This is a genomic window from Streptomyces sp. NPDC059248 (assembly GCF_042753905.1).
GTDB lineage: Bacteria > Actinomycetota > Actinomycetes > Streptomycetales > Streptomycetaceae > Streptomyces.
In genome coordinates this window covers 1-55,490 of record NZ_JBHYZV010000004.1, presented here as the reverse complement: position 1 = coordinate 55,490, position 55,490 = coordinate 1, and the positions used below count along the sequence as shown (strand labels likewise).

Annotated in this window: 53 protein-coding genes and 2 pseudogenes; 27 read left to right on the top strand and 28 right to left on the bottom strand. The window is 71.4% G+C overall.

All coding sequences use genetic code 11. The features are described 5' to 3' along the window. Positions 1–429 precede the first annotated feature (429 nt). Positions 430–1,206, top strand: a complete 777-nt coding sequence (locus ACFXG1_RS02980; RefSeq protein ID WP_384709523.1) for an IclR family transcriptional regulator — start codon at positions 430–432, stop codon at positions 1,204–1,206. Here the strand turns inward: ACFXG1_RS02980 and ACFXG1_RS02975 are convergent. The 7 genes from ACFXG1_RS02975 to ACFXG1_RS02945 all read right to left on the bottom strand — a co-directional run bounded on the left by ACFXG1_RS02975 (position 1,203) and on the right by ACFXG1_RS02945 (position 6,752). Next, positions 1,203–2,477, bottom strand: a complete 1,275-nt coding sequence (locus ACFXG1_RS02975) for an NAD(P)/FAD-dependent oxidoreductase (RefSeq protein WP_384709526.1) — start codon at positions 2,475–2,477, stop codon at positions 1,203–1,205. The two genes, ACFXG1_RS02980 and ACFXG1_RS02975, sit on opposite strands and share 4 nt — an antisense overlap. Next, positions 2,474–2,671 carry a ferredoxin gene (locus ACFXG1_RS02970; protein WP_384709529.1) on the bottom strand — a complete coding sequence of 66 codons (198 nt, stop codon included), beginning with the start codon at positions 2,669–2,671 and terminating at the stop codon, positions 2,474–2,476. Before ACFXG1_RS02970 ends, ACFXG1_RS02975 begins: the two co-directional genes overlap by 4 nt. Positions 2,672–2,743: 72 nt before the next feature. Further along, a complete protein-coding gene (locus ACFXG1_RS02965; protein ID WP_384718339.1) occupies positions 2,744–3,535 on the bottom strand; it encodes an SDR family NAD(P)-dependent oxidoreductase in 792 nt (263 codons plus the stop codon). Next, entirely contained in the window at positions 3,532–4,524 is a 993-nt protein-coding gene (locus ACFXG1_RS02960; protein WP_384718341.1) for an ornithine cyclodeaminase family protein, read from the bottom strand. The genes ACFXG1_RS02965 and ACFXG1_RS02960 overlap by 4 nt, the downstream gene beginning before the upstream one ends. Before the next feature lie 36 nt (positions 4,525–4,560). Next, the gene (locus tag ACFXG1_RS02955) at positions 4,561–4,887 is read right to left on the bottom strand and encodes a hypothetical protein (protein WP_384718343.1); all 327 of its coding nucleotides are present in this window, start codon (positions 4,885–4,887) and stop codon (positions 4,561–4,563) included. Beyond that, positions 4,888–5,442: an aromatic-ring-hydroxylating dioxygenase subunit beta gene (locus tag ACFXG1_RS02950; protein ID WP_384718345.1), complete on the bottom strand. Its 555-nt coding sequence runs from the start codon at positions 5,440–5,442 to the stop codon at positions 4,888–4,890. Next, positions 5,439–6,752 carry a Rieske 2Fe-2S domain-containing protein gene (locus ACFXG1_RS02945; protein WP_384718347.1) on the bottom strand — a complete coding sequence of 438 codons (1,314 nt, stop codon included), beginning with the start codon at positions 6,750–6,752 and terminating at the stop codon, positions 5,439–5,441. Before ACFXG1_RS02945 ends, ACFXG1_RS02950 begins: the two co-directional genes overlap by 4 nt. Before the next feature lie 377 nt (positions 6,753–7,129). On the opposite strand from ACFXG1_RS02945, the gene ACFXG1_RS02940 reads away from it, so the two are divergent. From ACFXG1_RS02940 to ACFXG1_RS02920, 5 genes are all read left to right on the top strand, one after another. Then, complete coding sequence (locus ACFXG1_RS02940; RefSeq protein WP_384718349.1) at positions 7,130–8,146, top strand: dihydrodipicolinate synthase family protein; 1,017 nt, start codon at positions 7,130–7,132, stop codon at positions 8,144–8,146. 61 nt (positions 8,147–8,207) lie between these two features. Next, positions 8,208–9,653 (top strand): NAD-dependent succinate-semialdehyde dehydrogenase, encoded by a 1,446-nt coding sequence (locus ACFXG1_RS02935; RefSeq protein ID WP_384740495.1) that lies wholly within the window; start codon positions 8,208–8,210, stop codon positions 9,651–9,653. A gap of 164 nt (positions 9,654–9,817) precedes the next feature. Continuing rightward, on the top strand, positions 9,818–10,717 hold the full coding sequence (locus ACFXG1_RS02930) for a VOC family protein (protein WP_384713226.1): 900 nt from the start codon (positions 9,818–9,820) through the stop codon (positions 10,715–10,717). A gap of 163 nt (positions 10,718–10,880) precedes the next feature. Continuing rightward, positions 10,881–12,113 carry a serine hydrolase domain-containing protein gene (locus tag ACFXG1_RS02925; protein ID WP_384713223.1) on the top strand — a complete coding sequence of 411 codons (1,233 nt, stop codon included), beginning with the start codon at positions 10,881–10,883 and terminating at the stop codon, positions 12,111–12,113. Between the two features lie 91 nt (positions 12,114–12,204). Continuing rightward, positions 12,205–12,339, top strand: a complete 135-nt coding sequence (locus ACFXG1_RS02920; protein ID WP_384713220.1) for a hypothetical protein — start codon at positions 12,205–12,207, stop codon at positions 12,337–12,339. A gap of 50 nt (positions 12,340–12,389) precedes the next feature. Here ACFXG1_RS02920 and ACFXG1_RS02915 read toward each other — a convergent pair whose 3' ends face one another. Together ACFXG1_RS02915 and ACFXG1_RS02910 are read right to left on the bottom strand one after the other, a co-directional pair. After that, the gene (locus tag ACFXG1_RS02915) at positions 12,390–13,592 is read right to left on the bottom strand and encodes a sensor histidine kinase (protein WP_384713218.1); all 1,203 of its coding nucleotides are present in this window, start codon (positions 13,590–13,592) and stop codon (positions 12,390–12,392) included. A 104-nt stretch (positions 13,593–13,696) separates the two neighbouring features. Further along, positions 13,697–14,491, bottom strand: coding sequence for a hypothetical protein (locus ACFXG1_RS02910; protein ID WP_384713215.1), 795 nt, complete (start codon positions 14,489–14,491; stop codon positions 13,697–13,699). Between the two features lie 254 nt (positions 14,492–14,745). On the opposite strand from ACFXG1_RS02910, the gene ACFXG1_RS02905 reads away from it, so the two are divergent. The 5 genes from ACFXG1_RS02905 (at position 14,746) to ACFXG1_RS02885 (ending at position 20,164) form a co-directional block, all read left to right on the top strand. Next, on the top strand, positions 14,746–15,288 hold the full coding sequence (locus ACFXG1_RS02905; RefSeq protein WP_384713212.1) for a SigE family RNA polymerase sigma factor: 543 nt from the start codon (positions 14,746–14,748) through the stop codon (positions 15,286–15,288). Then, positions 15,272–16,201, top strand: coding sequence for a hypothetical protein (locus tag ACFXG1_RS02900; protein ID WP_384740488.1), 930 nt, complete (start codon positions 15,272–15,274; stop codon positions 16,199–16,201). Before ACFXG1_RS02905 ends, ACFXG1_RS02900 begins: the two co-directional genes overlap by 17 nt. A gap of 71 nt (positions 16,202–16,272) precedes the next feature. Further along, on the top strand, positions 16,273–17,016 hold the full coding sequence (locus ACFXG1_RS02895) for a response regulator transcription factor (RefSeq protein ID WP_384740606.1): 744 nt from the start codon (positions 16,273–16,275) through the stop codon (positions 17,014–17,016). Between the two features lie 45 nt (positions 17,017–17,061). Continuing rightward, a complete protein-coding gene (locus ACFXG1_RS02890; protein ID WP_384740485.1) occupies positions 17,062–19,308 on the top strand; it encodes a transglycosylase domain-containing protein in 2,247 nt (748 codons plus the stop codon). 220 nt (positions 19,309–19,528) lie between these two features. Further along, positions 19,529–20,164, top strand: a complete 636-nt coding sequence (locus ACFXG1_RS02885) for an NADPH-dependent F420 reductase (protein ID WP_384740482.1) — start codon at positions 19,529–19,531, stop codon at positions 20,162–20,164. 403 nt (positions 20,165–20,567) lie between these two features. On the opposite strand, the gene ACFXG1_RS02880 is transcribed toward ACFXG1_RS02885, so the two are convergent. The 7 genes from ACFXG1_RS02880 to ACFXG1_RS02850 form a co-directional block, all read right to left on the bottom strand. Beyond that, a complete protein-coding gene (locus tag ACFXG1_RS02880; protein ID WP_384721157.1) occupies positions 20,568–22,271 on the bottom strand; it encodes a DoxX family membrane protein in 1,704 nt (567 codons plus the stop codon). A gap of 266 nt (positions 22,272–22,537) precedes the next feature. Further along, the gene (gene rlmB, locus ACFXG1_RS02875) at positions 22,538–23,491 is read right to left on the bottom strand and encodes a 23S rRNA (guanosine(2251)-2'-O)-methyltransferase RlmB (protein WP_384721154.1); all 954 of its coding nucleotides are present in this window, start codon (positions 23,489–23,491) and stop codon (positions 22,538–22,540) included. Positions 23,492–23,643: 152 nt separating this feature from the next. After that, positions 23,644–25,044, bottom strand: coding sequence for a cysteine--tRNA ligase (cysS, locus tag ACFXG1_RS02870; RefSeq protein WP_384714184.1), 1,401 nt, complete (start codon positions 25,042–25,044; stop codon positions 23,644–23,646). Positions 25,045–25,244: 200 nt separating this feature from the next. After that, the gene (locus ACFXG1_RS02865) at positions 25,245–25,649 is read right to left on the bottom strand and encodes a PPOX class F420-dependent oxidoreductase (protein WP_384714187.1); all 405 of its coding nucleotides are present in this window, start codon (positions 25,647–25,649) and stop codon (positions 25,245–25,247) included. Between the two features lie 237 nt (positions 25,650–25,886). Beyond that, a complete protein-coding gene (gene ispF, locus ACFXG1_RS02860) occupies positions 25,887–26,396 on the bottom strand; it encodes a 2-C-methyl-D-erythritol 2,4-cyclodiphosphate synthase (protein ID WP_384714190.1) in 510 nt (169 codons plus the stop codon). Next, entirely contained in the window at positions 26,386–27,132 is a 747-nt protein-coding gene (gene ispD / locus ACFXG1_RS02855; RefSeq protein WP_384714193.1) for a 2-C-methyl-D-erythritol 4-phosphate cytidylyltransferase, read from the bottom strand. Before ispD ends, ispF begins: the two co-directional genes overlap by 11 nt. A gap of 355 nt (positions 27,133–27,487) precedes the next feature. Beyond that, entirely contained in the window at positions 27,488–27,970 is a 483-nt protein-coding gene (locus ACFXG1_RS02850) for a CarD family transcriptional regulator (RefSeq protein WP_003953493.1), read from the bottom strand. Between the two features lie 806 nt (positions 27,971–28,776). Here ACFXG1_RS02850 and ACFXG1_RS02845 point away from each other — a divergent pair. Continuing rightward, positions 28,777–29,430 carry a hypothetical protein gene (locus tag ACFXG1_RS02845; RefSeq protein ID WP_384714196.1) on the top strand — a complete coding sequence of 218 codons (654 nt, stop codon included), beginning with the start codon at positions 28,777–28,779 and terminating at the stop codon, positions 29,428–29,430. 86 nt (positions 29,431–29,516) lie between these two features. Here the strand turns inward: ACFXG1_RS02845 and ACFXG1_RS02840 are convergent, their stop codons facing one another. Both ACFXG1_RS02840 and ACFXG1_RS02835 read right to left on the bottom strand, forming a co-directional pair. Then, positions 29,517–30,197 (bottom strand): response regulator transcription factor, encoded by a 681-nt coding sequence (locus tag ACFXG1_RS02840; RefSeq protein ID WP_361536590.1) that lies wholly within the window; start codon positions 30,195–30,197, stop codon positions 29,517–29,519. Further along, positions 30,194–31,456 (bottom strand): sensor histidine kinase, encoded by a 1,263-nt coding sequence (locus ACFXG1_RS02835; RefSeq protein ID WP_384714199.1) that lies wholly within the window; start codon positions 31,454–31,456, stop codon positions 30,194–30,196. The genes ACFXG1_RS02840 and ACFXG1_RS02835 overlap by 4 nt, the downstream gene beginning before the upstream one ends. Positions 31,457–31,669: 213 nt before the next feature. On the opposite strand from ACFXG1_RS02835, the gene phoU reads away from it, so the two are divergent. Together phoU and ACFXG1_RS02825 are read left to right on the top strand one after the other, a co-directional pair. Then, the gene (gene phoU, locus ACFXG1_RS02830) at positions 31,670–32,359 is read left to right on the top strand and encodes a phosphate signaling complex protein PhoU (protein ID WP_384714202.1); all 690 of its coding nucleotides are present in this window, start codon (positions 31,670–31,672) and stop codon (positions 32,357–32,359) included. A 161-nt stretch (positions 32,360–32,520) separates the two neighbouring features. Further along, positions 32,521–32,682 (top strand): hypothetical protein, encoded by a 162-nt coding sequence (locus ACFXG1_RS02825; protein WP_384714205.1) that lies wholly within the window; start codon positions 32,521–32,523, stop codon positions 32,680–32,682. Between the two features lie 234 nt (positions 32,683–32,916). Here the strand turns inward: ACFXG1_RS02825 and ACFXG1_RS02820 are convergent, their stop codons facing one another. Further along, the gene (locus tag ACFXG1_RS02820) at positions 32,917–34,245 is read right to left on the bottom strand and encodes an MDR family MFS transporter (RefSeq protein ID WP_384708835.1); all 1,329 of its coding nucleotides are present in this window, start codon (positions 34,243–34,245) and stop codon (positions 32,917–32,919) included. Between the two features lie 147 nt (positions 34,246–34,392). Here ACFXG1_RS02820 and ACFXG1_RS02815 point away from each other — a divergent pair, with 147 nt between their 5' ends. Continuing rightward, entirely contained in the window at positions 34,393–35,154 is a 762-nt protein-coding gene (locus ACFXG1_RS02815) for a phosphoglyceromutase (RefSeq protein ID WP_384708780.1), read from the top strand. A 96-nt stretch (positions 35,155–35,250) separates the two neighbouring features. On the opposite strand, the gene ACFXG1_RS02810 is transcribed toward ACFXG1_RS02815, so the two are convergent. Both ACFXG1_RS02810 and ACFXG1_RS02805 read right to left on the bottom strand, forming a co-directional pair. Then, the gene (locus ACFXG1_RS02810) at positions 35,251–36,165 is read right to left on the bottom strand and encodes a phosphotransferase family protein (RefSeq protein WP_384708783.1); all 915 of its coding nucleotides are present in this window, start codon (positions 36,163–36,165) and stop codon (positions 35,251–35,253) included. Between the two features lie 68 nt (positions 36,166–36,233). Next, on the bottom strand, positions 36,234–36,500 hold the full coding sequence (locus ACFXG1_RS02805) for a DUF6959 family protein (protein ID WP_384708786.1): 267 nt from the start codon (positions 36,498–36,500) through the stop codon (positions 36,234–36,236). Positions 36,501–36,573: 73 nt separating this feature from the next. Here ACFXG1_RS02805 and ACFXG1_RS02800 point away from each other — a divergent pair, with 73 nt between their 5' ends. Then, positions 36,574–36,834, top strand: a complete 261-nt coding sequence (locus tag ACFXG1_RS02800) for a hypothetical protein (protein ID WP_384708789.1) — start codon at positions 36,574–36,576, stop codon at positions 36,832–36,834. 29 nt (positions 36,835–36,863) lie between these two features. On the opposite strand, the gene ACFXG1_RS02795 is transcribed toward ACFXG1_RS02800, so the two are convergent. After that, entirely contained in the window at positions 36,864–37,253 is a 390-nt protein-coding gene (locus tag ACFXG1_RS02795) for a hypothetical protein (protein ID WP_384708792.1), read from the bottom strand. 327 nt (positions 37,254–37,580) lie between these two features. Between ACFXG1_RS02795 and ACFXG1_RS02790 the strand changes: the two are divergent. Further along, positions 37,581–37,928 (top strand): annotated as a pseudogene (locus tag ACFXG1_RS02790) (hypothetical protein); the annotation flags it as partial. 46 nt (positions 37,929–37,974) lie between these two features. On the opposite strand, the gene ACFXG1_RS02785 reads toward ACFXG1_RS02790, so the two are convergent. Next, positions 37,975–38,490 (bottom strand): YbjN domain-containing protein, encoded by a 516-nt coding sequence (locus ACFXG1_RS02785; RefSeq protein WP_384708795.1) that lies wholly within the window; start codon positions 38,488–38,490, stop codon positions 37,975–37,977. Next, on the bottom strand, positions 38,483–39,841 hold the full coding sequence (mshA, locus tag ACFXG1_RS02780; protein WP_384708798.1) for a D-inositol-3-phosphate glycosyltransferase: 1,359 nt from the start codon (positions 39,839–39,841) through the stop codon (positions 38,483–38,485). The genes ACFXG1_RS02785 and mshA overlap by 8 nt, the downstream gene beginning before the upstream one ends. A 194-nt stretch (positions 39,842–40,035) precedes the next feature. Here mshA and ACFXG1_RS02775 point away from each other — a divergent pair, with 194 nt between their 5' ends. From ACFXG1_RS02775 to ACFXG1_RS02765, 3 genes are all read left to right on the top strand, one after another. Next, the gene (locus ACFXG1_RS02775; RefSeq protein ID WP_384708801.1) at positions 40,036–40,827 is read left to right on the top strand and encodes a class I SAM-dependent methyltransferase; all 792 of its coding nucleotides are present in this window, start codon (positions 40,036–40,038) and stop codon (positions 40,825–40,827) included. Between the two features lie 332 nt (positions 40,828–41,159). Continuing rightward, the gene (locus tag ACFXG1_RS02770; protein WP_384708804.1) at positions 41,160–42,275 is read left to right on the top strand and encodes an NlpC/P60 family protein; all 1,116 of its coding nucleotides are present in this window, start codon (positions 41,160–41,162) and stop codon (positions 42,273–42,275) included. 354 nt (positions 42,276–42,629) lie between these two features. After that, positions 42,630–44,024 (top strand): PP2C family protein-serine/threonine phosphatase, encoded by a 1,395-nt coding sequence (locus tag ACFXG1_RS02765; protein WP_384708807.1) that lies wholly within the window; start codon positions 42,630–42,632, stop codon positions 44,022–44,024. Positions 44,025–44,146: 122 nt separating this feature from the next. Here ACFXG1_RS02765 and ACFXG1_RS02760 read toward each other — a convergent pair whose 3' ends face one another. From ACFXG1_RS02760 to ACFXG1_RS02750, 3 genes are all read right to left on the bottom strand, one after another. Beyond that, positions 44,147–44,488, bottom strand: coding sequence for a DUF2516 family protein (locus ACFXG1_RS02760; protein ID WP_384708810.1), 342 nt, complete (start codon positions 44,486–44,488; stop codon positions 44,147–44,149). A 123-nt stretch (positions 44,489–44,611) separates the two neighbouring features. Next, positions 44,612–45,334 carry a hypothetical protein gene (locus tag ACFXG1_RS02755; RefSeq protein ID WP_384708813.1) on the bottom strand — a complete coding sequence of 241 codons (723 nt, stop codon included), beginning with the start codon at positions 45,332–45,334 and terminating at the stop codon, positions 44,612–44,614. A gap of 34 nt (positions 45,335–45,368) precedes the next feature. Then, entirely contained in the window at positions 45,369–45,920 is a 552-nt protein-coding gene (locus ACFXG1_RS02750) for a helix-turn-helix domain-containing protein (RefSeq protein ID WP_384708816.1), read from the bottom strand. A gap of 603 nt (positions 45,921–46,523) precedes the next feature. On the opposite strand from ACFXG1_RS02750, the gene ACFXG1_RS02745 reads away from it, so the two are divergent. Then, positions 46,524–47,045 (top strand): SigE family RNA polymerase sigma factor, encoded by a 522-nt coding sequence (locus tag ACFXG1_RS02745; protein ID WP_384708839.1) that lies wholly within the window; start codon positions 46,524–46,526, stop codon positions 47,043–47,045. Then, entirely contained in the window at positions 47,042–47,620 is a 579-nt protein-coding gene (locus ACFXG1_RS02740; RefSeq protein WP_384708819.1) for a PASTA domain-containing protein, read from the top strand. Before ACFXG1_RS02745 ends, ACFXG1_RS02740 begins: the two co-directional genes overlap by 4 nt. Before the next feature lie 106 nt (positions 47,621–47,726). Here the strand turns inward: ACFXG1_RS02740 and ACFXG1_RS02735 are convergent. Next, positions 47,727–47,882 (bottom strand): annotated as a pseudogene (locus ACFXG1_RS02735) (site-specific integrase); the annotation flags it as partial. 390 nt (positions 47,883–48,272) lie between these two features. Between ACFXG1_RS02735 and proS the strand changes: the two are divergent. The 5 genes from proS (at position 48,273) to ACFXG1_RS02710 (ending at position 55,405) form a co-directional block, all read left to right on the top strand. Then, on the top strand, positions 48,273–49,682 hold the full coding sequence (gene proS, locus ACFXG1_RS02730) for a proline--tRNA ligase (RefSeq protein WP_384708822.1): 1,410 nt from the start codon (positions 48,273–48,275) through the stop codon (positions 49,680–49,682). 197 nt (positions 49,683–49,879) lie between these two features. Then, on the top strand, positions 49,880–50,734 hold the full coding sequence (locus ACFXG1_RS02725; RefSeq protein ID WP_384708824.1) for an alpha/beta fold hydrolase: 855 nt from the start codon (positions 49,880–49,882) through the stop codon (positions 50,732–50,734). Between the two features lie 134 nt (positions 50,735–50,868). Continuing rightward, positions 50,869–51,393 (top strand): AAA family ATPase, encoded by a 525-nt coding sequence (locus ACFXG1_RS02720; RefSeq protein ID WP_384708827.1) that lies wholly within the window; start codon positions 50,869–50,871, stop codon positions 51,391–51,393. 34 nt (positions 51,394–51,427) lie between these two features. Continuing rightward, positions 51,428–52,012, top strand: coding sequence for a DinB family protein (locus ACFXG1_RS02715; protein WP_384708829.1), 585 nt, complete (start codon positions 51,428–51,430; stop codon positions 52,010–52,012). Positions 52,013–52,168: 156 nt separating this feature from the next. Beyond that, positions 52,169–55,405: an FG-GAP-like repeat-containing protein gene (locus tag ACFXG1_RS02710; RefSeq protein WP_384708832.1), complete on the top strand. Its 3,237-nt coding sequence runs from the start codon at positions 52,169–52,171 to the stop codon at positions 55,403–55,405. Positions 55,406–55,490 lie beyond the last annotated feature (85 nt).

The following is a 55,490-nucleotide window of genomic DNA, read 5'->3' as shown; positions in this document are numbered from 1 at the left end:
CCCCTTTCGCAGACAAGGCTGACACGCACCGGTGTATGGCTCAAGGAATTGCCGCGACATCGAAACCGGAGAGTGAATAGCCCGATCAGCCGACATAAGTATCACCGGACGAGCAATAATCAGGGGCTCGCCATACGTTTCGTATTCCATGAGAAGATCACCGAACCGATCCCCGCCCCCTCCCCCAATGACCGCAAGCTATCCCCTATTCCATAATTCCGGGCGATATCAGGGCAGATGGTGATGCTCATGGGTGACGGCGGCGCGGCCATGACCACTCTCCCCGTTCCGACCCGGGCTTTCGCGTCGGCGATGTCCCGGGCCGGGAGGGGGTTCCCGGGGAACGGAACCCGTCCCGGTGGTAAAATCCGGTGCGTGTTCGACAGTGGCGATTCGGCTCGCGCATCCACTTCCAACTCGATGCAGAGCATGCATCGAGCCATGCAGATGCTCGAATACCTCGCCGAGAAGCCCATGCGGGCGACGGAACTCGCCGAGCGCACCGCCACGAAGTGGGCGACGGCGCACCGCACCCTGGCCTACCTTCGCGATCATGGATTTGTGCGCCGGGACGAGGCCACGGGACTGCACTACATCGGTCGCCGGCTCTTCGCCATCGGGTCCGCGTATCTGAGCGAGCACCCGCTGTTCCACACGGGCGAGCCGCTGATGCGGACCGCCGCCGACCGGGTCGGGGGATTCGTCCAGCTCGCCGAGCGGGACGCCTACGCGTCCGTGGTGATCGCGAGCGCCGAGCCGCGCGTTCCGGTGCCGAGTCTCTTCTACGCCAACACCTACCGCTCGTACCCCCTCCATATCGGCGCCCGCGGGCTCGTACTCCTCGCCTTCGCGCCGGCCGAGTTCGCCGACGCCTATATCGGCCACTTCACGACGACCGGTGCCACCGGGAACGAGGTGGACAACGGCGATGCCGGCGCCGGGATCGGTGACCCCGACGCCCTGCGCGCCACCCTGGAGCGGACGAGGGAATCGGGGCTGCTGACCACCGAGCACGACATCACCGTGCCGACGACGGCGACCGCGGCCCCCGTACGCGACGCCGACGGCACCGTCGTGGCGTCGGCGTCGATCGTCAACGCGCGGGGCGACGGGCGCGCCCCCGAGGAGATCAGGGACGCCGTGCTGGGGCTGGCCCTGTCGCTGTCCCAGCTCCTCGGCTGGCGCGGGCGGCCCCCCTTCGCCTAAAACGTGTCCGCCGGTGGCCAGGGCGCTCCTTCGGTGACCCGGTCCCGGTGCCGGAGCAGGGCCCGGGGGGCGTCGACGGCGAGGGCGGCGGTGGTCCGGCCGTCCCGGGTGTAGAGCGCGACCAGCCCCGGCTCTCCCGGTGTCCCGGCGACGATATGCGTGAGGTCGCCGGGGGACGGTGTCCCCACGAGCTGGGTCCGGGAGCCGAACTGGTCCGTCCAGAAGGACGGCAGGGCGTCGAGCCGTGCGGCGGGGGTGTCCGCGGCGGACAGGGCGCCGGCGACGAGGTTCTCCGCCACGACCTCCGCCTGGAGGGGGACGTGGTTCCAGTGTTCCGAGCGGACGGGCCGCCCGTGGCGTGCGGAGTGCCAGCGGGCGGCGTCACCGAGGGCGAACACGCCGGGGACCGCGGTACGGCCCGCGTCGTCGCAGACCACGCCGTTGTCCACGGCGACACCGGAGCCGTCCAGCCAGCCGGTCTCGGGGACGCCGCCGAATCCGATGACGACGAGGTCCGCGCCAAGTACCCGGCCGTCGGCCAGGCGGACCCCGGTGACACGGTGGTCGCCGACGAGACCCGCGACGCCGGTGCCCAGTTCGAGGCGGGTGCCATTGGCTCGGTGCAGCCGCGCGAAGTGGTCCCCCACGACGGGTCCCAGCGCCGCGTACATCGGCGCCGGCTGGAGGTCGACGAGCGTCACATCGCGGCCCGTGGCCCGGGCGGCGGCGGCGACTTCGCAGCCGATGAAGCCCGCGCCCAGGACCACCACGTCCTTCGCGTCGGCCATGGCGGTGCGCAGGGCGACCGCGTCGTCGACGGTGCGCAGGGTGTGGACACCCGGCAGGTCGGCGGGGAAGGGGGGTCTGCGCGCGGAGGAGCCCGACGCGATCACGACGGCGTCCGCCTCGACGGTCGTCCCGTCGTCGAGGGCCAGGGCCAAGGCCGAGGTCGGAGCCAAAGCCGGGACCAGGGCCGGGGCCGGGGCCTGTGTCCCGGCGCCGGTGCGCAGTCCGGTGGCCCTGCGGCCCGTCCGCAGATCGAGGGCGAGCCGGGCGGTCTCCTCCTCGTCCATCAGATACAGGGAGTCGGGTTCGCAGCGACCGGTGAGCAGGTCTTTGGAGAGCTGGGTGCGGTCGTAGTGGGCACGGGTCCTCTCGGCGCCGATGACGGTCACCGCGCCGTCGTAGCCGATCCGGCGGAGCTCCTGCGCCAGGGACATGCCTCCGAGGGAGGCGCCGACGACCACCACGTGTTCCGGCGGCCGGTTCATCGGTCGATCACCTCCAGGGCGCGGGCGGGGCAGGAGCGCACGGCGCGTTCGGTCCTGGAGCGCAGGCGCTCGTCGGGTTCCGCGTCGAGTACGACGACACGGTTCTCGTCCTCGTCGAGGTCGAACACGGCGGGGGCTTCGAGCATGCAGCTGCCGTAGCCCCGGCACTTGTCGTGGTGGGCGATCACTTTCATGGCGGTACCTCTGGGTTTCGGAGCACGCCGGGGTCCGGCGCCGGAGGGGAGGGTGGGGCGGGGGCGGCCCGGTCAGCCGACGAGATAGCCGCCGTCGACGGGGAGTACGGTGCCGGTGATGTAGCGGGCCCGGTCGCCGGCCAGGAAGACGACGGCGTCCGCGACCTCGTCGACCGTGCCGGGGCGCCCCAGGGGGATCGCGCCCCCGACGGGTGCCGGTTCGCCGGGGACGTCGGGGGCGAGGGCGCCGGTGCGCAACGCGGCGGCGCTGGTCTCGAAGAGCCGGGTCGGGATCCAGCCGGGGGCGACCGCGTTGATCCGGACGCCCCGGTGCGCGACCTCGGCGGCCGCCTTCAGGGTCAGTCCGACCACCGCGTGCTTGGAGGCGATGTACGCGGCGCCGCCGCCGCGGGGGACGAGGCCCGCCGACGAGGCGACCGTGACGACGCTGCCGTGGCCCCGTCCGGTCAGGCCCGGCAGTACGGCCCGTACCACGTTGGCCGTGCCCAGGACGTTCACCCGGAGGACGAACTCCCACACCGAGTCGGTGAGTTCGCCGAACGGCAGGTTCTGGTCGAAGACGCCCGCGGCGTGGACGACCACGTCCAGCGGACCCAGGTCGTCCTCGGTGAGGCGTACGGCTTCGGTGACGGCGGCCGGGTCGGTGACGTCGACGGCGTACGGCGCGGCCGTCGTACCGGACGCGCACAGTTCGCCGACGGTTTCCCGGACGCCCCGGTCGGAGAGGTCCCAGGCCGCCACCGCGTAGCCGGCCCGGCCCAGCGCGCGGGCGGTCGCCGCGCCGATACCGCTGGCGGCCCCGGTGACCAGCGCCGTACCGCGTGGTGCGACGGCGGCGCTCATGCCCCGGCCGGCTTCTTGGCGCGCAGCAGGTCGACGCGGTGTCCGGTACGGGTCTCCAGGGCGCCCTCGTACGCGACGCGGGCGGCGACGATGTCCTGAAGGGCGGTGCCGACGGACTTGTAGACGGCGATGTCCTTCGGCGATGCCCGCCGGGCGCCCTTCGCGGCGACGGCCGCGAGCGAGCACAGTTTGCCGTCGAGTACTCCGGCCTCGTCCGCGGCGATCAGATCGCCGGACTCCCCGCGGGCCTGGGCGGGCGCGTCGCTGACGACCAGGGCGGCGCGGGCGACGACGTCCACGTCGATCTCCCGGAGTCCGGGCATCGTGGAGCCGATGGAGAGGACGGTGGCCCCGGGGCTCAGCCAGCTTCCGCGCAGGGCGATCCGGCCGGTGCCGATACCGGTGTTCGTCGCGGCCACCACCACCGGGGCGGCGGCGGCGTCCTCGGCCGCGGTCACCGGCTTCACGGGTATCCCGAGGCGTTCGGTCATCCGCCGGGCGAAGCGGTCGCGGCGCTCCGCGTTGGGGCTGAACACGGAGACTCCGGTGACCCGGAGGGCGGCGCAGACCCCTTCGAGGTTGGTCTCGGCTTCGAGTCCGGAGCCGATCAGCCCGACCTCGACCGGACCGTCCGGGCCCAGGAGGCCCGCGGCGACACCGGTGGTGGCGCCCGTCCTGGCGGCGGTCAGATAGGCGCCGTCGAGCTGGGCGAGCAGGGCGCCGGACTTCTCGTCGTACAGGCCGACGAGGTACTGGACGCCGCCGGCCGCGAGCTGGTTGAAGACCTTGAAGCCCATGACGCCGGCGCCGCCGACGACTCCGGGCATCAGGCGGAAGAAACCGGGACCCGATTCCAGATTGACGCGGTCGGGGAAGTCCGCGCCGCCCGCCGCCTCGATCCGGTACCCGTCGCGCAGGGCGTCGACGAGGCGGTCCATCGGGAGGGACGCGCGGACCTGGTCGTCCGTCAGGAGAAGCATGCGCTCCATCTCTTTCTCGTTCTCGGCCCTACGGGCCGTTTCGGGTCACGGTGACCGGGTGTCGGTCTCGGGCCCGAAGGGTTGGTCCAGGAAGCGGGAGAAGACGTCGGGCGACTGCCAGCTGACGCTTTCGAGGGCGAGGGGATCGAGGCGTACGCGGTATCCCAGCCGCAGGGACCGGATCTCGACGCGATGGCCGTTACGGGTCCTGATCTTGCTGATCCGGGCGGCCGTGAACTCGTTGACGACGGTGAACTCGGCCTCGACGACCTCGCCCGACGACCCGCCGCCGCCTTCTCCGGTCTCACCGGGCACCTCGGTCTCCCGAGCCGCCGGGCCGCCGCCGTCGGCGGATACGGCGTCCCCGGACATTCAGACCACCATCCGCAGGTGCGGCAGGCGGATGACGCTCTCGTCGAAGACGGCGTTACGGCTCACCAGGCCCCAGCCGCCACCGGTACGGCGCCGGACGACATCGCGTCGCCCCGCGGGTGCGACGACCGCGGGATGGGCCTGGTGGACGACGCTGATCAGCACATTGCTGTCGACGACGTACTCGTTGTGGCGGTCGCCCGGCTCGACGAGGACGTTGGTGACGAAGCGCCGGACGCGGTGCAGGGGGACCTCGCCCCAGGCGAAGTCGATCTGGTCCGGTTCGAACCGGCGCGCCCAGAGCGACGCGAGCGAGTCCCGTGACTCGTCGACCAGATAGGCGCCGGGAATCGACGGCGGCAGCGACGGGTCGTCCCTGGTGACCGTGACCGGGACGCGATAGGTGAACTCGTCCTCCAGCAGCGGAAGCCAGTTCGGGTAGTCGTACGAGTCCAGCAGCCGGGCCTCGACGTCGTAGAAGCGGCGCAGTGTCTCCGTCGTACGGCCGTCGTCGTCGGACAGGACCGGCGAGGGGCGGGCGGTGCGCGGGCTCATCGGACCGGCCTCCGTCCCGGGCCGACCGGGACGAACGACTCGTCGTCCATCAGCTCGGCCCACCGGCGGTACAGCTCCCGCTGGTTGGTCTCGGTGTGATCGAGGTCGTACACCGATCCCGGCCAGGGCTTGTCGGAGTCCGGTTCGGCGAGGGCGCCGCCCTCGTACACGAAGTCCGTCGTACGGGACACCTCGCCGCGGCTCATGTCCGCGACGCTCGTCCAGTTCTGGAGGTCGTCGGTGTCGAAGATCCCGGCCAGGCCCACCATGCGCAGATTGGCCCGCTGCGAGTGGTCGCGCTGTTCGTCGTCGTACCACGGCGGGACGAGCGCGAAGAGCATCAACTCGCTGTGCATGGCGTCGATCGGCCGCCAGACGCGGAACTGGACGTAGGAGACGGCCGGGGTGTCGTCCCCGGAGGAGAGGGCGGGGGCGTCGATGAACGACAGGTTCGGGAAGACATTGCCGTGGAAGACGGAGAGCCGGGACATCAGGTCGATCTGTCCGGGGTCGAGGCCCCGGGCCATGTCCCGCCACTTCTCCTGCGGATAGCCGAGGAACATCGGCTCGGTGCCCGGCAGGTCGTAGTGCTGCACACGGAACGCGTGGCCGTTCCCGGCGGTGATACAACGGCCTCGCATACGGGCCATCGACACCCCGTCGAGCTGCGGAAAGGCGTCGGTGTTGAGGTAGGTGCCCAGGTCGATGGGGCTCTTGTGGGTGGTGGCGAGGTGGTAACCGTCGCCGGCGAAGTTCTCCGAGCCGAGCTTCCAGTTGGTCCGGACCCGGGCACGGGCCGGGGGTCCGACCGCCACCAGGTCACCGGCCTTGTCGAGGACCCCCCTCAGATACCAGGCGGCGGGGCCCAGCTCCTCGGCCAGGGGTGGCGCGTCCGGGTTCCAGCTGGCGAAGACGAGTCCGTGGAAGCTCTCCACATGGGGGACGGCCACCAGGCCGAACGCCGACTTGTCGAAGGACGGTTCGAAGACCTGTTTACGTTCCGGAACGCCCTTGAGGTCACCCGAGTTGGAGAACGTCCAGCCGTGGTAACTGCACCGGAAGTGGGACGAGTTGCCGAGGTCGGCCCGGCAGAGCTGGGTGCCCCGGTGGGTGCAGGAGTTGAGGAAGGCCCGGATCCTGCCGTCCTCGTCCCGGGTCACGATCACGTCCTCGCCGCCCAGGTTCCGGGTGACGTAGTCCCCGGGGGCGGCGATCTCGCTCTCATGGGCGACGAAGAGCCAGCAGCGCCGGAAGATCCGCTCCGTCTCCCGGCGGAAGGCGTCGTCGCCCCAATACTCATGCCGGCTCACTCTGGTGCCGGTCGATTCAGCCCTGATCATCTGCAGACTCCAGTCGTCCTACGCAGTACAGGTGTATCCAGATAGTGGATATCGCATCCATCTATTGGGTTCGGTGAACGTACAACCGGCCGTACCGGGTGTCAACGCCCGATGAATCGCGAGAAAAGACCGCTTCGTCCGGGCCGCCGGGGCGCGGCGGGTGCGAGGAGCGCAGACATCCCGCGCCGGCCCGTCGTCCTGGAAAATGCCCGCCGCCGAACCCGTTGACCACCCCGGAGCCGCTTGCTAGCCTCCCCGGCATCCATTAAGCGGTCACCGTATCCATTATCTGGATAGCGCATTGCCGGCAGAAGCCCGCATGCGTGGCCGCGCCGAACGGAGCATCCATGAGCTACTCGCGTTCCGAAGCCCGTGCATGGGCGCAGCAGAACATGAAGGGCATCTGCGGCTGTCTGCTGCCGACCTTCACCGGCGATCTGAAGCACATCAACGAGCGGGCCGTCCGCCACGACATCGCCCTGACGAAGCGGATGGGCATGTCCAGCACGCTCGTCGTCGCCGAGTGCGGCACCACCTTCGACGAACTCCTCCAGGTCACCGAGGTCGCGATCGACGAGGCCGGGGACGAACTGCAGACCGTGGTCCACGCCGCGCTGCCGACCCTGGAGGACAACATCCGCCTCGTGCGGGAGTCGGAGCGCCTCGGCGCGACGTACGTCCTGCTGTCGTACCCGCTGACCTTCTACCCGGCGACCGAGCAGGAGGTCCTCGACTACACCAAGGCCGTCGCCGAGAGCACGAACCTCGGCGTCATCGTCTTCGGGATGCATCTGTGGAACTTCCGCAGGCTGCACCCCAGCCACTTCTCGCCCCGGCTGATCGGCCGGATGATCGAGGAGATCCCCAATGTGGTCGCCGTGAAGACCGAGATCGGCGGCCCGGGCGTGGGCGGTATCGCGGAGATCTTCCACCGGTACCACAAGGACGTCATCGTGATGGACCCCATCGAGTCCAACTCGCCCGCCTGGCACGCGACGTACGGGATGCAGTGGATGGGGACGTCGAACTACGAGGCGTACGGGCCGTGGGTAGCGCGCTACTTCGCCCTGATGCGCGACGGCCGGTTCGACGAGGCCATGGAGATCTACTGGAAGATCCACCCGGTGCGCGAGGCGGACGCGGCCGTGGTGGGCCCGGCCATCAACGGCACGGCCATGGTCCACCGCTATCTGTGGAAGTACCAGGGCTGGCTCAACGGGTTCAACGGCGGCCCCATGCGGGCGCCGCTCTCACGGATCAACGACGGGCAGATGGCGCGGCTGCGCGCCGCGGCGGTGGCCGCCGGGCTCGATGTCACGGACTCCCCGGACCACGAGTTCCTCGTCGGCCGCAACCCGGCCTGACCCGGCTCCCCCACCTCGCAGTACTCGTAGCACTCGCAGCACTCGTAGCAAAGGAGCCTCGATGGCCACGTCCACCGCAGCGCCGTACTCCGACCTGATCATCGGCGCGGCGCCCCCGAACCGGCGACGCGACATGATCGACGTGCGCGATCCCTCGACCGGCAAGGTCCTCCACAGCGTCCCGGACGGCACCGTCGAGGACGGGCTGGCGGCCGTCGCCGCGGCGGCGGCGGCCTTCGGCCCCTGGCGGGCGACCAGCGCGCGCGAGCGGGCCGAGATCCTCCGCCGCTGCTGGGAACTGATGGTCGCGCGCCGCGACGAGATCGCCGCCCTCATCTCGGCGGAGAACGGCAAGACCCTCGCCGACGCACGGGCCGAGGCCGACTACGCCGCCGAGTTCTTCCGCTGGTACGCGGAGGAGGCGGTACGGGCCGCCGGCCACCTCGGCACCTCACCGGGCGGGACCAACAACATCCTGGTCTCGTACCAGCCCATAGGCGTCGCCGTCCTGGTCACCCCGTGGAACTTCCCCGCGGCCATGGCCACCCGGAAGATCGCGCCGGCCCTGGCCGCGGGCTGCGCCGTCGTCCTCAAACCCGCGGCCGAGACCCCGCTCACCAGCTATCTCATCGCCCGCCTCTGCAAGGAGGCGGGTGTGCCCGACGGCGTGATCAACGTCGTCACCACCAGCGGTTCGGGCCCGGTGGTGCGGGCGATGCTCCACGACGACAGGGTGCGCGCCCTGTCGTTCACCGGCTCCACCGAGGTGGGGCGGGTACTGTTGCGCGAGGCCGCCGATACGGTCCTCAAGTCCAGTATGGAACTGGGCGGGAACGCGCCCTTCATCGTCCTCGACGACGCCGATCCCGACGACGCCGTCGAGGGCCTCATGGTGGCGAAGATGCGCAACGGCGGACAGGCGTGCACCGCCGCCAACCGTGTCTACGTCCACCGGTCCCTGGTCGAGGAGGTCTCGGGCCGCCTGGCGGACCGGTTCGCCCGGCTCGTCGTGGGCCCGGGGACCGATCCGGCGACCGAGTGCGGCCCCCTGATCAACCCCCGGGCCGTGGCGAAGGTCGCCGCGCTGGTGGAGTCCGCGGTGGCGGCCGGGGCCCGGGTCCTCACCGGCGGCGAACGGCCGGACCGCGAGGGCGCCTTCTACGCGCCGACGGTCCTCGTCGACGTCCCGGCGCACGCGGACATCGTGCGGGAGGAGATCTTCGGGCCGGTCGCGAGCATCATCGCGTTCGACACCGACGACGAGGTCGTCCGGGCCGCGAACGACACCCACCTCGGACTCGCGGCCTATGTCTACACCTCCGACCTGCGCCGCGGCCTCCGGATGGCCGACGAACTGGAAGCCGGGATGGTCGCCGTCAACCGCGGCCTGGTCTCCGACCCCGCCGCCCCCTTCGGCGGCGTCAAGCAGAGCGGTCTCGGCCGTGAGGGCGGGGCCGAGGGAATGCGCGAGTTCATGGAGTCGAAGTACATCGCCACGTCCTGGTGACCCCGGTCCCGGCCGGAGCCATGGCGTCCGCCCCCGGCCGGAGCCGGCGAGAACGGCGAAACAGCGAGACCAGCGAGAACGGCAAGAACGGCGAGAACCGCAAGAACCGGTGCGAGAAAGCGAGAACCCTGATGTCCCTTCCCACCCCCCATCCGATCACGAGCGTGCGATCGGTCTCGATCGCGGTCGAGGACCTGCCGGTCGCCCGGGCCTTCTACCAGGACCTCTGGCAGCTCGACCTGGTGACGCAGGAGCAGGGCAGGAGCTACTTCGGCTCCGGCTGCCCCAGCAACTACATCGTCAAGCTGCGCGAGAACGACGTCGCCGGGATCGAGCTGACCACCTTCGACGTCCGGGACCGTGCCGGGGTGGACCTGCTGTTCGAACGGGTCGCGCGCAGCGGCGCGAAGATCATCCGTGAGCCCGGGGAGCGCCCCGACTTCGGCGGCGGCTACTCCTGCGCCTTCTTCGACTGCGACGGCCGGGCCGTCGAACTCGCCGCCGAGGTCGAACAGCGGGCCCACCGCCCCGTCGAACCGGGCGAGTCCCGGCCCAAGTTCATCAGCCATGTCGTCTTCAACACCACCGATGTCGACAAGACCGTCGCCTGGTACGGCGACGTCCTGGGCTTCAAGATCTCGGACTGGCTGCAGGACTTCTTCTGCTTCATGCGCACCGAGGGCTGGCACCACATCATCGCCTTCGCCCGGTCGAAGCACACGAGCCTGAACCATGTCTCCTTCGAGCTCAACGGAATCGACGAGTTCATGCGCGGCACCGGCCGGCTGATGCGCGCGGGCCACCAGCCGCTGTGGGGCCCGGGACGGCACGGCGCGGGAGACAACACGTACTCGTACTTCCAGGAGCCGTCGAGCGGGTTCGTCATGGAGTACACGACGGAGCTGATCCGGATCGACGAGGAACACGGCTGGACACCGAAGGTCTGGGGCACCTCCCGCGAGGAACAGGACCAGTGGGGGACGGCCAACGCCTTCGACGAACTGATACTCGCCAAGATGACCCCGGCGAGCGATCCCGTGCTGTGGACACCGCCCCGCGTCTGACACCGGAACACCGTCGGAATCCGGCCAAACCACCTTTCCTGATCAACTACAGGACAGCCCACCGGGTCCTCACCGGTAACACTCTCCCCGGGACATTTCGGGCCGACCTCCCATGGTCAGGACCGTGCGGTCCCGGGCTGTCCACCCAGGTGAGGAGCATCCCGTGGCGATACGAGCAGGGACACACGGCCGGGCCGGCGCGCGAAGGCGGACGGCCCGTACGGCGGTGGTGGGAGCGCTCGCGGCGGCCGTCGCCGCGACGCTCCTGGCCACTCCCGCACAGGCCGGGACCGGGGCCTCACCCGGTGCGGGCGCGCGGTACGACGCCACCCAGCGGGCGCTGGACGACCTCGTCCGGCAGGGCGCCCCGGGAGTCATCGCCCAGGTGCGTACGGGGGACCGGGTCTGGAACGGCGTGGCGGGTGTGGCCGACCGGACCACGGGCAAGGCGAGGAAGTCGAACGAACGGTTCCGTATCGCCAGCATCACCAAGACGTTCGTGGCCGCCACCCTGCTCGACCAGGAGGCCGACGGGCTGCTCGGTCTGGACGACACGGTGGAGAAGTGGCTGCCCGGCGTGGTCCGCGGCAACGGCAACGACGGCCGGGCGATCACGGTACGGCAGCTGCTCGACCACAGCAGCGGGCTGCGCGAGTACATGAGCGATCCGGAGTACCGGCGGAAGTTCTTCACGACGGAGTATCTGAAGAGCCGGTACGAGACCTGGCCCCCGCTGCGGACCGCGCGGGTCGGGCTGGCCCACCGGCCCGACTTCGCCCCGGGCGACCGCCACGCCTACTCCAACACCGGCTATGTCCTCGCCGGAATGATCATCGAGAAGGCCGGCGGGAACACCTACGCCCACGAGATCCGCAAGCGGGTACTCGAACCCCTCGGGCTGCGCCACACATCGCTGCCCGGGAACAAGGTCACCATTCCGGGCCCGCACCCCCGGATGTACTCGTTCCTCAGCGACGACCCCCACGCGACCGAGATCCACGACGTGACCGAGCAGAACGCGTCCCAGGCGTTCGGCGACGGCGACATGATCTCCACGACCGGGGACCTCAACCGGTTCCTCCGGGGGCTGCTGGGCGGCGAACTGCTGCCCCCGGCACAGCTCGCCGCGATGAAGCGGATGCTGCCCAACGCCGGGCAGGTCCAGAGTTACGAGGCGTACGGCCTCGGGCTCTACCGCTATCGCACCACCTGCGGCACGACGGTCTACGGCCACAGCGGCGGCGCCGCCGGCGGCGGCAGCGAGGCCGTCGCCACCGAGGACGGCCGCCGCTCCGTCACGGTCAACGTCAACGCGGACTACGCCTGGTCGGAGAAGATCGTGGACTCCGTGTTCTGCGGCGCCAAAGCCGTGAAGAAGCGACCGCCGAACACCTAGTCGGAGCAGGCGGGCCCGGCTGACGAGGATCGCCCCGGACTCCTCCTACCGGGCCGGCCTGCTCGGTCCGCTCGTCGTCGCCGGTATCGGGATGGGCCTGATCTGCTCCGCGGTCCACAGCTACTCCACGGTGTTCTGGTGGTGCGCGGGCATCCTCGGGACCGGCGCCGTCGTCTCCGCGATCCTGCTGCGCAGCGGCCCCCTGCCCGAACCGGAACGGATCTGACGCGCCCGGCCCGTGAACCCGGAGGGGCGTCCCGGGCATCACCCCCGCGGTCACCCGAGAGGCTCCTCCTCGTTCCGTACGGGCAGGACGGCGCGGACCCGCCAGATCCGGGCGGGGCCCCCGGGCGGGCCCGGTTCGGGCCCCGCCGAGACCTGGCCGCCGAGCAGGGCGACCCGTTCGCGGATCCCGGTGAGACCGCTGCCCGAGCCCGGGGCCCGCGGCCCCGAGCGGTCGCCGTACGGGCTGGTCACGTTCACGGTCAGGGTTCCTTCGGCGGCCTGGGTCAGGGTGATCCGCACCTCGCCGGGGTCGGCGTGCTTCTGGGCGTTGGTCAGGGACTCCTGGACGATGCGGTACGCCGCCAGGTCCGCGGGCACGGACAGGGGCACACCGTCCTCGCGCCGGTCGTCGAGGGTGAAGGCGAGCCCGCTCGCCGCGCCGTTGGTACGGGCCCGGCCCACCAGCTGCTCCACCCCGGCGAGGGTGGGCGCGGCGGCGGGTGCCAGGTCGTCGGCGCCCTCGCGGAGCAGACCGATGAGCCGGCGCATCTCGGCGAGGCCCGCGACGCTGTTCTCACGGATGGTCCCCAGCACCTTCCGGGTGGTCGCCGGGTCGTCGAGGGAGAGCGCCGCGGTGGAGTGGATGGCGATGGCGGTGAGGTGGTTGGCGACCATGTCGTGCAGTTCGCGGGCCATCCGGTTGCGCTCGGCCGTCACCGCCTGGACCCGGTCCATCTCGGCCAGGAGCCTGGTCTGGTCGGCCCGCAGCCGGGCCGTGTCGGCGGCCTCCCGGTGGTTGCGGACGATCACCGCGGTCACCGCGGGGGCGAAGGTCACCAGCCCCACGAGTACCCCGAGCAGCAGGCCGTCCGCCGACCGGGTCCACAGCACGAAGGCGATGGTCGCGGCCCCCGTGAGCAGGACGGAAGCCACCGGGATACGGCGGGCGAGCCGGGGCGACCCGTAGAGCACCGCCGCGTACACCACATCGGTGAAGACCAGCACGGTGACCAGGCTGCCGACCGTGAACAGGCTGAGCACCAGCGCCGCCGTACCGGCCACGAGGGTGACCCGCGGAGCCGTCCGGCGGAACAGCTGGGCCGCACAGATCACCGTCAGCGGAACCAGCGCGGCCCAGGCGGGCAGCGGCGCGGCGGGGCGGACGTACTGGCCCAGCGACCACAGCAGCAGCCCGCCGAGGAACGCCGCCACGGCGAGGAACACGTCGAAGCGCGGGGGACGGGAGGTCTTCACCCTTCCATCAACACACGGCCGGGGCTCCCGTGCCTCGTCACCACGGTGGAGATCGAATACATCGAAGGATGCGTTCCGCTTCTCCCGGGCAGGCCCCGGCGCCGCTACCGGCGGTCGCCGTCGCCGTCGCAGGGGAAGTCCGCCGGGCCCCCGTGGGCGAGGTGGTCGCGGGTGGCCTCGCGTTCGGTCTCGGTCATCGCGGCCGACGGGATGGTGATGACGCCCCCGAAGGGGCGGTCGGCGTCGCGGATGATGCACAGCGTCGACGCCAGGATGCCGGTGATGACGACGAGGACGGCGATCTGGCCGCGGTTCCTCCGGCGAGGCAGACAGATCGCGAGGGTCAGGATCGTGATCGCGACGGTGGCGAGCAGGAACCAGAGGATGGCGGCGGGGACGCTCGCCGTCGCCTGGGTGAGCCGCTCCTCGCGCTCCTGGGAACGCTTGTTGTCGGCGGCGACGAGCAGGCCGAAGGACTTGTCCCCCTCCAGCTCCCGGAAGGTGTGGCGGAACTCGGCGGCCCATACGCCCGGGGCCGACGAGCCGTCCCCGTCGGCCATGGCGGGCCACTCCTGGACACGTACCGCCCGGGCGTAGCAGACGGCGGCGGTCTGGATCCGTGCCCGGTGGGCCGCGGGCACGTACTCCGCGATCTCGGCCATGTGGTCGAGGGCGCGGGCCTCGCCGCGCGAGGCGACCTCGGCCTTCCCGTACGAGCCGGACGCGGTGACCAGGACGAACGCCAGCAGGAGCACCGTCAGCATCAGCAGCGGCTCCACGACGTCCTTGAGCGCCAGGCCGTGCCCGTCGTCGAAGGGCACCAGCCGGGGCCGCAGCCGGCGGTTGGCCGCGAGGCCCGCGAGCAGGGCGAGCACGGCGACGACGATCACGACCACCACGGGCGGCCACCTCCCGGGGTGAGGGGACGCCGCGATCATGCCCGGCGCCCGACCGCGCCCGGACCGCGGAACACCCGCTCACCTCGATCGGAGGACACACCTTGCGCCGGAGAGCCCCGTACGAACCGGTGCGGGAAGGCGTGAGGAAGGCGCGGGAGAAAAATCACCGCGTCATCCGGGCAACCCGAACCCGCCTCCACCCCCTTCCTCTTCCGTGGAAGCTTTTCTCCGAGCGGGACGAGAAGGACAGCTGGATGGGTCTGCCGGGCGACGACGCGGGTTTCGAGGCGTTCGTCGCCGCCCGGGGGCCGCGGCTGCTGCGCGTGGCATGGCTGCTGACCGGCGACGCGCACCTCGCCGAAGATCTGTTGCAGACGACCCTCGCCAAGGTGTGGCCCAAGTGGCCGCGGATCGCCGGGGAGCATCCGGAGGCGTACATCCGCAAGACGCTCGTCAACACCTCCACGGAGTGGTGGCGGCGGCGCTGGCGGGGCGAGGTGCCGCACGACGTGCTGCCGGAGCCGGGGCGCGGGCGGGCGGGGGAGGCGGACGACGCCTTCGCCCGGGTCGATCTGGAGCAGTCGATGGCCGATGCCGTACGGTCCCTGCCCGCGCGCCAGCGGGCGGTCGTCGTCCTGCGGTTCTTCGAGGATCTGAGCGTGGCCGAGACGGCGGCCACCCTGGGCTGCGCGGAGGGCACCGTCAAAAGCCAGTCCGCGAAGGCGCTGAAGACCCTGCGGTCGGTGCTGCCGGAGCCGTTGGCGGAGGGCGGTGAGTCCCGTGGCCGAGCCGCGTGACCACTCCGGGGACGACGACGCCGCGGCGGAGCACGAGCTGCGGGTCCTGCTGGAACGTACGGTGCCCGATCTGCCGACGCCGTTGAACCGGATGCGTCAGGTACGCGACCGGGTCCGGCGCCGCCGTCGCAGGCGGCGCGCCGTCGTGGGCGCCGCCGCCACGGCCGCCCTGACCGCCGCCGTCCTGGCCGTTGGCGGGTCCCTGCTGCCCCGGGCCGGGGGCGGCGGAACGGCCGACGAGGCCGCGCCCGAAGCGACGCGCGATCCGGCGGCCGCCCCGGAGCGGCCGGGGCCGCGCGCGAAGAAGGTGACCAACCCCGATCTGGCCGGTCTCGTCGTGGCCTTCCCCGCGGGCTGGCACACCGTCAACGCGCCGGACCGGCCCGACAAGGGCGTCAGCAGCCGGACGTACGCGGCGACCACACCGCTGACCTCGTTCGACTGGCCGTGCCGGAAGAGTCCGTGCATGCCCCTGCGGGAGCTGCCCGCGGACGGCCTGTTCGTCGACTTCACCCTGGAGCGCAGCTACCAGCACCCGGCGGCGCTGCTGCGCGAAGGACGACGGCTCGGCCCCGAGGAGATCCTCGAACCCGACTGCCGGACCGTCGGCGGCACCCAGGCGTTCAGCGGGGTCGTCGGCGGAGTGCCGGAGGCCCGCGCCATCCTCTCCGTACTGGTCTGCGCCGGCCCCGCGGTCACGGGCGCACGGCTGACCCAGGTGGCCGGGATGATGGACTCCGCCACCTTCGCCCTGCCCGGCGGCGGCGGTACGAAGAAGGGCGTCGTCACCGGCGCCCCCGCGAAGGCCGACCCCCGGGAAAAGCGCGAATCCGCCATCGCGCCCGGCGCCCAATGGCCCGGTGGCGCGACGGCCGGTCCCGGAAAGTCCGCCGGATCGCGGGAGGTGCCGTGACCGCGCTCCGCGCCACCGCCGTCCCCGTTTCCGCCCCCGGCCGGCCGGGGCCCGCGCGCGTCCCCCGCCTTCTGATAGCCGAGTACGACGACGGGCGCGCGGCCACCGCCGAAGCCCTGGCCCGCCTCGGGTTCGCCACCACCGCCGTCGGCGACGGCGCGGCCGCCCTGCGGCTCATGGGCGGCGCCCCGGTGGACGCCGTCGTCACCGACATGCTGCTGCCGGGGCCCGACGGTGTCGGCCTCATCCGCTCGATCCGCGAGCGCAGCGCCGTACCCATCCTGATGATCACCGGCCGGGACGACGACATCGAGGGCATCGCCGCCCTGGCGGCGGGCGCCGACGACTATGTGCCCCGCCCGCTGCGGCTCAATGTGGTGGACGCCAGGCTGCGGGCCCTGCTGCGGCGCGCGACGGCCCCGGCCCCGGCCGCGTACCAACAGCCGTGCCCGGTGAACAGCAGCACGGGCTTTCCGACGGACTTCCCGGCGGGCGGCCCGCGGCCCGCCGTACGAACCGTCGGGGACGTCGAGATCGACCAGGAGACCCATCGGGTACGCGTCGCCGGACGGCCCGTCGCGCTCACCCCCACCGAGACCCGGCTGCTGACCGAACTCGCCGGTGCGCCGGGGACCGTCGTCCGCCGGGACACCCTGCTGCGGACCGTGTGGCACGACCGGTGGCGCGGCGACACCCGGGTCGTCGACGTCCATGTCCAGCGGCTGCGCGCGAAGATCGGCAGCGAGCGGATCGTGACCGTGCGGGGCTTTGGTTACAAGATCGTCGATATTCCGTCACCGCATACCGGTAGGTGATCGACGACAATTACTGTCCGAACAGAACCACATTGGATCAAACCCATGCCAAAAACGCGCTCCGGCGGGCGTCGGTCGGCGACCCGACAGGCCTCCGTCTTCCTCGGAATCAGCATGCTCTCCGGCGCGGTACTGGCGGGCATCGCCCTGCCGGCCGCCGGCGCGCTGGGACTGGCCGCCAAGGGGACGGTCAAGAAGTTCGACGAGATCCCGGCGAATCTGAAGACACCGCCGCTCAGTCAGCGGACCACGATCCAGGACGCCGACGGCGAGACCATCGCCACGGTCTACTCCCGTGACCGGACCGTGGTCCCGCTGAAGGACATATCCCCGTACATGAAGAAGGCGATCATCGCCATCGAGGACTCGCGCTTCTACGAGCACGGCGCGATCGACCTCAAGGGCGTCCTTCGCGCCCTCAACAAGAACGCCCAGTCCGGCGGTGTCGCCGAAGGCGGCTCGACCCTCACCCAGCAGTACGTCAAGAACGTGTTCGTGGAGGAGGCGGGCGACGACCTCGACAAGGTCGCCGCCGCCATCCAGCAGACCCCCGGCCGCAAGATCCGCGAGATGAAGTACGCGATCCAGGTCGAGGAGGAGCTGGGCAAGGACCGGATCCTGGAGAACTACCTCAACATCACGTTCTTCGGGCAGCAGGCGTACGGCATCGAGGCCGCGTCCAAGCGCTACTTCTCCAAGTCGGCGAAGGACCTGAAGCTGGAGGAGGCCGCGCTGCTCGCCGGGCTCGTCCAGTCCCCCAGCCGTTACGACCCCGTACGCAATCTGGAGACCGCGACCCAGCGCCGCAATGTGGTGCTCAACCGCATGGCCCAGGTCGGGGCCGCCCCCAAGGCGGATGTGGAGCGCGCCAAGGCGAGTCCGGTCAAGCTCGACGTGAGCCGGCCGCAGAACGGCTGTATCACCGCGGGCAACGGCGCCGCGTTCTTCTGCGACTACGTACGGAACGTCTTCCTCACCGACCCCGTCTTCGGCAAGACCCGCGAGGAGCGGGCCAAGCTGTGGAACCGCGGCGGCCTGACCGTGCGGACGACGCTCGACCCGAAGTCCCAGAAGGCGGCCCAGGACTCGATCAAGGACCACGTCTACAAGTCCGACAAGGTCGCCACCGCGGTGACCATGGTCGAGCCCGGTACCGGCAAGATCCTCGCGATGGGCCAGTCCAGGCCGTACGGCTTCGGCAAGAACGAGACCCAGATCAACTACTCCGTCGACAAGAAGATGGACGGGTCGAACTACGGCTTCCCGGTCGGCTCGACGTTCAAGCCGTTCGTGGCCGCCGCGGCGCTGGAGGCGGGCCGCCCGGCCGGTCAGACGTACTCGTCGCCGTACGAGATGCAGTACCCGCGGCGGATCGAGACCTGCGACCCGGGCAAGCCGTGGATCAACTACTCGAACGAGGACCTGACCAACGAGCTGGAGTCCGAGAAGGGCCCCTACAGCCTCAAGCAGGCGATGGCGCTCTCGGTGAACACCTACTTCGTGCAGATGATCGGTGACATCGGGCTCTGCGCGGTGAAGGAGACGACCGACAAGCTCGGCCTGGTCGTGGGCGACGGCAAGAAGCTCCAGATGTCCCCGTCGGGACTGACCCTGGGCTCCGAGGGCATGTCCCCGCTGACCATGGCGTCCGCGTACGCGGCCTTCGCCGCGCGCGGCCAGTACTGCTCCCCCGTCGCCATCGAGTCGATCACGGACGCGAACGGGAAGAAGCTGAAGACGCCGAAGGCCAACTGCCGCCAGGCGGTGAGTGAGGGTACCGCCGACACCGTCAACGCGCTGCTGGAGGGCGTCGTCTCCGACCAGGGCGGCGGCACCGGCGCCAAGGCCGGACTGGACGGCCGGGACAACGCGGGCAAGACGGGTACGACGGACGGCCGGCGCAACGCCTGGTTCGTCGGCTACACCCCGAACCTGGCCGGAGCGGTCTGGGTCGGCAGCCCCACCCAGCAGGTCAAGATGTTCAACGTCCGCATCGGCGGCAAGTTCAAGGCGAAGGTCTTCGGCGGCGAGGTGCCCGGCGACATCTGGCGCGACGCGATGAGCGACGCGCTGAAGGGCAAGGACCGGCCGGACTTCGCCCAGGTGAGCCTCCCGAACCCGCCGCAGTCCGACCCGGACCGCGGGGGCGACGGTGACGGGGACGGCGAAGGCCGCGGCCCCGACGGACGGCCCGGCGGCGGCGGGAACGGCGGCGACGGGAACGGAAACGGCCGCGGCCCCGGGAACGGCGGCGGTGGTGACGGCGACGGAAACGGCGGCGAAGGGGACTGACGCGTAGACGCGACCCTCTGCAGGACGCAAGGCGAAGGCCCCGGGAGCACGGCTCCCGGGGCCTTCGCCCGTACCGACCCGCGGCGGGCCCGGCCCACCGCGGGACTCACCCCGCGCGGGACTCACCCGGGCGGCCCTTCCCGGCGGGCCGCCGACCGCCCGGCCCTGTTCTGCTGGTCCTGCCGGGGCCCCACCCGGCGGTCCCCCGAGGAGATCCGGAATGACGACAGCCATCATCGGCCTGGGAAACATCGGCGGCCGGCTCGCGGCGAACCTCGCCCGCGGCGGCGAGCCCCTGCTGCTCGCGAGCCGCGACCCGGAACAGGCCCAAAAGGAAGCGAGCCGGGTCGGCGGCGGCGCGCGGGCCGTGACGGTCGACGAGGCCGTCGACCAGGCCGACGTCCTCGTCCTCGCGGTCTGGTTCGACACCATCAAGGAGCTGATCGGGGTCTGGGGCGACCGGCTGGACGGCACGATCGTGGTGGACCCTTCGAACCCGATCACGGCCGACGGAAAGGGCGGGTTCCGCAAGACGCTGCCGGAGGACGAGTCGTCCGGCACCGTCATCGCCTCCTTGCTGCCCGACGGGGCCCGGCTCGTGAAGGCGTTCGGCACCCTCACCGCCGACACCCTCGGCGAGGCCGCGCACCGCGCGCCGCCGCTGGCCGTCGGGTTCTACGCCACCGACGACCGGGCGGCCGGTGACACGGTCGCGGGGCTGATCCGTACCGCCGGCTTCGACCCGGTCCCGGTCGGCGGGATCGACCAGTCGATCCGTATCGAGGTCTTCGGCGACCTCCACGAGTCCAACCTGGGCTCCCCCCTCACCAAGTCCGAAGCCACCGCCCACCTCTGACCCCCGACGCCGCATCCCTGCGGGGACGGTCAGGTGGAGCCGTCCCCCTGCGGGCGGGCGAGGTGGACGGGCTGGGGACGCCGCATCCCTGCGGGGCGGTCCAGTACAGGTGTTCAGGGGCGCCGCATCCCTGCGGGGAGGGCGAGGTGGAGGCTTTTAGGGGCGCGGGGAACTGCGCGACCGGCCGTGGACGGTCTGCGGTCCGCTTCGATACCTCGGTGGCACCGTCACTCGCGGCGCTTCCCGCGCCTCCGGCGCCCGGAGCCGTACGGCTGCCGTATGCCGTATTCGGTCCGCGGACCGTGGTGGGCTGGTCGCGCAGTTCCCCGCGCCCCTAAATACCTCCATCTCACCCACCCCGCAGGGGAAAACGTCTCCACCTCACCCACCCCGGAGGGGCGCGTCAGCCCAGGAGGCCGCCGATGACGCCGCGGTCGCCGCCGCCGCCCGAACCCGTACCGCCGCCGCCGGAGCCGTCCGCCGGGGCGTCGCCGCCCGAGCCCGACGGGGAGCCGGACGAACCGCCGGACGTGGAGCCGCCGCCGGAGGAAGCCGGTCCCGAGGAGCCGGACGGGGCCTGCGCCGGGCCCGGACGGTCCGGCGCCGACCTGCGGCCCGTGGCGCCCTGCGTCTCGCTCGGCTGCCGCCCGGTCCCGCCCGTCTCCCGGGCCTTCTCGCTCGGCGTCGCCGACTTCTCCTCCTTCGGCCGCCCGTCGCCCGCGCCGCTGCTCGCGGCCGGGGACGGCTTGCGGTCACGGCCCTCGCCGGGCCCCGAGGACGTCGCGCCGCCCGTCGGCCGGTCCTCCGGGAGCGACGAACCGGGGAGGTGGTTCGTCGGGTCCTGGCCGGGCCGGGGGACGTTGACCACGGTCTGGGACCGTACGGCCCCGCCCAGCACCGAGCCGATCAGCAGCGTCAGACCGATGACGACCGCCGCGATCAGCCCGCCGCGCCGCAGCACCCGGCGGCGCAGGTCCCACAGCTCGGCCCGCGGCCCGAGGGTGCGCCACGCCTCGCCCCCGAGGTGGCCGTCGACCGAGTAGACCGGGGCGCCCGCGATGATCAGCGGCGACCAGGCGGCGAGGTAGACGATGTCCGGGGCGTCGTACGCGGGCACCGTCTTCCAGCTCACCGTCAGGATCAGCGCCGCCGACAGCAGCGCCCCGAAGACCGCCGCGACCCGCTGCCACAGACCCAGCACGGTGAGGACGCCGACGACGACCTGGAGGAAGGCGACGGTCAGCCCGGCGCCGACGGGGTGCGAGAGGGCGAAGTCCCGCAGCGGCTCGGCCAGCGGCCACGGATGGAGGGAGTTGAGCCACTTCACCATCGAGCCGCGTTCGCCGCCGTCGAAGTAGACGGGGTCGCAGAGCTTGCCCATACCGGCGTAGATCGAGATGAAGCCGAGGAAGACCCGCAGCGGCAGCAGGACGACACCGAGGTTCATCCGGCGGCCCGGATAGTACGCGTGCCGGACCGCGTCGCCGCCGTTGCGCTGGAGGCGGCCCGCGGTGACGGTCTCGTCGAACTCGTCCGCCGCCGGGTCGTAGCCGTCGCCGTGGTCACCGTCGTAACCGGCACCCGCACCCGCGCGGTATCCGGAGTCGTAACCGCCGCGTCCGGTACGGCCCGGCGCCCGATCGGGGCCGTCGTACGCGCCCTCGGCCTGCCGCATCGGCGGCAGCAGGGGCGCGACGGGCGTCGGCGCGGTGTCGGCGTCGGCGTCGGCCGCGCCGATCTCGACCCGCGGGATGACCTGCGTCGCCCCCGCCGTGTCGTAGCCGTCGCCCCCGGAGCCGTATCCGGCGCGCTCGACGGTGGCCGTGGCGGAGGATTTCCGTACGGCCTGGAGAAGACCCGACGCGGCCGTGTCACCGGGCGCCGAACGCCCGCTCCAGACCACCGGCGCACGCCGCCGCGCGGGCCCGGGGGCGCCGGCCGCGGCGGATCGTACGGGAACGGGGCGCGGTCGCGCGCTCGGGGCGAGCTGCACCCGGAAGCTGGCGTGGTTCACGATGACCTGCGCGGGGTCGGAATGAACCTTCAGCATGCTCAACGCAGGCTGATCATCGAACCCGGGCCGGGGCGTTCTGGTGTCCACACTCATCTAACCGAGTGACATCGCGTTAGGACACTGCCACGGCGCGCCTTTCCTGTCCGAGGCCCGTCAAGCGCAGGTGAGAGCCCCTGAACGGTCCGTGAACGGTCCGTACCGAGGCGCGCAAGTCCGGCGCGCCGGGCGTGTCCCACGATCACGTCAAAGAACGCGGCGGCGCCCCCGGGTCCGGGAGCGCCGCCGCGTTCGTATCGCCGTATCGCCGTATCGCTCTGTATCGCGGTGTCGGCCGTATCGCTGTGCCGGCCGGATCGCCGTCAGACCCGGCGCCGCGCCGCCTCGTACAGCACCACGCCCGCCGCGACACCCGCGTTCAGGGACTCGGCGCCGCCCGGCATGGGGATCCGGACGAGGTAGTCGCAGGTCTCGCCGACGAGCCGGGAGAGGCCCTTGCCCTCACTCCCGACGACGATGACGACGGGGCCGCCGAGCGCCTCCAGGTCGCCGACCTCGTGGTCGCCGTCCGCCGCGAGGCCGACGACGGTGATGCCCGCCTTCTGGTACGACTCCAGGGCGCGGGTGAGGTTGGTGGCACGAGCGACCGGGGTCCGCGCGGCGGTACCGGCCGAGGTCTTCCACGCGCCCGCCGTCATACCGGCGGCGCGCCGCTCGGGCACCACCACGCCGTGGCCGCCGAAGGCGGAGACGGAGCGGACGACGGCGCCGAGGTTGCGCGGGTCGGTGACGCCGTCGAGGGCCACGATCAGCGGGTCCTCGCCCTGTCCTGACGCGGCGGCGGCCAGGTCCTCCGGGTGGGCGTACTCGTACGGCGGCACCTGGAGGACGAGCCCCTGGTGGTTGAGCCCGTTGGTCATCCGGTCCAGCTCGGGCCGCGGCGCCTCCATGATGTGGAGGTCGCCCCGGTCGGTGGCGAGCCGGAGGGCGTCGCGGACCCGCTCGTCGTTGTCGATGAACTGCTGGACGTAGAGCATGCTCGCGGGCACGCCGTCGCGCAGCGCCTCGAAGACCGGGTTGCGGCCGACGACCATCTCGGAGGTGCCCTTGCCGCCGCGCCTGGCGGGCGTGGCGCGGCGCGCCGCCTGCTTCGCCTTGGCGTTGGCGACACGGTTCTTCACATGGCCCTTACGGGCGGACGCGGGCGGGGTCGGCCCCTTGCCCTCAAGGGAGCGGCGTCCCTTGCCACCGCTGCCGACCGTGGCGCCCTTCTTGTTGGACGTACGGCGGTTCCTGCGCTGGCTGTTCCCGGCCATGACTGTCTGCTTCCTGCTGCTACTGCTGGTCTATTGGATCGAACACCCGGACGCGTCCGTGCGTGCGTGTCTCTGTCAAAGTGTGCCGCCCACGGGCGCGGGCGGCACACCCGTCGGTTCGGCCCGGTCCGCTCACCGTCCGCCGGGGTCCCTCATCGCTTGCCGAGGGACCATCGCGGCCCGTCCGGGCTGTCCTCGATGACCAGTCCGGACTGCTGGAGCTGGTCGCGGATCGCGTCCGCCGTGGCCCAGTCCTTACGGGCCCTGGCCGCCTCGCGCTGCTGGAGCACCAGCCGGACCAGACTGTCGACGGCGCCGTGGAGATCGTCGCTGTCCTCGGCCTCGCCCGCCCAGTGCGGGGCGAACGGGTCGAGCCCGAGGACCCCGAGCATGGCCCGGACCTCGGCCGCGCGGGCGATCGCGGTCTCCTTGTCGTCGGCGGCGAGCGCCGAGTTCCCCTGCCGGACCGTGGTGTGGACGACGCCGAGGGCCTGCGGTACGCCCAGGTCGTCGTCCATGGCCTCGGCGAAGGCGAGCGGCACCTCGGGCGCGGCCTCGATCGCCGTGCCGGCCTTCTCGCAGACCCGGGTCAGGAAGCCGGTGATCCGGGCGAACGCGGCGGCCGCGTCGTCCAGCGCCGCGTCGCTGTACTCGATCATCGAACGGTAGTGCGGGGTGCCCAGGTAGTAGCGGAGGACGATGGGCTGCCAGCGCTGGACCATCTCGGAGACGAGGACCGAGTTCCCGAGGGACTTGGACATCTTCTCGCCCGCCATGGTGACCCAGGCGTTGTGCACCCAGTAGCTCGCGAAGTCGTCGCCGTACGCCTTGGCCTGGGCGATCTCGTTCTCGTGGTGCGGGAAGATCAGATCGATCCCGCCGCCGTGGATGTCGAAGGCCGGGCCCAGGTACTTGTGCGCCATGGCGGAGCACTCCAGGTGCCAGCCGGGCCGGCCGCGGCCCCACGGGGTGTCCCAGTCGGGCTCGCCGGGCCTGCTCGCCTTCCACAGGGCGAAGTCCCGGTGGTCGCGCTTGCCGGTCTCGCCGTCGCCCGAGGGCTGCCGCAGCTCGTCGATGTCCTGGTTGGACAGCTCCAGATAGCCGGGGAAGGACCTCACGTCGAAGTAGACGTTGCCGTCGACGGCGTAGGCATGGCCCCGCTCGATCAGACCGCGCATCATCTCGATCATCTCGGGTACGTGGCCGGTGGCGCGCGGCTCGTAGGTCGGCGGCAGGCAGCCGAGGGCGTCGTAGCCCGCGTTGAACGCGCGCTCGTTCTCGTAACCGATGGACCACCAGGGGCGGTTCTGGTCCGCCGACTTCTGGATGATCTTGTCGTCGATGTCGGTGACGTTGCGGATGAAAGTGACCTCGTAGCCGCGGTAGGCGAACCAGCGGCGCATGATGTCGAAATTCAGCCCCGACCGGATATGGCCGATGTGCGGGGCGGCCTGCACGGTGGCGCCACAGAGGTAGATCGAGACACAGCCCGGTGTGAGCGGGGCGAAGTCACGGATCTGCCGGGCGCTGGTGTCGTACAGGCGAATAGTCACCCCCCCAGGGTAGTGGGCGCGCGACAGTGCCCCGCTCCTTACCGGCCATGGCCGTACACGTTCCCGGCCATTCCACGGCCCAAGGGGCGCAGGGGCCCGTCGAACCCCCCGCTCACCGGCCGGGACGGTCCCGGTGGGTGGCCCGCGGAGGCACCCGGGGGCGGGCGGGGGACGGGTGGAGGGTGGGTGGCGGGCGGGGGTCAGATCCGGCCGACGACCTTGCGCGGGCTGATCCGGACGACGACCCGCTGGGCGTCCTCGGACGCGGCCGGGTTGAAGGTCGCGTAGTCCTGCCCGGTGTACTTCAGCGCCAGCTCGTCGATCAGCTCCCGGCCGCCCTCGGTGGTCAGCTCGGCCGTACCGCGGATCTCGGCATAGGTGTACGGGGCGTCGAAGGGCTGGACCACGACGGTGACCCGGGGATCGCGGCGCAGGTTCCGCTCCTTCTGCCGCCCGATCGTGGTGGAGATGATGACGTCGTCCCCGTCGCGTTTCACCCAGACCGGGGACACCTGAGGGCTCCCGTCGGGCTGGATGGTCGCCACGGTGACGAAGACGGGCGAGTCGAGCAGGGACTTCAGCTCTTCCGAGAGCGTGGCGGACATGGCATCGCCTTCCTGATCCGGGGTCACGATCCGTGAGGTCGAGGCGCCCGTGCGTCACGTACGCCCGTCCTGTGAACCATGCCACACGCCAGCATATTTCCGACGTTTGTTGCAACGTCGTGAACACGTCCGACCTCCGTCGCCGCCGAGTCGCACGCGCGGCGGCGACGGAGACCTCTGGTGGCACTGGGGGCCCCGGCGCCCCTGGAACCCCGGGACCCCCCGCGGCGCGGCCCGTCAGCCGCCCCGGCGGAAGACGATTGCCGTCGCGATCGCCGCCAGGCCCTCCGCGCGGCCCGTGAGCCCGAGGCCGTCCGTCGTGGTGCCGGAGACCGAGACCGGCGCCCCGACCGCCGCGCTCAGCGCCTTCTGCGCCTCGTCGCGGCGCTTGCCGATCTTGGGACGGACGCCGATCACCTGGACGGCGACATTGCCGATCTCGTACCCCTCGGCCCGGACGATCCGCGCCGCCTCGGCCAGCAGGGTGACCCCGGACGCGCCGGACCACTCGGGCCGGCTGGTACCGAAATGGGCGCCGAGGTCGCCGACGCCCGCGGCGGAGAAGAGCGCGTCGCAGGCGGCGTGGGCGGCGACGTCGCCGTCCGAGTGCCCGGCGAGCCCGGCGCTCTCGCCCTCCCACAGCAGCCCGGCGCACCACAGCTCACGGCCCGGTTCGAAGGCGTGGACGTCCGTACCGATCCCGACCAGCGGCAGCGGTACGGGCAAGGGGCTCGGGTCAGAAGCCATCGTTGGCCCTCCTGCGGGCGAGTACCGCCTCGGCGAGTACGAGGTCGAGCGGACGGGTCACCTTGAACGCCTCCTCGTGCCCGGGCACGACGAAGACGGGCTCCCCCAGCCGCTCCACCATGCCCGCGCAGTCCGTGGCGCCGTCGCCCTCCTCCGGGAACGCGGCATGGGCCCGCAGCAGGGTCGCCCGGTCGAAGCCCTGCGGGGTCTGCACGGCCCGCAGCCGGGCGCGCTCGGGGGTGGCGACGACGGGCTCGGGCTCGCCCTTCTCCCCCGGCTCCACCTCCTTGACGGTGTCCGCGAGCGGCAGTGCGGGGACGACCGCGGGCGCCCCGTCGCGTACGGCCTCGATCACGGAGTCGACGGTGTCGACGGGCACCAGCGGGCGGGCCGCGTCATGGACGAGGACGACGGGGATGTCCTCGGGGACGGCGGCGAGGCCGAGCCGTACGGACTCCTGGCGGGTCGCGCCGCCGGGGACGACGACGACCTCGGTACGTTCCGGCAGGGCGACGTCGGCGAGCAGGGTACGGACGCCCTGGGCGTCCTCGGGGGGCGCGACGACCACGACGAGGGCGACGGCGTTGGACGCGGCCATGGCCCGGACGGCGTGCACCAGCATGGGGGTGCCGCTGAGCACCCGGAGCGCCTTGGGGGCGCCGGGGCCGAGCCGTACCCCCCGTCCGGCGGCCGGGATGACCGCCGCGGTGCGGGGTGTGAGCAATCGGTCTGACATCGGTTGCACTCCGGCAGGTTTGTTTCCTCGGCCCGGATGGGTATGGCCTCAGCGTGCCGGGCGCGACGCCTGGACGGACCCTTCCGTGACGACGGTCTGCGCAAGTCGCCCGGGCCCGGCACACCAGGGCCGGGCCTCCCCTGGGGGCCAGGTCTCCTGGGACAGCTGTGACATGTGCCGACGGCGTCATAGGACGGACAGGTGACGACGGCAGCGGACGAACATGCCGCAGTGCCCGGCAACAGGTCCGTGATCAAGGGGGATCACATCGTGTCGGCGGGCACCGCGGCAGTTGTGTGTGCGGTGGGCTGATCCGGTACGCGTCCGCGCGGGGCGGTCCGGCCAGCCGTACGCGTCAGGACGCGAGAACCTCGTCGAGCAGGGCCTCGGCCTTGTCCTCGTTGGTGTTCTCCGCGAGGGCGAGTTCGCTCACCAGGATCTGGCGCGCCTTCGCGAGCATCCGCTTCTCACCGGCGGAGAGCCCGCGCTCACGCTCGCGACGCCACAGGTCGCGAACGACCTCGGCGACCTTGATGACATCACCGGAGGCGAGCTTCTCCAGATTTGCCTTGTACCGACGGGACCAGTTAGTCGGCTCTTCGGCGTACGGCGCGCGCAGTACCTCGAAGACCCGGTCGAGCCCGTCCTGGCCGACCACATCGCGTACGCCCACGAACTCGGCATTGTCCGCCGGTACGCGAACCGTCAGGTCGCCCTGAGCGACCTTGAGCACCAAGTAGGTCTTGTCCACGCCTTTGATCTGGCGAGTTTCGATGGCCTCGATCAGCGCGGCCCCGTGATGGGGATAGACCACGGTGTCGCCAACCTTGAACGTCATGTGACAGGTACCCCTTCCGTGGCTATCCAGGGTAACACGGATACAGCTTGTTCTGAATGGCGTTTTCGCAGGTCAGGGCATATCTCGGGGCTTGACAACAGCGACGGGAACGTGCTGTGGACGGCTTGCGGAACACGGTATTCGCAGGTCGGAGCGGCTCTACGGACAGGCGGAAACACGCCCGTCACACCTGGCGGGACGAGCACGGAGGGGGCCGAACGTCCCGTTTTGCCTGGTTCTCGCCGGTGAACTTCCCGTACTCCGTTCGGTCCTCGGTCACCCGTACGGAGGGACGGTCGGCGAAATCCTGAATTGATCTTCGAATGATCTCCGGTAATCAATACCGCCTCATCCGCACCACACATCCATCACATCCCCTGTTCCCCGCCGATGTTCCCGTCGCGTTCCCGTCGATGTACGCCGCCGGCCGGACGCCGAAAATTGATCACGGCCCCCGAAATCCCGATCGCGACGGATTCACGGGACGGCCGTCCGGTGAATCCCGTCGTGATCGACCGGACCAGGGACAAGGGCCGGGACGAGGGCCGGGCGCGGCCCGTCCGGCGGACCGCCCACCAGGGACGAGAAGGGGGCGAAGGGCCTGTTAGGGGCGGGTCGGGTGCGGGCGCGAAGGGAGGGCTCTGTAATCTGTGGGCGAACTGACGCGGGCACGGCCGCCATTGCGCCGGTTCAGCAGACGCAGGACCGTCCCAGTAGATCCGTACGTGCAAGGAGATGACGCCGCCGTGAGCCTCCCCCTTACTCCGTCCGGGGGCGCTACTCGCCTTCGCCGCGGCGCTCTCGCCGTGTCCGCAGTCGCGTTGTCGTTCACCGCGCTCACCGCGTGCGGCGCGGGCAACAACGCGGAGTCCCTCGGCATCAAGCCGGACACGGCGACGGCGTCCGTGGACAACATCGCCATCCAGAACGCGAATGTGATCACCCAGGAGAAGGCGGGCCAGGCCGGGCCCGCCGTCGTCTCGGCGACGATCTTCAACAGCGGCCGGTCGGACCAGACGCTGGACTCGATCACCCTGTCGGACGGCGCGGGCACCGTGAAGCTCACGGCCGCGTCCGGCTCCGGCCCGGTCACCGTCCCCGCCCAGGGCTCGATCGTCATCGGCGGCAAGGGCAACGCGTCCGCGGTCGTCGAGGACGGCACGGCGCTGGCGAAGAACGTCGGCGGAGTCCAGGAAGTCGTCTTCCGGCTGAGCAAGACGGGTGACGTCCGGCTGCAGGCGCTGATCGCGGCGAACTCCGCGGACTACAAGGACTTCGGCCCGACGAACCCGCCCCCCGCCCCGGCGGCGTCCGCGTCCCCCGAGACCGGGCAGGGCTCCGAGCAGCCCGGCGACGAGAACAAGCCCGGCGACGGCGAGACCGGGCAGACCGAGGGCGAGCAGGGCACCGAGTCCGGCGCCCCGGGCACCGAGGGCTCCTCGGAGAACCCGGGCCACTGAGCCCGTACTCCGTACCCGTACGACATCGCGCGAAGGGCGCCCCACCGCTTCCGGTGGGGCGCCCTTCTCCGTACGACTGTTACGGCTTACGGCTCGAACTTGTAGCCGAGCCCCCGGACCGTGACGAGATACCGCGGCGCGCCCGGGTCGGGTTCGATCTTGGCGCGGAGGCGCTTGACGTGGACGTCGAGGGTCTTGGTGTCACCGACGTAGTCCGCGCCCCAGACCCGGTCGATGAGCTGCATCCGGGTCAGGACCCGGCCCGCGTTGCGGAGCAGCATCTCCAGCAGGTCGAACTCCTTCAGGGGGAGGTCGATCTTGCCGCCGGAGACGGTGACGACATGGCGGTCGACGTCCATCCGGACCGGGCCGGCCTCCAGCGCGGCCGGGGCGACCTCCTCCGGTTCGCCGCGGCGGCGCAGCACGGCGCGGATCCGGGCGACCAGCTCGCGCGAGGAGAACGGCTTGGTGACATAGTCGTCGGCGCCTATTTCCAGCCCCACGACCTTGTCGATCTCACTGTCCTTGGCGGTCACCATGATGACCGGGACATTGGAGCGGCCGCGGAGCTGGCGACAGACCTCGGTGCCGGGGAGGCCCGGCAGCATCAGATCGAGGAGGACGAGATCGGCGCCGTTGCGCTCGAACTCGTCGAGTCCTTCGGGTCCGGTGGTCGCCACGGCGACCTCGAACCCCTCTTTGCGGAGCATGTAGGAGAGCGCGTCACTGAACGACTCCTCGTCCTCGACGACAAGCACTCGGGTCACGGAAGGACCTCCGGGGCAGGGATCTCGGTGTTCGGATCGGTGGGGGGAGTGGGCCGGTCGGCGTTGTCGGCGCGATCCGGTTCCGGTTGGTTACGGGCCCGTCGGGACACGGATCCCGCTTCCGGGAGCCGCAGGGTAAAGGTGGAACCCTGGCCCTCGGAGCTCCAGACCGTGACCTCCCCGCCGTGCGAGGCGGCCACGTGCTTGACGATCGCCAGCCCGAGGCCGGTGCCTCCGGTGGCGCGGGAGCGGGCCGGGTCGACGCGGTAGAAGCGTTCGAAGACCCTCTCACGGTCCTTCTCGGAGATGCCGATGCCCTGGTCGGTCACGGCGATCTCGATCAGGTTCCCACCCGGTGCCGGTACCCGGCGCGCCGAGATACCGACGCGGGTCCGGGCCGGGGAGTAGTTGACGGCGTTCTCGACCAGGTTGCCGAGGGCCGCGGCGAGCTGACCGCGATGCCCCCAGATATACAGGTCGTCGGTGCCGCCGGAAACCATGGTGATGTTCTTGGAAGACGCCGGCTGGCGGGACCGGTCGATCGCGTCGGCGACCATCTTGTCGACCCGGACGGGCTCGGCGCCGTCCAGCGGGTCGTCGTTCTGGACCCGGGAGAGGTCGATCAGCTCCTGGACGAGGCTGGTCAGCCGGGCGGCCTCGATCTGCATCCGGCCCGCGAAACGGAAGACCGCCTCGGGGTCGTCCGAGGCGTCCATGACGGCCTCGGCGAGCAGGGACAGCGCGCCGACGGGGGTTTTCAGCTCATGGCTGACATTGGCGACGAAGTCCCGGCGTACGGCTTCGATCCGGCGGGCCTCGGTGAGATCCTCCACGAGCAGCAGGACGAGCCGGGAGCCGAGGGGGGCGACCCGGGCGGAGACGGCGAGCGCCTCGCCCCGGCCGGTGCCCCGGCGCGGCAGATCCAGCTCCACCTGGCGGATCTCGCCGTCGCGGCGGGTGTCGCGAGCCATCTTCAGCATGGCGTCGACGGTCAGCTTCCCGCCACGTACCAGCCCCAGGGCGTACGCCGCCGAGCTGGCCTTGACGACGGAGTCGCTTTCGTCCATGACGACGGCGGAGGAGCGCAGCACGGAGAGTACGGTGTCGACACCGGGCGGCAGTACCGCGTCGGTGTGCAGCGACGACCGGGTGGGCCGGCGCTGTTCCCGCTCGCTCCAGCGGAACGCCAGCACGGCGAAGACACCGGTCAGGAGACCGGCGAGCGCCGCCGCTGCGGCGACCGCCGCGTTCACGTCCATGCCTCAAGGTTAGGCATGGTCATCGCGTCGGTCCCGGCCGGAGACGCTCCGCGCGGGACTCGTCGCCCAGAGTTCACCGGGGGGACGGGACCGGTTCACCCGCGCGGATGGGCGGCGTCTCCTGGGACGCCGACCGTGGGAGCGTGGGGGCGCCAGGCCCCATCCGGACCCCGGTCGCCACGACGGGATCAGGTCACCGAGAGAGGGAACTCCATGCGGGACGCGTACCACGAGGAACTGGACTCGATCAGCGAGAGTCTGGTGGAGATGGCCAGGCTGGTCGGATCGGCCATAGGGCGCGCCACGACGGCGATGCTCGACGCGGATCTGAAGCTGGCCGAGACCGTGATCGCCGCCGATCAGAAGGTCGACGATCTCCAGCACGATCTGGAGGGCCGGGCCATCGCCCTGCTGGCACGGCAGCAGCCGGTCGCCACGGATCTGCGGATCGTGGTGACGTCGCTGCGGATGAGCGCCGATCTGGAACGGTCGGGGGATCTCGCGCAGCATGTGGCCAAGCTGGCCCGGCTCCGCTTCCCGGAGTCGCCGGTTCCGCAGGATCTCCAGGCGACGATCCTGGAAATGGGTCAGCTGGCGCAGCGGCTGATGGCGAAGGCCGCCGAGGTGATCATCACCAAGGACGTCGATCTGGCGCTCCAGCTGGAGACCGACGACGACGAGATGGACCTGCTGCACCGGACGCTGTTCCAGCACCTGATGGACGACCGCTGGAAGCACGGCATCGAGACGGCGGTGGACGTCACACTGCTGGGCCGCTACTACGAGCGGTTCGCGGACCACGCGGTGTCGGTGGCGAAGCGCGTGGTGTACCTGGTGACGGGTGAGCACGCGGACGAGCTGCAGCCCGACACCATGGACGCCGCGGACCCGGTGGAGCCGTAGGCGGGCCCACGCCGTTCGGCCTACGGCGGGATACGTACGGACCGTTCCCGTGCACCCACGCGCGGTTGACGCGCCCGGCGGGGCGGGCATCCAATGGCGGAGGGCGGCATGCCGTGTGCGCCACGCGCGAGCATGCCTCCGTACCCCCTGAGGAGGAGCTCATGGCCGAGTCCCCCACCCCGGACCCCCGGCGGGAAGCCCCCGCCGAGGCGTCCCGCGATGTGAACCGTCTTCCACTGTCGGGCGCCTGCGGCTGCGGCTCGGGCTGCGGCTGCGGCTGCCAGTCGGGGGCGCCCTGCCAATGCGGCGGCTGCTGCGGCTGACGCACGCACCCCAAGGACCCGCCGGTCACGACGACCGGCGGGCTCTTCCTTTTTTTGGGGGGCTCGGTTCGCCTCCGGGGCGCTTCAGCCGTGTTCTTCAGTCGACCGTGCTCGACCGCTCGTTCCTCGCGGCCTGCGCGCGCTCTCCTTCCAGACCACGACGCGCCCCTTCGGCTCACTCGCCATCCCGAGGCGAGGCCGCCGAGTAATCGGGACCACGGCGCCCCTTCCGGCTCACTCGCCCCGCGACGGAACGGCCCGGTCCGAGCGGGCCCGGGCGCGCGCTCTCCTTCCGGACCATGGCGCGCCCCTTCGGCTCACTCGCCCTCCGTATCCGCGTTCCTGCGGGGCGTCGGTGTCGAGGCGGCGCATCAGAGCCCAGTACCCGGCGGCGGACACGGTGCCGAGGACGGCACACACCGCCCACAGCCACTCAGCGCCGAACCGGTCGATGATCTGGCCGGCCATGAGGGGCGCGACGAGGGTGGCGACGGACCAGGTCATGTTGTGGACGCCCTGGTAGCGCCCGCGTCCGTGGACCGGGGAGAGCCGGACGACGAGACCGGCCTGGGTGGGGGCGCTGATCATCTCGCCGAGGGTCCAGACGGCGACGGTCAGGGCGTAGAAGGCCATGGACCCCGCGAAGGCGGTGAGACCGTACCCGTACCCCGTGAGCAGGGCGGAGGCGATCAGCAGCGGACGGGGGTCGCGGTGCTCGATAAAGCGGGTGACGGGGATCTGGAGGGCCACGATCAGGACCCCGTTGAAGGCCATGACCAGGCCGAACTGCGACGAGGACAGACCGGCGTCGCCCATGGCGAGGGGCAGTCCTACATAGCCCTGGGTGAAGATCAGCGCGAGCAGGAACCAGAGCCCGACGAGGCTCATGAAGCGGCCGTCGCGGGCGACGGTCCACATACTCACCGAGACCTCGGGCCCTTCGGCGGCGTCCGGTCCCGCCGCGCGCTCCGGCCGGGACTCCGGCAGCTTGACGAAGACGATGATCGCGCAGGCCAGGGTCATCACGGCCTCGCCGATGAAGCCGATGAGATAGCTGTACTCGGCGATGAAACCGGCGGCGGTCGCGGAGACGGCGAAACCGAGGTTGATGGCCCAGTAATTGAGGGAGTAGGCGCGGACCCGGTCCTCGGGGGGCACGATGTCGGCCATCATCGCCTGGACGGCGGGCCGGGACGCGGTGGTGGCCACGCCGACGACCGCGGCGACGGCCGCGATGGCGGCCGGATGCTGGACGAAGCCGAGCACCCCGACCGAGACGGCCGACGCGACCTGGGTGACCAGCAGGGTCGGCCGCCTGCCGAGCCGGTCGGCCATGATCCCGCCGCCGATCGCGCCGACGACGCCGCCGAATCCGTAGAGGGAGACGACGAGCCCGGCGAAGGACGCGGAGTACCCCTGGTCGGCGGTGAGATAGAGCACCAGGAAGGTAGCGACGAACCCGCCGAGCCGGTTCACCAGGGTGCTGGTCCACAGCCACCAGAACTGCGGGGGCATCCCCGCCACGCTCTCCCGTACGGCGCGCCGTACCCCGGCCATGCCCATGCGTCCCCCCGTCACCCAAGCCTGATGTAAGTGTCTCTACCTAGCTCCGCACATTACACAGGCTGCCGTGGGGTGACCAGACATTTGACGGCCGTCGTCAACCGTCCCGGCGCTGGGTCGGGGAAGGGTTCCATTAGGCTCGTACGCATGGCCGACGCACCGTACAAGCTGATCCTCCTCCGCCACGGCGAGAGCGACTGGAACGCGAAGAACCTGTTCACCGGCTGGGTGGACGTCAATCTCACCGAGAAGGGCGAGAAGGAGGCGGTACGCGGCGGTGAGCTGCTGAAGGACGCCGGGCTGCTCCCCGACGTGCTCCACACGTCCCTCCAGAAGCGGGCGATCCGCACCGCCCAGCTCGCCCTGGAGTCCGCGGACCGGCACTGGATCCCGGTCCACCGCTCCTGGCGCCTCAACGAGCGCCACTACGGCGCCCTTCAGGGCAAGGACAAGGCGCAGACCCTCGCCGAGTTCGGTGAGGAGCAGTTCATGCTCTGGCGCCGCTCGTACGACACCCCGCCGCCCCCCATCGAGGACGGCTCCGAGTACTCCCAGAGCGACGACCCCCGCTACGCGGACATCCCCCCGGAGCTCCGCCCCCGCACCGAGTGCCTCAAGGACGTCGGCGTCCGGATGCTGCCGTACTGGTACGACGGCATCGTCCCCGACCTCCTCGCGGGCCGCACGGTCCTGGTCGCCGCCCACGGCAACTCCCTGCGCGCCCTGGTCAAGCACCTGGACGGCGTCTCCGACGAGGCCATCGCGGGCCTGAACATCCCCACCGGCATCCCCCTCTCCTACGAGCTGGACGCCGACTTCAAGCCCCTGACCCCGGGCGGCACGTACCTCGACCCGGACGCGGCAGCGGCGGCAATCGAGGCCGTGAAGAACCAGGGCAAGAAGAAGTAAGCAGTATCGACTCAAGCCCTCTGCCTGCGCTTTCCCCGCGGGCAGGGGGCTTGGTGTTGTGCCGGGGCCAACGGACTCCGCCCCGTGGCCTCCCCTTCAGAAGGGCTTCCACTCCCTACGGCTGCCGCCGACGCGAAGGGAGTCGGTACGGCGGGCGAACTCCAACGCAGCCCCGGCGTTCGTATACACCTGGTGGCCGATCCACAACGTCATCTTCAGCTCCCGCAGATCGGCAAGCACCGGATAGCCCGGCCAGTTCAACAGGTCGAACCCGTAGTGGTGGACGAACGACTCGTACTCCGCGCGGGTGTGCCAGCCGAAGCGCTCGTAGTAGAGGGCAGTGGAGACGAGGTCCCACTCCCGCTGCCCCGACGAGAACCCATCGAGGTCGATCAGGACCGGACGGCCCTCGTGGCCCAGGAGCGCGTTGCCAACGTTCGCGTCACCGTGGATCACGCCGACGTCGAGGACCCAGTCGAGGCGGTCGTACTCCTTCTGTATCCGCTCCGCTTGCTTGTTGAGAAACGGGACGTCGTCACCAGGCAAGTCGCCGAGGGCACGGAGGCTGGACCACACATCGCGAAAGGGGTCGTAGGACGGCAGCCCGAGCGCCCCGGGCACCTCCAGCCGGTGGAGCCGTCGCAGCAGGTCCGCCAGTTCGGGCAGTGCCGCGTACTCCTCATCGTCCTGGGCGCTCACCCAGAACGTGACCACCCGGCGGTCCACGACCAGTGGCTGCTCAACGTCGGCGGGTACCCGGGCAGCCGGAAACGCCTCGTCCTCCAGCCATCGGGCCACCCGGACCGCGCGGGTCATGTCCGCGAATGCTTCGAGGTCGCGAGCGATCCGCACGATCACGGGCTCCCCGACCAGCCGGTACACGGCGTTGGAGCCCAGCCGGATCAGCTCGGCGCCCGCCGAACGAAGCCCTGCCCTCCGGCACGCCCGCACCAGCACCGCACCCGCCGTATCGGGCGAGAACCCGTCCCCGACCACCGCGCCCGAAGTCATACTCCGACGCTACAGCCCACTACGCAGAGGCCCCGAGCTGCGCGCTCGCGCGGATCACGGATCACGGATCAGAAGGGCCGCGGGATCCCGTGCGCTTCGAGTGCGTCGGCATAGCGCTGGAGCTTCGCGCCCAGCTCGTCCAGGAGCAGGGCCGCCGCCTCCTGAGCCTCGGTCAAGTCGCCCGCGGCGCAGAGTTCGACCAGCTCGGCCACATCCGACTGGAGCGTGCTGAGAGTGTCCCCCTGGATCAGTACCCCGGGAAACCGCCGCCCCGGAAGGCGAACCACCGCGTCGTTGCCCCCGTCGGTGAACAGTTCGGCTTCCACGGTTTTCATCGGTGCCTCTTCTCGGTCTCATGGGGCCATGCCGACAGGCTGACGGGCGCCAGGCGGTGGCTAGGTTGTGATCATGGATGAACAGGCAATCACCATCAAGCTCACGCGCGATCAGGCGTTCGTACTGTCGGACTGGCTCTATCAAGTGATGTTCCGCTCCGACGCCTTGGAGGAGATCGTGCCGGATCGTGCGGTCTGGTCGCCGATCCACGCGATCTCGGGGACGCTGGACAAGTCGTTGAGCGAGATCTTCCAACCGGACTACACCGTGCGCCTCGAAGCGGCGAAGGAACGTCTCTGCGCGGATATGTACGGGGATGACGAAGAAGATTGAGGGACGTGTTCCCGAAGGGACGAGCGTTCTTATCGGCGTACCGGCGCCGTGGCCCCGCGCGCCCGGTCGAAGGACCACAACGTGACCGCGACCAGGAGCGCGACGCCCAGTGCGTAGACCGGGAGCCAGCGGGTCGTCGTGCGGGAGAGGCAGTCCGCCACCGCTTGGTGGCTTGCCGTCTGTTGGGCGAAGGACAGGGCCGACGGGTCGCGCGAGGCCTCCGTGGCGAGGGCCGCCTTGGTGCGGAGGGACTCGTAGGTGCCCAGGGACGGGCAGTCGGCGCGGGTGGCCGGCATGGGGAAGAGCCAGGGCCGGCGTTGCAGAGCGGGGGCCAGGGCGATGGAGGTGATCAGGCCGATGACCGTGGCGTAGGCCGCCAGGTTGCGGAAGTAGGCGGGGGCGGGGGGCGGGGTCCACACCGGGCGGGGGTAGAAGCAGAGGATCAGGGTCAGCAGGGTCAGGCCGATGTAGGTGGAGAACCACTCCCAGGAGCCCTGGGCGAAGACCGCCGCCAGGACCGCGCCGAGGGCGATGCCGATGATGCCCGGCTCTCCGGGGGACGCCGGTCGGCTGAGGTGGGCCGTGGAACCTCAGGATCCGGGTGTGGAGTGGTGGGGTTCGGAGCCATGCCGTGGCGGGGTGGAAACCTCCTTCGGTCGGCGGGGGCGGGGGCGTAAAGCCGTGGTCATGAGGGTGACGGCGTCGGTACGGTCGGGTGCCGACCACCGACCCGGAGCGCGATCGCCATGACGGACACACGACCCACCACGACCCTCTGGCGGCCCACCGGGCCCGAGGAACTGGAGCTGGTGCGGGAGCTGGAGTGGCGGGCGTGGCCGGCGCGGTTGGCGGAGCAGCCGATCTTCTATCCCGTCCTCAACGAGGAGTACGCGATCATGATCGCGCGGGACTGGAACGTCAAGCACTCCGGCTCCGGGTTCGTCACCCGGTTCGAGGTCGACTCGGAGTTCCTGCGCCGGTATCCCGTACAGCAGGCTGGTGGGCGGACCATCCTCGAACTGTGGGTGCCCGCGGAGGAGCTGGACGAGTTCAACGCGCACATCGTGGGGCGGATCGAGGTCGTGCACGAGTTCCACCGGGACGCCGGTGCCGCCGAGGCCGTCGAGGCCGCCGACGAGGTCAGTCCCCCGTCGGGGGCTCGCCCGTCAGGCGGGTGAAGGCGGCCAGGTTGCGCGTCGACTCGCCGCGCGAGACACGCCAGGCGTACTCCTTGCGGATCGCGCTCGCGTAACCCAGCTCCAGCAGGGTGTTGAACGCGCCGTCCGACGCTTCGAGCACCGAGCCCAGCAGGCGGTCGAGTTCGTCGGGGGTGACGACGGAGAGCGGGAGGCGGCCGGTGAGGTAGATGTCGCCGAGCCGGTCGATCGCGTACGACACCCCGTACAGCTTGAGGTTCCGCTCCAGCAGCCAGCGGTGGACGGCGCCGTCGTTCTCGTCGGGGTGGCGGATGACGAAGGCGTTGACGGAGAGGGCGTGCTCGCCGATCCGGAGCGCGACGTTCGTGGCCAGTTTCCGGCTGCCGGGGAGGGTGACCACGTACGAGCCGGGCTCCGGGCTCTCCCACTCCAGGTCCGCGTCGCGCAGGGTCCGTTCGAGGACCTCGGCGGGGGACTCGCGTACACCGTCGTCAGCCATGGTGCGAGCGTACCCGGCGGCGATGTTCCTGCATGGCGGCGGTGTAGACGTCCGCCGTGGCGGCCGCCGCCGCGTCCCAGCCGAAGGATTCCGCGTGCCGGGCCGCCGCCGCGCCCATCCGGTCGGCGAGCGCCGGGTCGTCCAGCAGCCGCCGGAGCGCGTCGGCGTAGTGGGCCGGGTCGTGGCCGTCGACGAGGATGCCGGTCACACCGTCCCGGACGGCGACGGGCAGCCCGCCGACCGCCGCCGCGATCACGGGTGTGCCGGTCGCCTGCGCCTCGACGGCGACCAGCCCGAAGGACTCGCTGTACGAGGGCATCACCAGCACGCTCGCGGCATGGAACCACTCCGCGAGCAGGTCCTGGCCGACCGGGGGCCGGAAATGCACGACATCGGTGGTGCCCAGCCGGGCGGCCAGCTTCTGGAGTCCCTCGGGTTTGGCGAGGCCGCTGCCGCTGGGGCCGCCGACGACGGGGACGTACAGCCGGGAACGGAGGGACGGGTCCCGTTCCAGCAGGAGGGCGACGGCGCGCAGCAGGACATCGGGGGCCTTGAGGGGCTGTATCCGGCCGGCGAAGAGGGGGACGAAGGCGTCCCGGGGGATGCCGAGCCGGTCCCGGGCCCGGTCGCGGGCGGTGACCGGGGCGGTGGGGTCGGGGTCGGGGCGGAAGCGTTCGAGGTTCACCCCGGGGTGGACCACGGCGACCTTCGCCGGATCGGCGTCGTAGAACCGGACCAGTTCGGCCGCCTCCTCCGCCGTGTTCGCGATCAGCCGGTCCGCGGCGTTCACGATCTGCGTCTCGCCGATGACGCGGGAGGACGGTTCGGGCGTGTCGCCGTCGGCCAGCGCCGCGTTCTTGACCTTGGCCATGGTGTGCATGGCATGGACCAGGGGGACGCCCCAGCGGTCGGCGGCGAGCCAGCCGACATGGCCGGAGAGCCAGTAGTGGGAGTGGACGAGGTCGTAGTGGCCGGGGCGGTGGCGGGCCCAGGCACGCATCACACCGTGGGTGAAGGCACAGAGCTGGCCCGGCAGGTCCTCCTTGGCCAGACCCTCGTACGGACCGGCGTCGACGTGCCGGACGAGCACCCCGGGAGCCAGTTCGACCGTGTCCGGCAGACCGCCGGCGGTCGAGCGGGTGAAGATCTCCACCTCGATGTTGATCGCGGCGAGCCGCTTGGCCAGCTCGACGATGTAGACGTTCATCCCGCCGGCGTCTCCCGTGCCGGGCTGGTGGAGGGGGGACGTGTGGACGCTGAGCATCGCGATACGGCGCGGCTTGCGGTGCACCCCGGGGAATCTGAGCCGCGGGGCCAGACCGGTGGAGATGCGGGAGACGTACTGACTCACGCGGGTCCCTCCTCGTTCCGGGCATGGCGAATCGGCGGGCAGCTCTTGGACTTCCGCCACCGCACAACAGCGGAGGGGTCCCTTCCATTTCCTTTCGCCCAGCACTTTGCCAAATCGTGACCGAGTGAGTACGGGGGGTGGGGTCCGCCGGGCGCAGGGGGGAGCGTCGCCGCGCCCCGGCATACCCTCGACGCATGACCTCCCGCCCCGTCGGCACCGCCACCCGCGGGACGACCAATCCGAACCGCCTGCGCCGGATGGACCGCTGGATCGCGGCCGTCCACGGGCGGGCGCTGCGGGCGAGCGACCGGCCGCTCGCCGTCGACCTCGGATACGGCGCCGCCCCCTGGACCACCCTCGAACTGGCCCGGCGGCTGCGCGCCGAGGCCGATCCCCGGTGCGAGGTCGTCGGGATCGAGATCGACCCGGAGCGGGTCGCGGCGGCGAGGCCGTACGAGGAGGCGGGGCTGGCCTTCCGGTACGGGGGCTTCGAGCTGCCGGTCGACGTACCGCCGACGCTCATCCGGGCGGCGAACGTCCTGCGGCAGTACGAGGAGGGGGAGGTCGCGGCCGTGTGGGCGCGGCTGTGCGGGCGGCTGGCGCCGGACGGGCTGCTGGTCGAGGGGACGTGCGACGAGATCGGGCGGCGGCATGTGTGGGTGGCGCTGGGGTCGGAAGGGCCGCGTACGGTCACCTTCGCGACCCGGCTCGGGTCCCTCGACCGCCCCTCCGACCTGGCGGAACGGCTGCCGAAGGCGCTGATCCACCGCAATGTGCCGGGCGAGCCGGTGCATGCCTTTCTGCGGGACTTCGACCGGGCGTGGGCGGCGGCGGCGCCGTACGCGTCGCTCGGCGCGCGGCAGCGCTGGATCTCGGCGGTGGGGGCGCTGGCGGGCGACTGGCCGCTGCGGGACGACCGGCGGCGGTGGCGGCAGGGGGAGGTCACGGTGGCGTGGGAGGCGCTGGCGCCCCGGACCGGGCACTGACGCGGGGGCGCGGGGCAGGGCAGCTCGGGCCGGGGGCGCGCGGGGGCGCGGGGCAGGTTTCACGGGGTTTCGGTCACTCGTTCGAATGACGTGCGGGGTGGAGCGGGAACCGTGGCGGCGGGCCGGGCGTAGTGAAGGTGTCGGGGACTTCGGCGGGCAGGATTTCGCGGCGCTCGCGGGGTGGCGGCCTCTGTCGATTTCGGCAGGGGCGTGGCACCATCGCCGCAGCGCCGAGAGGTTACTGACGGTAAATCAGATCGATGTGGTTGGTGTGGTTGGTGTGGCCGGCGCGGCTCTCGCACGCGCCGCAGGAGCAAGCAGGAGGGGGAATCGTGACGCGACGACTCTGGGCCGCCGCGGCGGTCGTTCTGGTGAGCGCGCTGACGCTCTCGGCGACCTCGGCCGCCACGGCCGTCGCGGCGCCGGGTGAGCCGACTCCTCCCGTCGCGCCGAGAAGCCCCGGCACGTCGGGTGCCGTGGGGCTGGGGGCCGGAGCCGGGACCGGGACAGATGGCAAGAGCCTGGAGCAGATCCGGGTCGAGATAGAGGGCCTCTATCACCAGGCCGTGTCCGCGACCGACGCTTACAACCTGGCCGAGGAGCGCGTCGAGCAGCAGTCCGCGGAGATCGTACGGCTCGCGAAGGAGGCCGCGCGGGCCCAGGAGCGCATCGTGGCCCTGCAGGACGCGGCGGGCGCGGCGGCCCGTGCGCAGTACCGGACGGGTGGGCTGCCGCGCGAGGCCCGGTTCCTGCTGGCCGACGACCCCCGGACCTTCCTCGACAACGGGAACCGGCTGCTCCAGGGCCAGAAGGCCACCAAGGACCTGCTGGGCGATCTGAAGCAGGCGCGGTCCGAGCTGGGCGCCTACGCGACGAACGCGAGCGCGCAGTGGAAGCGGCTGGAGACCGAGCGGGTGCGGATGGCGGACGCGAAGAAGCGGGTCGCCGCGAAGATCGCCGAGGCGAAGAAGATCGAGGACCGGCTGGAGAAGGAGGAGAAGGCCCGGCTGCTGCTCCTCGAGAAGGAGGCCGCCGACCGGGCCCAGGACGCCTGGATCAGGTCCGGCGCGCTGAAGCAGGTCGAGGGGACGATCAGTGTCGAGGGCACCGCGGCCGTGAAGTTCGCCCTGGCCCAGGTGGGGCTGCCGTACGAATGGGGCGCCGAGGGCCCGAAGTCGTACGACTGCTCGGGGCTGACGTCGAAGGCGTGGGCGGCGGCCGGGGTGAACATACCGAGGACGTCGCAGGAGCAGTGGCGGCAGCTCAAGAGGATCGGTACCGGGGAGATGCGCCCGGGCGACCTGATCATCTACCACGACGACGCGAGCCATGTCGGGATGTACATAGGCGACGGCAAGATAGTCCACGCCCCGCGCCCCGGCCGTACGGTCACCGTCACGGGCGCCGGAGCCAACAAGATCCTGGGCGTGGTCCGGCCGGGGGCGTAGAAGAGGCAGGAGACGGCGGGTACGGAGCCGCCGGGGGCACGGGGGCGCTCGGAGTACGGGGCGCCCGGAGCGCCGGTGCCCGTACGGGCCGGGGTGGGCGCCGCGCGGGCGGTGCCGGTGGGGGCTCGTGGGGCTCGTCACCCCGGCGGAGCCGCCCTCCGGGGTGGTGGGCGGGGTATCGCGTGATGTATCTCATGAGGGCGGGGCCAAGTCTCCGTACCGGGCGGGAAGATGGCCCCCGCCCTCCCGGATACGGCATTCCGCCGCACCGCGCGCTACCGCTATGGTCCCCGTCGGCGGGTCGTCGTTCGTCGGCCCGCCGCGCCCTCGGGGGAGGGAAAGGAAACCGGACCCATGCCCGTACCCGTACCGCGACAGCGGAACGCCTCCGTCACGGAGACCGGCGCGCCCGTGTCGGCGCGGCCGCCCGCCGGTGGTGATCCGAACGGCACCGGAGCCACCGGAGGCCCCGCCGACGTCCACGCCGTCGACGCCGTGGACACCCCCGGTGCCATCGGCGCCGCCGAGCCGAGTCAGCTCACGCTCCTCGTCATCGAGGACGACCCGACGGGGACGTTCACCGCTCCCGAGCTGACCGAGCCCGGCGGGGGCACGGCCACCCGGGTGCGGATCCGGACCGCCCGGAATCTGACCGAGGCGGAGCGGCTGCTCACGGACGACGTCCACTGCGTCCTGCTCGACCTCGCCCTCACCGGCGGCGGTGGCGGTAGCGGGGCCGGTGGCGGCGGCACCGGCGGCAGCGGTACGGCCGCCGAGGACGGGCTCGGCCCCCTCCGGCACGTCCTGCGGCTCGCGCCGCGCCATGCCGTCCTCGCCCTCACCACGTCGGGAGACGGCGAGCGCGCGGCCGCCGCGGTCCGGCTGGGGGCGCAGGACCACCTCTTCCGGGACGAGCTGGACGGCCGGCTGCTGAGCCGTACCGTGCGGTACGCCGTCGAGCGCAAGCGCGCCGACACCGCGCAGATGAAGCTCGCCGAGTCCCGGCTGCGGGCCCAGGAGAACGCCCGGCTGGAGCGCGGCCTGCTGCCCACTCCCCTGCTGGACGGCTCCGAGCTGCGGTTCGCGTCGCGCTATCGGCCCGGCCGTTCCCGCGCGCTGCTCGGCGGGGACTTCTACGACACCGTCCGCACCCCGGACGGCACGGTCCACGCGATGATCGGCGACGTCTGCGGCCACGGCCCGGACGAGGCGGCGCTCGGGGTGGAGCTGCGGATAGCCTGGCGGGCCCTGACCTTCGCGGGGCTCTGCGGGGACGAGCTGCTCTCCACCCTCCAGCGGGTGCTGGAGCACGAGCGGGAGAGCGACGAGATCTTCGCGACGCTCTGCACGATCGATATCGCGCCGGACGGCCGGCGGGCCGGGCTGTGCCTGGCGGGCCATCCGTCGCCACTGGTCGTTCGGGGCGGCCGGGCGGCCCAGCTGCTGCCGCCCGAGGACGGCGGACCGGCGCTCGGGCTGCTGCCGCGGGCCCGCTGGCCGCGCCACCAGATCACCCTGGGCGGCGCCTGGTCGCTGCTGCTGTACACGGACGGGCTGATCGAGGGACGGACCGGCCCGGGTCAGCGGACCAGGCTGGGCCAGGAGGGCCTCCAGGCGATGATCACACGGCAGCTCGCCGAGGGGCACGACGGTGAGGCGCTGCTGGAATCGGCGGTCGCGGAGGCGCGGGAGCTGAACGGCGGCGAGCTGACGGACGACCTGGCGGTCCTGCTGCTGAGCCGCGGCTGAGCGGGGGCGAAAGCGGGAGGAGCCACGGGAGAAGCGGCGGCGGGAACGCCCGACGGCTCCGTACAGAGCCTCAAGGGGCCGTACGGAGCCGTTCTCGGTCGAGGGCGGAGCCGGGCGGGGGGCTATCGGCCGCCGTTGTAGGGGCCGTACGGGCCGTCGCTGCTGGAGCCGCCGCCGCGCCGTCCGCCGCCCGTGACCTGCTTGGTCGCGGGCCGGACGTCCACGAAGAAGACGATCGTGGCGATCAGTCCGATCAGCTTCAGGAAGAGCATGCCCGGGAGCAGGACGTTCACCAGCACCGTGACGCCCAGGAGGATCAGCCAGAACGGCTTGGTCTGCTTGTCGGTGGCGCGGTACGCGTCCTCACGGGTGAAGGCGGCCATCGCCAGGGCGACCACGGCCGTGCCCAGGAAGGCCCAATAGAGGACTGTCCACAGGGTCAGATCGAAGTTCGCGCGCAGCATGTGTGGCACCGCCTAGGGGGTCGATGATGTAGTGCCCTCTCCAGTAACCGTACCCGGCGGGGACGGAGAACGGACCGGACGCCTCAAGGGTGCCCGGTCCGTGCTCGCGTACACCCGTACGGGTCACTCGGCGGGCGGCGGGGTCTTCTTCGAGGCCGTCCTGCGGGCGGCGGGAGCCCGGCGCGGAGCCGGGGTCTTCTTCGTGGCGCCCTTGGGCTGCGCGGCCTTCCCGGCCCCGGTGCCGGGCTCGGCCTTGGCGGGGCGGGGGCGCGGGCGGGCGGCGGTCTTCGTCCCCGTCGCGGTCCCGGCGGCCGCTCCGGCCCTGGGCTGCCGCTTCGGCGCGGGCGCGGGCTCCGGCTCGACGGCGACCGCGATATCGGTGATCTCCTCGGCGGCCTCGCCGCGCCAGGTCCGTACGGTCTGCTCGCCGTGCTCGGCGACGCGCTCGTACGTCTCCCGGGCCTTGACGGCGTACTCGGCGGCGACGCCGACTCCGCGCAGGGCCAGGTCCTGGGCGGTCTCGCCGAGCTTCTTCAGCTCCTCGTCCAGGCTGCCGATACCGCCGCCGATGACCTCGGTCACCTTCGCCGACACGGTGGCCTGGGCGTCCTTGGCCTGGCCCGTGACCCGCTCCTGGACGGCCTTCGGGTCGGTGTTGCGCAGCTCGTTGAGATCGTTGCGGATCCCCTCGATACGCTCCGGCGCCTCCGCGGCGAGCTGCTCCAGCAGGGCGGGCACCTTCCGGGCCTGCTGGACGGCGAGATCGGCGGTGCCGGCGGCGAAGTAGAGGGGGGTGGGGTCGCTGAGGTTCTTGCGCAGTTCGCGCAGGTCATCGGTGATGGCCATGGGGTGGTCCTCCCGGAACGCAGGGGCTGACGATTCAGGCGGCCGGGTCGGAGCCCGGAGGCGTGTCGGCGGCGCGTCCACCGCGCCGCCCGCCCCGGCGGCTCCCGTCCGCTTCGGCTTCGGCGGGCTTAGCCAGCGGGTCCCGGGGTCTCCCGGTCTCCGGCTGGTCCGGTACGACGTCCGCGCCCGTCGAGGCGTCCGTCGCTGCGGGGTCGGCGGCATCGGGACCGTCCGTGACCTCGAACCCGTTCTCCTTGCGGAAGGACTCGTAGATCTGGAGCAGAACGGCCTTCTGCCGCTCGTTTATGGAGGGGTCGGCGATGATGACCGCCCGCGTCTCCAGCTCGTCCCGGTCCCGCTCGTCGAGGATCCCGGCCCGCACGTACAGCGTCTCGGCGGAGATCCGCAGCGCCTTGGCGACCTGCTGGAGCACCTCCGCGCTCGGCTTGCGCAGCCCGCGCTCGATCTGGCTCAGATACGGATTCGACACCCCGGCGGCATCGGCGAGCTGCCGCAGCGACAGCTGCGCGCTGCGCCGCTGCTCGCGGAGGTACTCGCCGAGATTGCCGACGTTGAGTGATGCCATGCCTCGATCGTGCCCGCCCTTGCTAACTATTGCAAGCAGATGCTTGCAATAGTGCGCCACGCAACACTGAGACTTTGCAGGCCAACTGGCCAGTTTCACGCCACTTGGCCTGTGTGTTCAGGGTTTCTGGCCGAGGTTTCAAGCTTCGTGGCCGGCGCGGCGGGCCGCGTGGGAGGTTTCAGCCGGCTGGAGGCCGCTCGGACCGGCTGTCGGGGCAACGGGGGTTGAGGAACATCGGAACGAAAACCGGCGCTAAGCCCTCCGCGCTCTCCGGAGCCCGTTGACCTGCGGTTCCGTGGTGGTCGAACCTTCGGCAGTCGTGTTGATCAACTGCCTGGAGGTCCGGGGTGCCGGTCGAGTTTCCGACGGCTCGGCCGACTGCGGGCCGCCCGCCCGGCGGCCCTCCGCTTTGCCGGGCCCCGCCCGCACCCCGGGCGGCAGCGGCGCGAGGTCCCGGGACACCCTTCCGCCCCGGCTGTGATTCACGTCACTGCCGGCGGCTCGGTGCAGCACTCGGCCCCGTTTCGCCGTCATGGGGGCAGTGATCGGGACGGGACGAGGAGAGGAGGTCGGCGGGTGAGGTTTCGCAGGAGCGGTCCGGGCATCGGATTCACGGAGTTCGTCGCACAGCGGTCGGGAGCGTTGTTCCGCACCGCGTATGCGCTGACCGGTGACGTGCATGTGGCCGAGGATCTGGTGCAGGAGGCGCTGGAGCGGGCGTGCCGACAGTGGCGGAAGGTCGCGGTGGCGGACTCGCCGGAGGCGTATGTGCGCAAAGTGCTGGTCAACCTGGCCAACGACCGCTGGCGGCGGCTGTCGCGCCGGGGCGAGCGCCCCGGGCTGTCGGGGGTGCCCGAGACGGCCGACCCCCGGGACCGGTTCGGGCAGGTGGATCTGCGCGCGGAACTGATCGAGGCACTGCTCGGGCTGCCGATGGGCATGCGCAGCGTGGTGGTCCTGTACTACCTGCACGATCTGGACGCCCGGCAGGTCGCCGACGTCCTGGACATCTCTTCGAGTGCGGTGAGGTCCCAGCTCGCCCGCGGCCTGGCCAAGCTGCGCGATTCCGTATCGGGCGCCCAGGCGCCGCACACGCCGTCGACCGCTTTCGGAGGTACGAAGTGAGGAACACGTCGTCCGGACCGGCCCCGTTCGAGCCGGGCCTCGAAGCCGAGCTGCGTGCCGCGGTGGCCTCCTTCGCCGACGGGCCGACGGCGCCGGTCGTCGACGCGGCCGCGATCGAGCGAGCCGTCAGCCGCAGCCGCACCCGCCGGGCGCTCCTCGGCACCGCTGCGGCGTGCTGCGTGCTGGCGGGCGCCACGGTGGGGTTCTTCGCGCTGAAGCCCGTGCCGCCCGCGCCCGGCGCCTCCCCGTCCCTGTCCCCACCGGCGAACGGGGCGTGCACCCCGCTCGCCACCGGCACCCCCAAGAGCGGAAGCGCCGATGCGACTCCGGCACAGGAGCAGGAGCAGACCACGGGAGCGGGCATCGCGCTGCCGGACCTGGCCGGCATGCCGGTCGAACAGGCCGGAAGCCTGCTGCGCGGACTCGGACTGAGCTGCACGATCATGCGGCACACGGACTGGAACGCTCCCGCCGGGCAGGTGATCAGCAGTCAGCCCCGGGGCGGCGCGAAACCGGTGGCACCGGGCTCTTCCGTCCTCCTGCTGGTCTCGACGGGCAAACCCGGCGGAACCTGAGCGACCGGGCCCTTCGGCCCGCGCACCGGCCGAGTGACCCAGGGGCCGGTGCCGGGCAGTCCGTCGACCGCGGCGCACCGGCTGGACGCCCGCCCCTCCGGGCCGTCTTGCCGGGTCCGGGGCGGCGGTGGGTGACGAACACCGGCCCGCGGATGCGGCCCTTGAGCAGGCGCGGCAGCAGCCGGGCGGTACCGGCGTCCCAGAACACCGTCTCCAGCACGTAGTCGGCGCGAACCGTGCCGCGCCGCGGCGCCGTCCGCCGACCGGAACCGGATCCGCATCGGCTGCGAGAGAACGTCCCGGATCCCGCCGGCGAAGTCGAGCGCCAGCAAGAAGCGCTGTTCCTCAAGGCTCTCGAAGCCGTGCAACCGCCCCGTACTCACCATCGAGTGCAGACCCGGACGGTGCCGCTGCCGGGGACGCCGGCTGAAGGAACGGACCGGCTGAGCCCCGAAGAGCGGCACCGATGCCACATCCCGTACCGCGCACACGACCTCCGACCCGGCAACCGGTAGGCCACCGTCCACTTGCGAGCCCACCCGGCACCAAGCCACAGCTGCCCCGCCGCGGCATCTACGGGACGGGGACGGGACGGGTAACGGGACGGGTAATGGTTGGCTCTCGGACCGGCGCGGCCCCTAGCATGCGCGCCATGGCAAAGGCACCCGTTCTCACCCCGCAGGCGGAGGATTTCCCCCGCTGGTACCAGGATCTGATCAACAAGGCCGAGCTGGCCGACAATGGTCCTGTGCGCGGCACGATGGTCATCCGGCCGTACGGCTACGGCCTGTGGGAGCGGATGCAGTCCGAGATGGACGCCCGCATCAAGGAGACGGGCACCCAGAACGCGTACTTCCCTTTGCTGATCCCGCAGTCGTATCTCACCCGTGAGGCCGACCACGTCGAGGGCTTCGCCCCGGAGCTCGCGGTCGTCACCCATGGTGGCGGCAAGGAGCTGGAGGAGCCGGCGGTCGTCCGCCCCACCTCCGAGATGATCATCAATGAGTACTTCTCGAAGTGGGTGCAGAGCTACCGCGACCTGCCCCTGCTGATCAACCAGTGGGCGAACGTGGTCCGCTGGGAACTCCGGCCGCGCCTGTTCCTTCGTACGACGGAATTCCTGTGGCAGGAGGGCCACACCGCGCACGCCACCCGCGAGGACGCCCGCGACTTCGCCGCGCACATCCATCGCAAGGTGTACGAGGACTTCATGGTGAACGTCCTGGCGATGGACGTCGTCCCCGGCCGCAAGACCGTCAAGGAACGGTTCGCGGGCGCCGTCAACACGCTCACGCTCGAAGGCATGATGGGCGATGGCAAGGCCCTGCAGATGGCCACCAGCCACGAGTTGGGCCAGAACTTCGCCAAGGCCTTCAACACCTCGTACCTCTCGAAGGACGGCAAGCAGGAACTGGTCTGGCAGACCTCCTGGGGCTCCACCACCCGCATGATCGGCGCCCTGGTGATGATGCACGGCGACGACAACGGCCTGCGGGTCCCGCCGCGCCTCGCGCATGTCCAGGTCGTCGTCATGGCGGTCAAGGGCGACGAGGCCGTGGCCGAGGTCCGCGAGCTGGGCGCCCGGCTCAAAGCCGAAGGCATCCGCGTACAGGTCGACGACCGCGTCGACACCCCCTTCGGCCGCCGCGCCGTCGACTGGGAACTCAAGGGTGTACCCGTACGCATCGAGATCGGCCCCCGTGACGTGGAGGCCGGCACCGTGATGCTGGTCCGTCGCATCCCCGGCGGGAAGACCCCGGTGCGGCTCGACGCGCTCGCCGACCTGCTGCCCAAGGTGCTGGACGAGGACCAGGCACAGCTGCTGCGCGAGTCCCGCGAGCGCCGTGAGACCCGTACCTCGGACGTCTCGACCATCGAGGAGGCCGCCGAAGCGGCGGCCACAGGCTGGGCGCGGATCCCGTGGGCAGATCTCGGCCCGGACGGCGAGGAGATCCTCGCCGAGCAGGGCGTATCCGTGCGCTGCCTGGTCGCCGAGGACGGATCGGTACCGGCGGCTGACGATGCCCCGGGCACGGTGGCTGTGGTGGCGCGCTCGTACTGAGACGCCGCGTTCGGCAGGCCGGCCCCGGCGCCGACAAGCCCACAGACCTATGAGGTGCGGGGGCTGACAGCCGGTGCCGGCGCCGGAACCGTGTGAGCGGCTACGAGTTCCCCGAGCGTCACCCGGGCCATCGCCGAGTCGCAGGCCTCTTGAACCTCTGATCTTGCTCCGAAGATCGTGATGTTGGAGGCTGAGGCATGCAGAATCCGACGACCTTCATTCTTGTTCATGGGGCCTTCGCGAATTCGTTCTCGTTCGCCCCACTGCAGGCCGAACTCGCCCTGCTCGGGCAGCGCTCGGCCGCGGTCGACCTTCCGGGGCACGGATTCGAGGCGACCTTTCCCGCGGCCTACCAGGCTCCCCAGGATCTCGACGCCCTCGCCGCGGAACCGGGGAGCATCAAGGGGGTCACGCTCGCCGACAACGCCGCCCGCGTGATCGACGTCCTCGAACGGGCCGGGCGGAACGGGCCCACCGTCCTCGTCGCCCACAGCAGGGGCGGCATCACGGCCACCGCCGTCGCCAACGCCCGGCCCGAGCTGATCGACCGGATCGTTTACGTCTCCGCCTGGTGCCCCGTCGATCTGGACGTGAGCGACTACTACGCTCAGCCGGAGATGGCGGACATCGACCCGGGGGCCTTCGCCGCCACGCTCGTCGGGAACCCGGCTGAACTCGGTCTGCTCCGGACCAACTTCCGCACCGCCGACCCGGCGGCGCTCGGCGCGTTCAAGCGAGCGGTCGCCGCAGACCTCACCGATGACGAGTTCCGGACCTTCCTGAACACCTTCCAGCCCGATGAGAACCTCGACGTCGGTACGTCCGCCGACCGGGCACAGGCTATGACCTGGGGCCGGGTTCCCAAGACCTATGTGCGCCTGGCCGACGATGCCTGCATTCCGCCCGCCGTGCAGGACCGCATGATTCGCGAAGCCGACGCGCTCACACCCGACAACCCCTTCGACGTCCGGACGCTCGAGGGGGGTCATCTGCGCTGGCTCGTCCACCCGAAGACCGCCGCCGAACTGCTCGTCGACCTCGCGGCGCGCTGACACACCCCCGGTCGTCCGGGACAGGGCCAGGGCAGTCACACCGAGTGCCGCGATGTCCCCGAGATGTGCCGAACCCGTACCGGAACGTCATCACTCCCGCCCCTCGCGGCCCGTACGGCACTAGCGTCGAGCGCATGATCGTATGGCTCAACGGAACGCACGGCGCGGGCAAGACGACGACCAGTGCACTCGTCCAGCGGCTGTTGCCGGACTCACGGGTGTTCGACGCCGAGAAGGTCGGCGAGGCGCTGATGGATATCGCTCCGGGATTGCCGGAGACGGACAACTTCCAGCACTGGCCGCCGTGGCGACCGCTCGTCGTCGAGACCGCGCGGCGCGTGCTCGACTACACCGGCGGGACTCTGGTGATGCCGATGACCGTCCTGGTCGAGGAGTACTGGCGCGAGATCAGCTCGGGTCTCGCCCGGTACGGCGTTCCGGTACGGCACTTCGTGCTCCACGCCGACCAGGAGGTCCTTCGCGCGCGGATCGCGGGCGACACCGTCGTCGGCCCCGACTCCCCGTTCCGGATCCGTTATCTGGAGCCCTACGCCGAGGCGGCGCGTACCTGGCTGCACGCCGAGGCCGAAGTCGTCGACACCACCCGGCTCACCCCCGCCGAGGCCGCACGGCGGATCGCGGAGGCGGTCAAGGGATGACCGGGAAGGTGGTCACGGACGGCAGACTGACCGGATGATCCCCACCACCGATGCCGCGGCCGATCTCCTCTTCTATCTCCGGTCCGCCCGCGAGGCCCTGCTGTGGAAGCTCGAAGGGCTCTCGGAGTACGACGTCCGCCGGCCCATGACACCGACCGGGACCAATCTGCTGGGTCTGGTGAAACACGCGGCCACCGTGGAACTGGGCTATCTCGGGGACACCTTCGGGCGGCCGTCCGGGGAGCCGCTGCCGTGGGTCGCGGAGGGCGCCGAGGCCAATGCCGACATGTGGGCGACCGCCGACGAGTCGCGGGCGTTCGTCGTGGGGCTCTACCGCCGGGCGTGGGCACACGCGGACGCGACGATCGGGGCGCTCGACCTCGACACCGTCGGGCGGGTGCCGTGGTGGCCCGCCGGCCGCGACGAGGTGACGTTGCGGCACGCCGTGGTGCGGGTGATCGCCGATACGCAGCGGCACGCCGGACACGCCGACATCCTCCGGGAGCTGATCGACGGAGCCGTCGGGATGAGCGAGAACAACGTGGGGCTGCCGGACGGGGACGGCGCGTGGTGGGAGCGGCACCGCGGGCGGTTGGAGCGGGTGGCCCGGGAGGCATAGCGGTACGGAGCCGTTCGCCCTGGTCCCGCGTATGAACCGGTTCGAAACCCGATGTCGCGGAATATCCGCACCCTGCTAATGTCGCGCTGCTCGCGCAGGGGTGATCGGCGGTTCCACAGCCCCCCTGCGCCGGTTGCCCTGGGGAGGGACTTCTTCGTGATTCGTCCGCCGAACAAGCGGGCCACGCGCCGTCAGCGCGCGCTCGGCCGTATCGCTCTCACCGTCACGCTCGCCGTGACCGCCGGAATCGGCACGACCACCGCGGGGACGGCTGTCGCCGACACCCCGGGCACGTCCGCCGATTCCGTCACCATCAGTCCGGGCGCGCGCTTCGTGCCGCGCGCCACCATCGTCCTGAACGCCGGTGAGACGGGTTTCCTCACCGCCCAGGAGGGTGACGACCGGCTCCGCTGGATCGACTACGCGACCGGGGCGACGACCGTTCTCGACCACCGGCTGCCGGAGCCGCTGGCGTACCAGGTGGACACGTTCCGCTTCGACAAGTACCCGCGGGACTTCGGCCACGGCTCCGACACCGTCGCCGTCTACAAGGAGTCCCCGACACCGCATGTCGCGCTCCAGCAGCGGTCCGGGGGCGGGGCGACGACCACGGTCCCGATCCCCGAGGGGCAGACGTATGTCGCGACCTACGGCGACACCGTCATCACCCGGACCGGGACCGAGCAGGCCGTCACGGACCTGCATCTGCTGGATCTGGAGAACGGTCGGGTACGGGACCGGAAGCTGACGGGGCTGCCGGAGGGCTGGAACCTCACCGTCGGTGAGGGCGACGCGCGGTCCTTCGCCGTCCGCGGCATCAAGTGGGAAGGGACGACGATGTCCCAGGGGTGGTGGGTCGTCGACCTCGCCACCGGGAGCCTGAGGACGCTCTCCACCGGGGGCGAGAGCGTCTCCTTCGACCGGGACACGATCTTCCACCACTACGGCGGCGAGACCGGTTTCGCCGCCCATGTGTACCGCCGGGACGATCTGAACGCGGAACCGGCCACGGTCGACCTGCGGGGTGTGAACGGGGGCCATGTCCGGCCGTTCGCCGGCGGTTTCGTCACCGTCGACACGCCCAACCCGGGGAACAACGAGTACCGGGGCAACGAGCTCGTGCTGCACGACACCGTCGGGAACTCCCGGACCCTGCTGGCCGTCGCCTCCACCTCCGTACACCGCACGCCCGACGGCTCCCTCCTCGTGACGGGCGCGGAGGAGAAGCCGTGGGAAGGCACCCTCGACTGGGGGTACTACCTCTTCGGCACCGCCCCGGACGGCACGGTCACCCGCAAGCGCCTGGCCGATATCGAGGACCGGGAGGCGAAGCCCGCGGGTATCGCCCTGGGCAGCGGCATCCTCACCACGGCCGACGACTCCCGCCTCTACAATCCGTACACCCATATCGGGGCCTATCGGAGCACCTGGCTGAAGACCTCCGGCCGTCCGGAGGAGTTGAGGTCGACCGTCGACAACCTCACGTCCGGCCGGGACGCCGACTGCGGCAGCAGCGACGGCGTGTACTGCGTGACCATGTTCGCGAGCGGCGACGGGCAGCACGGCCGCAAGGCCGCCACCGAGCGGGACGTCACGGTGCTCCACCGGAACGGCGTCGCCTCGTGGGGGCCGCGCGTCACATCCGGGCTCGGCAGCCCCGACCTGGTCGACCTCTCCGGCCGGTACGGCATCGTGAACCAGGGGTGGGGCGGTCAGCAGGCGGTCCTCCACTTCAAGGACGCCGACACCGGGAGCGCCCTCCGGAAGCGGGAGCCCGTCGCGTCTTCCGTCTGGGGCAACACCCTGTGGAGCGCCCTCGGCCGGTGGGAGCACGCCGGGACGGGTGTGTCGACCAAGGTGGCGGCGGAGAACCTGGCGACGGGTGCCGCGGGTGAGACCTTCGACGCGGGCTGTGTCCCCGATGAACTCCAGGCCGTGGGCCGCTGGGTGTACTTCCGGTGCGTCAGCTCCTACCCCTTCAAGGGCGCCGGGGTCTACGACACCCAGACCAAGCGGACCCTGAAGCTCGGGCGCGACGAGACGCTCCTCGGCGACGGCTACCTGGTGCGCCGTACGGACGCGGCCGGTCTGACCCTCGTCGATCTGCACGGCGGAATCCCCGCCGGCGGCAATGAGGCGGACCTGCCGCAGCGCGTGGTCGCCACCGCCGCCCAGCTCGGCGACCGTACCGTGCGCCGCTCCGGCTGGACCGTCGACCGGTTCGGCGGACACATCGCCTATACAGGCACGGACCGCCGGGTACGGGTCGTCCCGTCGGGCGTCCCCGCCTCCCGGGTCTCCGTCATCGACTCCGACGTCCCGGCCGGCACCGACACCCGGACCGGACTCTGGAAGCCGCGGTGGTGGCTGTCGAAGCCGGGGGCCTCGTGGTCGCTGGCGCTGAAGCACAAGGCGACCGGGAAGGTCGTCGAGACCCTGACCGGCGGCGACGCCCGCGGTCTGGTCACGGCGTCGTGGGCCGGGCAGGACGCGGACGGGAAGCTCGCACCCAACGGGGCCTACTCCTGGACCCTGACCGTGAAGCCGGCCGACGGGCAGGGGGCCGACCTCTCCGTCACCGGGGCCCTGACGGTGAGCGGCGGCGCCGTCGTATGGCGGGACGTCAGCGGGGACGACGGATACGGTGATCTGCTGGTGACGGACTCCGCCGGGGCCGTGTCGATGTACCGGGGGAACGGTACGGGCGGGCTCTCCGCCCGGGTCCCCGGGACCGGCACCGGAACCGGCGCCAACTTCCCCGCGGACGCCGTACTCGTGCCCGCCGGCGATGTCGACAGGGACCTGTGCGGGGACGTACTCGCCCGGGTCGGGGACCAGCTGCGGGCGTACCGGCCCGGCTGCGGCAAGATCGTCAACGCGGCGTCGCCGTATACGGTCATCGGGTCCGGCTGGGCCCAGTACGACCGGTTGACCTCGTCCGGCGATGTGAACGGGGACGGGTTCACCGACCTCGTCGCCCGCCAGAAGACCACCGGCGACATGTACTTCTACGCGGGTACGGCCGACCACCGGGTGAAGCCGCGGGTCCGGATCGGCACGAACTGGAAGCTGTACCAGCGGATCGCCGGAGCCGGGGACCTGAACGGGGACGGCCGCGGGGATCTGCTCGGGATCGACTCCGCCGGTGTGCTGTGGCGCTACGACGGGACCGCCACCGGCGGTGTGTCCGCGCGGGTGCGGGTCGGCGGCGGCTGGAACGTCTACTCCGCCGTCGTCGGGACCGGCGACCTGTCCGGTGACGGGCGCCCCGAACTGCTGGCCCGGGACACCACCGGCAAGCTGTGGCGGTACTCCGCCACCGGGGCCGGTACGTACGGCGCCCGGGTGCTGATCGGGACCGGCGGCTGGAACGCGTTCAAGGGCCTCTACTGACGCCTGCGCCAGCCCGGGTAAAGGGTCCGGTGCCGTAGTTGGGGGGGGGGGCGGACCCCACGACCCCCACCGACAAGATAAAAAA

Bases quoted from the DNA above. Each gene is read 5' to 3' on its own strand.
- ACFXG1_RS02980 (WP_384709523.1), top strand. From the start codon at position 430: ATGCATCGAGCCATGCAGATGCTCGAATACCTCGCCGAGAAGCCCATG.
- ACFXG1_RS02975 (WP_384709526.1), bottom strand. From the start codon at position 2,477: ATGAACCGGCCGCCGGAACACGTGGTGGTCGTCGGCGCCTCCCTCGGA.
- ACFXG1_RS02970 (WP_384709529.1), bottom strand. From the start codon at position 2,671: ATGAAAGTGATCGCCCACCACGACAAGTGCCGGGGCTACGGCAGCTGC.
- ACFXG1_RS02965 (WP_384718339.1), bottom strand. From the start codon at position 3,535: ATGAGCGCCGCCGTCGCACCACGCGGTACGGCGCTGGTCACCGGGGCC.
- ACFXG1_RS02960 (WP_384718341.1), bottom strand. From the start codon at position 4,524: ATGGAGCGCATGCTTCTCCTGACGGACGACCAGGTCCGCGCGTCCCTC.
- ACFXG1_RS02955 (WP_384718343.1), bottom strand. From the start codon at position 4,887: ATGTCCGGGGACGCCGTATCCGCCGACGGCGGCGGCCCGGCGGCTCGG.
- ACFXG1_RS02950 (WP_384718345.1), bottom strand. From the start codon at position 5,442: ATGAGCCCGCGCACCGCCCGCCCCTCGCCGGTCCTGTCCGACGACGAC.
- ACFXG1_RS02940 (WP_384718349.1), top strand. From the start codon at position 7,130: ATGAGCTACTCGCGTTCCGAAGCCCGTGCATGGGCGCAGCAGAACATG.
- ACFXG1_RS02935 (WP_384740495.1), top strand. From the start codon at position 8,208: ATGGCCACGTCCACCGCAGCGCCGTACTCCGACCTGATCATCGGCGCG.
- ACFXG1_RS02920 (WP_384713220.1), top strand. From the start codon at position 12,205: ATGGGCCTGATCTGCTCCGCGGTCCACAGCTACTCCACGGTGTTCTGG.
- ACFXG1_RS02905 (WP_384713212.1), top strand. From the start codon at position 14,746: ATGGGTCTGCCGGGCGACGACGCGGGTTTCGAGGCGTTCGTCGCCGCC.
- ACFXG1_RS02890 (WP_384740485.1), top strand. From the start codon at position 17,062: ATGCCAAAAACGCGCTCCGGCGGGCGTCGGTCGGCGACCCGACAGGCC.
- ACFXG1_RS02885 (WP_384740482.1), top strand. From the start codon at position 19,529: ATGACGACAGCCATCATCGGCCTGGGAAACATCGGCGGCCGGCTCGCG.
- ACFXG1_RS02880 (WP_384721157.1), bottom strand. From the start codon at position 22,271: ATGAGTGTGGACACCAGAACGCCCCGGCCCGGGTTCGATGATCAGCCT.
- rlmB (WP_384721154.1), bottom strand. From the start codon at position 23,491: ATGGCCGGGAACAGCCAGCGCAGGAACCGCCGTACGTCCAACAAGAAG.
- ACFXG1_RS02865 (WP_384714187.1), bottom strand. From the start codon at position 25,649: ATGTCCGCCACGCTCTCGGAAGAGCTGAAGTCCCTGCTCGACTCGCCC.
- ispF (WP_384714190.1), bottom strand. From the start codon at position 26,396: ATGGCTTCTGACCCGAGCCCCTTGCCCGTACCGCTGCCGCTGGTCGGG.
- ispD (WP_384714193.1), bottom strand. From the start codon at position 27,132: ATGTCAGACCGATTGCTCACACCCCGCACCGCGGCGGTCATCCCGGCC.
- ACFXG1_RS02850 (WP_003953493.1), bottom strand. From the start codon at position 27,970: ATGACGTTCAAGGTTGGCGACACCGTGGTCTATCCCCATCACGGGGCC.
- ACFXG1_RS02835 (WP_384714199.1), bottom strand. From the start codon at position 31,456: ATGGACGTGAACGCGGCGGTCGCCGCAGCGGCGGCGCTCGCCGGTCTC.
- phoU (WP_384714202.1), top strand. From the start codon at position 31,670: ATGCGGGACGCGTACCACGAGGAACTGGACTCGATCAGCGAGAGTCTG.
- ACFXG1_RS02825 (WP_384714205.1), top strand. From the start codon at position 32,521: ATGGCCGAGTCCCCCACCCCGGACCCCCGGCGGGAAGCCCCCGCCGAG.
- ACFXG1_RS02820 (WP_384708835.1), bottom strand. From the start codon at position 34,245: ATGGGCATGGCCGGGGTACGGCGCGCCGTACGGGAGAGCGTGGCGGGG.
- ACFXG1_RS02815 (WP_384708780.1), top strand. From the start codon at position 34,393: ATGGCCGACGCACCGTACAAGCTGATCCTCCTCCGCCACGGCGAGAGC.
- ACFXG1_RS02810 (WP_384708783.1), bottom strand. From the start codon at position 36,165: ATGACTTCGGGCGCGGTGGTCGGGGACGGGTTCTCGCCCGATACGGCG.
- ACFXG1_RS02805 (WP_384708786.1), bottom strand. From the start codon at position 36,500: ATGAAAACCGTGGAAGCCGAACTGTTCACCGACGGGGGCAACGACGCG.
- ACFXG1_RS02800 (WP_384708789.1), top strand. From the start codon at position 36,574: ATGGATGAACAGGCAATCACCATCAAGCTCACGCGCGATCAGGCGTTC.
- ACFXG1_RS02785 (WP_384708795.1), bottom strand. From the start codon at position 38,490: ATGGCTGACGACGGTGTACGCGAGTCCCCCGCCGAGGTCCTCGAACGG.
- ACFXG1_RS02775 (WP_384708801.1), top strand. From the start codon at position 40,036: ATGACCTCCCGCCCCGTCGGCACCGCCACCCGCGGGACGACCAATCCG.
- ACFXG1_RS02765 (WP_384708807.1), top strand. From the start codon at position 42,630: ATGCCCGTACCCGTACCGCGACAGCGGAACGCCTCCGTCACGGAGACC.
- ACFXG1_RS02760 (WP_384708810.1), bottom strand. From the start codon at position 44,488: ATGCTGCGCGCGAACTTCGATCTGACCCTGTGGACAGTCCTCTATTGG.
- ACFXG1_RS02755 (WP_384708813.1), bottom strand. From the start codon at position 45,334: ATGGCCATCACCGATGACCTGCGCGAACTGCGCAAGAACCTCAGCGAC.
- ACFXG1_RS02750 (WP_384708816.1), bottom strand. From the start codon at position 45,920: ATGGCATCACTCAACGTCGGCAATCTCGGCGAGTACCTCCGCGAGCAG.
- proS (WP_384708822.1), top strand. From the start codon at position 48,273: ATGGCAAAGGCACCCGTTCTCACCCCGCAGGCGGAGGATTTCCCCCGC.
- ACFXG1_RS02725 (WP_384708824.1), top strand. From the start codon at position 49,880: ATGCAGAATCCGACGACCTTCATTCTTGTTCATGGGGCCTTCGCGAAT.
- ACFXG1_RS02720 (WP_384708827.1), top strand. From the start codon at position 50,869: ATGATCGTATGGCTCAACGGAACGCACGGCGCGGGCAAGACGACGACC.
- ACFXG1_RS02715 (WP_384708829.1), top strand. From the start codon at position 51,428: ATGATCCCCACCACCGATGCCGCGGCCGATCTCCTCTTCTATCTCCGG.